The organism is Planococcus citreus (assembly GCF_003664125.1).
Taxonomy (GTDB): domain Bacteria; phylum Bacillota; class Bacilli; order Bacillales_A; family Planococcaceae; genus Planococcus; species Planococcus citreus.
Genome location: NZ_RCCP01000001.1, coordinates 1,149,781 through 1,206,396, shown reverse-complemented (window position 1 = coordinate 1,206,396; position 56,616 = coordinate 1,149,781). Strand labels below are relative to the sequence as shown.

60 protein-coding genes (2 of these 60 cut by a window edge) are annotated in these 56,616 nt (G+C 49.7%); 48 read left to right on the top strand and 12 right to left on the bottom strand.

Annotated elements, in window-relative coordinates; genetic code table 11:
- The 6 genes from DFR62_RS05935 to DFR62_RS05910 all read left to right on the top strand — a co-directional run.
- Positions 1-1,096: the 3' portion of an MBL fold metallo-hydrolase gene (locus tag DFR62_RS05935; protein ID WP_121298697.1), read on the top strand. 26 nt of this gene lie to the left of the window's left edge; 1,096 of the gene's 1,122 nt are visible here — the last part of the coding sequence; its start codon lies off the left edge, out of view; its stop codon occupies positions 1,094-1,096.
- Positions 1,097-1,375: 279 nt separating this feature from the next.
- The gene (locus DFR62_RS05930) at positions 1,376-1,603 is read left to right on the top strand and encodes a sulfurtransferase TusA family protein (protein WP_068870419.1); all 228 of its coding nucleotides are present in this window, start codon (positions 1,376-1,378) and stop codon (positions 1,601-1,603) included.
- Between the two features lie 59 nt (positions 1,604-1,662).
- Positions 1,663-2,439: a sulfite exporter TauE/SafE family protein gene (locus DFR62_RS05925; RefSeq protein WP_058382755.1), complete on the top strand. Its 777-nt coding sequence runs from the start codon at positions 1,663-1,665 to the stop codon at positions 2,437-2,439.
- A 675-nt stretch (positions 2,440-3,114) separates the two neighbouring features.
- On the top strand, positions 3,115-5,223 hold the full coding sequence (locus DFR62_RS05920) for a type IA DNA topoisomerase (RefSeq protein ID WP_121298695.1): 2,109 nt from the start codon (positions 3,115-3,117) through the stop codon (positions 5,221-5,223).
- 33 nt (positions 5,224-5,256) lie between these two features.
- On the top strand, positions 5,257-5,466 hold the full coding sequence (locus tag DFR62_RS05915; RefSeq protein ID WP_121298693.1) for a heavy-metal-associated domain-containing protein: 210 nt from the start codon (positions 5,257-5,259) through the stop codon (positions 5,464-5,466).
- Positions 5,467-5,633: 167 nt separating this feature from the next.
- The gene (locus DFR62_RS05910; protein ID WP_121298691.1) at positions 5,634-5,825 is read left to right on the top strand and encodes a hypothetical protein; all 192 of its coding nucleotides are present in this window, start codon (positions 5,634-5,636) and stop codon (positions 5,823-5,825) included.
- A gap of 43 nt (positions 5,826-5,868) precedes the next feature.
- Here DFR62_RS05910 and DFR62_RS05905 read toward each other — a convergent pair whose 3' ends face one another.
- The gene (locus tag DFR62_RS05905; RefSeq protein ID WP_121298689.1) at positions 5,869-6,573 is read right to left on the bottom strand and encodes a Na-translocating system protein MpsC family protein; all 705 of its coding nucleotides are present in this window, start codon (positions 6,571-6,573) and stop codon (positions 5,869-5,871) included.
- Positions 6,574-6,734: 161 nt separating this feature from the next.
- Between DFR62_RS05905 and DFR62_RS05900 the strand changes: the two genes are divergently transcribed.
- A complete protein-coding gene (locus DFR62_RS05900; protein WP_121298687.1) occupies positions 6,735-7,220 on the top strand; it encodes a DUF2243 domain-containing protein in 486 nt (161 codons plus the stop codon).
- Between the two features lie 21 nt (positions 7,221-7,241).
- Here the strand turns inward: DFR62_RS05900 and DFR62_RS05895 are convergent, their stop codons facing one another.
- Positions 7,242-7,826: a protein-L-isoaspartate(D-aspartate) O-methyltransferase gene (locus DFR62_RS05895; RefSeq protein WP_112230114.1), complete on the bottom strand. Its 585-nt coding sequence runs from the start codon at positions 7,824-7,826 to the stop codon at positions 7,242-7,244.
- A gap of 107 nt (positions 7,827-7,933) precedes the next feature.
- On the opposite strand from DFR62_RS05895, the gene msrA reads away from it, so the two are divergent.
- From msrA to DFR62_RS05865, 6 genes are all read left to right on the top strand, one after another.
- Positions 7,934-8,605, top strand: coding sequence for a peptide-methionine (S)-S-oxide reductase MsrA (gene msrA, locus DFR62_RS05890; protein WP_121298685.1), 672 nt, complete (start codon positions 7,934-7,936; stop codon positions 8,603-8,605).
- A gap of 116 nt (positions 8,606-8,721) precedes the next feature.
- Positions 8,722-8,916 carry a PLD nuclease N-terminal domain-containing protein gene (locus DFR62_RS05885; protein WP_175578509.1) on the top strand — a complete coding sequence of 65 codons (195 nt, stop codon included), beginning with the start codon at positions 8,722-8,724 and terminating at the stop codon, positions 8,914-8,916.
- Complete coding sequence (locus DFR62_RS05880; RefSeq protein ID WP_121298683.1) at positions 8,913-9,794, top strand: ABC transporter ATP-binding protein; 882 nt, start codon at positions 8,913-8,915, stop codon at positions 9,792-9,794. Before DFR62_RS05885 ends, DFR62_RS05880 begins: the two co-directional genes overlap by 4 nt.
- Positions 9,791-10,576 carry an ABC transporter permease gene (locus DFR62_RS05875; RefSeq protein WP_121298681.1) on the top strand — a complete coding sequence of 262 codons (786 nt, stop codon included), beginning with the start codon at positions 9,791-9,793 and terminating at the stop codon, positions 10,574-10,576. The genes DFR62_RS05880 and DFR62_RS05875 overlap by 4 nt, the downstream gene beginning before the upstream one ends.
- Positions 10,577-10,774: 198 nt before the next feature.
- Complete coding sequence (locus DFR62_RS05870) at positions 10,775-11,602, top strand: metallophosphoesterase (protein ID WP_121298679.1); 828 nt, start codon at positions 10,775-10,777, stop codon at positions 11,600-11,602.
- A 23-nt stretch (positions 11,603-11,625) separates the two neighbouring features.
- Positions 11,626-12,105: a GNAT family N-acetyltransferase gene (locus tag DFR62_RS05865; protein ID WP_121298677.1), complete on the top strand. Its 480-nt coding sequence runs from the start codon at positions 11,626-11,628 to the stop codon at positions 12,103-12,105.
- Between the two features lie 83 nt (positions 12,106-12,188).
- Here the strand turns inward: DFR62_RS05865 and DFR62_RS05860 are convergent, their stop codons facing one another.
- On the bottom strand, positions 12,189-12,515 hold the full coding sequence (locus DFR62_RS05860; RefSeq protein ID WP_121298675.1) for a CHY zinc finger protein: 327 nt from the start codon (positions 12,513-12,515) through the stop codon (positions 12,189-12,191).
- Positions 12,516-12,662: 147 nt separating this feature from the next.
- Here DFR62_RS05860 and DFR62_RS05855 point away from each other — a divergent pair, with 147 nt between their 5' ends.
- From DFR62_RS05855 to DFR62_RS05840, 4 genes are all read left to right on the top strand, one after another.
- Complete coding sequence (locus DFR62_RS05855; protein ID WP_121298672.1) at positions 12,663-13,676, top strand: GTPase; 1,014 nt, start codon at positions 12,663-12,665, stop codon at positions 13,674-13,676.
- A gap of 79 nt (positions 13,677-13,755) precedes the next feature.
- Positions 13,756-14,436: a response regulator transcription factor gene (locus DFR62_RS05850; protein WP_121298670.1), complete on the top strand. Its 681-nt coding sequence runs from the start codon at positions 13,756-13,758 to the stop codon at positions 14,434-14,436.
- Positions 14,426-15,829, top strand: a complete 1,404-nt coding sequence (locus DFR62_RS05845; RefSeq protein ID WP_121299531.1) for a sensor histidine kinase — start codon at positions 14,426-14,428, stop codon at positions 15,827-15,829. The genes DFR62_RS05850 and DFR62_RS05845 overlap by 11 nt, the downstream gene beginning before the upstream one ends.
- Positions 15,830-16,006: 177 nt before the next feature.
- Positions 16,007-17,182 (top strand): S1C family serine protease, encoded by a 1,176-nt coding sequence (locus tag DFR62_RS05840; protein ID WP_121298668.1) that lies wholly within the window; start codon positions 16,007-16,009, stop codon positions 17,180-17,182.
- Positions 17,183-17,248: 66 nt separating this feature from the next.
- Here the strand turns inward: DFR62_RS05840 and DFR62_RS05835 are convergent, their stop codons facing one another.
- Positions 17,249-17,476: a hypothetical protein gene (locus DFR62_RS05835; protein WP_121298666.1), complete on the bottom strand. Its 228-nt coding sequence runs from the start codon at positions 17,474-17,476 to the stop codon at positions 17,249-17,251.
- 59 nt (positions 17,477-17,535) lie between these two features.
- Positions 17,536-18,240 (bottom strand): type 1 glutamine amidotransferase domain-containing protein, encoded by a 705-nt coding sequence (locus tag DFR62_RS05830; protein WP_121298664.1) that lies wholly within the window; start codon positions 18,238-18,240, stop codon positions 17,536-17,538.
- Positions 18,241-18,397: 157 nt separating this feature from the next.
- Here DFR62_RS05830 and ytvA point away from each other — a divergent pair, with 157 nt between their 5' ends.
- The 4 genes from ytvA to DFR62_RS05810 all read left to right on the top strand — a co-directional run bounded on the left by ytvA (position 18,398) and on the right by DFR62_RS05810 (position 21,291).
- A complete protein-coding gene (ytvA, locus tag DFR62_RS05825) occupies positions 18,398-19,162 on the top strand; it encodes a YtvA family blue-light photoreceptor (RefSeq protein WP_241663069.1) in 765 nt (254 codons plus the stop codon).
- 221 nt (positions 19,163-19,383) lie between these two features.
- On the top strand, positions 19,384-19,668 hold the full coding sequence (locus DFR62_RS05820) for a hypothetical protein (protein WP_121298660.1): 285 nt from the start codon (positions 19,384-19,386) through the stop codon (positions 19,666-19,668).
- Positions 19,669-19,693: 25 nt separating this feature from the next.
- A complete protein-coding gene (locus tag DFR62_RS05815) occupies positions 19,694-20,524 on the top strand; it encodes a manganese catalase (RefSeq protein WP_121298658.1) in 831 nt (276 codons plus the stop codon).
- 74 nt (positions 20,525-20,598) lie between these two features.
- On the top strand, positions 20,599-21,291 hold the full coding sequence (locus tag DFR62_RS05810; RefSeq protein ID WP_121298656.1) for a YqjF family protein: 693 nt from the start codon (positions 20,599-20,601) through the stop codon (positions 21,289-21,291).
- Between the two features lie 40 nt (positions 21,292-21,331).
- On the opposite strand, the gene DFR62_RS05805 is transcribed toward DFR62_RS05810, so the two are convergent.
- From DFR62_RS05805 to DFR62_RS05780, 6 genes are all read right to left on the bottom strand, one after another.
- The gene (locus DFR62_RS05805) at positions 21,332-21,724 is read right to left on the bottom strand and encodes a YndM family protein (RefSeq protein ID WP_121298654.1); all 393 of its coding nucleotides are present in this window, start codon (positions 21,722-21,724) and stop codon (positions 21,332-21,334) included.
- An 84-nt stretch (positions 21,725-21,808) separates the two neighbouring features.
- The gene (locus DFR62_RS05800; RefSeq protein WP_121298652.1) at positions 21,809-22,684 is read right to left on the bottom strand and encodes an SDR family oxidoreductase; all 876 of its coding nucleotides are present in this window, start codon (positions 22,682-22,684) and stop codon (positions 21,809-21,811) included.
- A 147-nt stretch (positions 22,685-22,831) separates the two neighbouring features.
- On the bottom strand, positions 22,832-23,467 hold the full coding sequence (locus tag DFR62_RS05795; RefSeq protein ID WP_121298650.1) for a superoxide dismutase family protein: 636 nt from the start codon (positions 23,465-23,467) through the stop codon (positions 22,832-22,834).
- Positions 23,468-23,537: 70 nt separating this feature from the next.
- Positions 23,538-26,153, bottom strand: a complete 2,616-nt coding sequence (locus DFR62_RS05790) for a YfhO family protein (RefSeq protein WP_121298648.1) — start codon at positions 26,151-26,153, stop codon at positions 23,538-23,540.
- 19 nt (positions 26,154-26,172) lie between these two features.
- Positions 26,173-26,568 carry a GtrA family protein gene (locus DFR62_RS05785; RefSeq protein ID WP_121299529.1) on the bottom strand — a complete coding sequence of 132 codons (396 nt, stop codon included), beginning with the start codon at positions 26,566-26,568 and terminating at the stop codon, positions 26,173-26,175.
- Positions 26,558-27,496, bottom strand: a complete 939-nt coding sequence (locus tag DFR62_RS05780; RefSeq protein ID WP_121298646.1) for a glycosyltransferase family 2 protein — start codon at positions 27,494-27,496, stop codon at positions 26,558-26,560. The genes DFR62_RS05785 and DFR62_RS05780 overlap by 11 nt, the downstream gene beginning before the upstream one ends.
- 633 nt (positions 27,497-28,129) lie before the next feature.
- On the opposite strand from DFR62_RS05780, the gene DFR62_RS05775 reads away from it, so the two are divergent.
- Both DFR62_RS05775 and serA read left to right on the top strand, forming a co-directional pair.
- Positions 28,130-29,287: a pyridoxal-phosphate-dependent aminotransferase family protein gene (locus DFR62_RS05775; protein WP_121298644.1), complete on the top strand. Its 1,158-nt coding sequence runs from the start codon at positions 28,130-28,132 to the stop codon at positions 29,285-29,287.
- On the top strand, positions 29,287-30,873 hold the full coding sequence (serA, locus tag DFR62_RS05770) for a phosphoglycerate dehydrogenase (RefSeq protein WP_121298642.1): 1,587 nt from the start codon (positions 29,287-29,289) through the stop codon (positions 30,871-30,873). The genes DFR62_RS05775 and serA overlap by 1 nt, the downstream gene beginning before the upstream one ends.
- A gap of 53 nt (positions 30,874-30,926) precedes the next feature.
- Here serA and DFR62_RS05765 read toward each other — a convergent pair whose 3' ends face one another.
- Positions 30,927-31,727 (bottom strand): HAD family hydrolase, encoded by an 801-nt coding sequence (locus tag DFR62_RS05765; protein ID WP_121298640.1) that lies wholly within the window; start codon positions 31,725-31,727, stop codon positions 30,927-30,929.
- Positions 31,728-32,237: 510 nt separating this feature from the next.
- Here DFR62_RS05765 and DFR62_RS05760 point away from each other — a divergent pair.
- From DFR62_RS05760 to DFR62_RS05640, 25 genes are all read left to right on the top strand, one after another.
- On the top strand, positions 32,238-33,335 hold the full coding sequence (locus DFR62_RS05760; protein WP_121298638.1) for a nitric oxide synthase oxygenase: 1,098 nt from the start codon (positions 32,238-32,240) through the stop codon (positions 33,333-33,335).
- A 198-nt stretch (positions 33,336-33,533) separates the two neighbouring features.
- The gene (locus DFR62_RS05755; RefSeq protein ID WP_058382784.1) at positions 33,534-34,250 is read left to right on the top strand and encodes a YebC/PmpR family DNA-binding transcriptional regulator; all 717 of its coding nucleotides are present in this window, start codon (positions 33,534-33,536) and stop codon (positions 34,248-34,250) included.
- Positions 34,251-34,469: 219 nt separating this feature from the next.
- Positions 34,470-36,059: a class I adenylate-forming enzyme family protein gene (locus DFR62_RS05750; RefSeq protein ID WP_241663068.1), complete on the top strand. Its 1,590-nt coding sequence runs from the start codon at positions 34,470-34,472 to the stop codon at positions 36,057-36,059.
- Positions 36,052-37,278, top strand: a complete 1,227-nt coding sequence (locus DFR62_RS05745; protein ID WP_121298636.1) for an acyl-CoA dehydrogenase family protein — start codon at positions 36,052-36,054, stop codon at positions 37,276-37,278. Before DFR62_RS05750 ends, DFR62_RS05745 begins: the two co-directional genes overlap by 8 nt.
- A gap of 34 nt (positions 37,279-37,312) precedes the next feature.
- The gene (locus tag DFR62_RS05740) at positions 37,313-38,293 is read left to right on the top strand and encodes an NADPH:quinone oxidoreductase family protein (RefSeq protein ID WP_175578503.1); all 981 of its coding nucleotides are present in this window, start codon (positions 37,313-37,315) and stop codon (positions 38,291-38,293) included.
- A 13-nt stretch (positions 38,294-38,306) separates the two neighbouring features.
- Complete coding sequence (locus DFR62_RS05735; RefSeq protein WP_121298634.1) at positions 38,307-39,083, top strand: enoyl-CoA hydratase/isomerase family protein; 777 nt, start codon at positions 38,307-38,309, stop codon at positions 39,081-39,083.
- 57 nt (positions 39,084-39,140) lie between these two features.
- A complete protein-coding gene (gene dctP / locus DFR62_RS05730) occupies positions 39,141-40,253 on the top strand; it encodes a TRAP transporter substrate-binding protein DctP (protein WP_121298632.1) in 1,113 nt (370 codons plus the stop codon).
- A 75-nt stretch (positions 40,254-40,328) separates the two neighbouring features.
- Positions 40,329-41,651 (top strand): TRAP transporter large permease, encoded by a 1,323-nt coding sequence (locus tag DFR62_RS05725; RefSeq protein ID WP_121298630.1) that lies wholly within the window; start codon positions 40,329-40,331, stop codon positions 41,649-41,651.
- Positions 41,652-41,669: 18 nt separating this feature from the next.
- Positions 41,670-42,215, top strand: coding sequence for a TRAP transporter small permease (locus DFR62_RS05720; RefSeq protein WP_158290784.1), 546 nt, complete (start codon positions 41,670-41,672; stop codon positions 42,213-42,215).
- Between the two features lie 24 nt (positions 42,216-42,239).
- Complete coding sequence (locus DFR62_RS05715; RefSeq protein ID WP_121298626.1) at positions 42,240-42,833, top strand: TetR/AcrR family transcriptional regulator; 594 nt, start codon at positions 42,240-42,242, stop codon at positions 42,831-42,833.
- An 18-nt stretch (positions 42,834-42,851) separates the two neighbouring features.
- Positions 42,852-43,595, top strand: a complete 744-nt coding sequence (locus tag DFR62_RS05710) for a 2-phosphosulfolactate phosphatase (protein ID WP_121298624.1) — start codon at positions 42,852-42,854, stop codon at positions 43,593-43,595.
- A 12-nt stretch (positions 43,596-43,607) separates the two neighbouring features.
- Entirely contained in the window at positions 43,608-44,390 is a 783-nt protein-coding gene (locus tag DFR62_RS05705) for an enoyl-CoA hydratase/isomerase family protein (protein ID WP_241663067.1), read from the top strand.
- Positions 44,391-44,406: 16 nt separating this feature from the next.
- Positions 44,407-45,252 carry a 3-hydroxybutyryl-CoA dehydrogenase gene (locus DFR62_RS05700; protein WP_121298622.1) on the top strand — a complete coding sequence of 282 codons (846 nt, stop codon included), beginning with the start codon at positions 44,407-44,409 and terminating at the stop codon, positions 45,250-45,252.
- 16 nt (positions 45,253-45,268) lie between these two features.
- Complete coding sequence (locus DFR62_RS05695; RefSeq protein ID WP_121298620.1) at positions 45,269-46,321, top strand: phosphotransferase family protein; 1,053 nt, start codon at positions 45,269-45,271, stop codon at positions 46,319-46,321.
- A gap of 69 nt (positions 46,322-46,390) precedes the next feature.
- The gene (locus tag DFR62_RS05690; RefSeq protein WP_121298618.1) at positions 46,391-46,843 is read left to right on the top strand and encodes an FAS1-like dehydratase domain-containing protein; all 453 of its coding nucleotides are present in this window, start codon (positions 46,391-46,393) and stop codon (positions 46,841-46,843) included.
- A complete protein-coding gene (locus tag DFR62_RS05685; protein WP_121298615.1) occupies positions 46,815-47,174 on the top strand; it encodes a MaoC/PaaZ C-terminal domain-containing protein in 360 nt (119 codons plus the stop codon). Before DFR62_RS05690 ends, DFR62_RS05685 begins: the two co-directional genes overlap by 29 nt.
- Before the next feature lie 50 nt (positions 47,175-47,224).
- Positions 47,225-47,998 carry an SDR family NAD(P)-dependent oxidoreductase gene (locus DFR62_RS05680; RefSeq protein ID WP_121298614.1) on the top strand — a complete coding sequence of 258 codons (774 nt, stop codon included), beginning with the start codon at positions 47,225-47,227 and terminating at the stop codon, positions 47,996-47,998.
- Between the two features lie 18 nt (positions 47,999-48,016).
- Positions 48,017-49,399 (top strand): short-chain fatty acid transporter, encoded by a 1,383-nt coding sequence (locus DFR62_RS05675; RefSeq protein WP_121298612.1) that lies wholly within the window; start codon positions 48,017-48,019, stop codon positions 49,397-49,399.
- A 16-nt stretch (positions 49,400-49,415) separates the two neighbouring features.
- The gene (locus DFR62_RS05670) at positions 49,416-50,399 is read left to right on the top strand and encodes a quinone oxidoreductase family protein (protein WP_121298611.1); all 984 of its coding nucleotides are present in this window, start codon (positions 49,416-49,418) and stop codon (positions 50,397-50,399) included.
- Positions 50,400-50,676: 277 nt separating this feature from the next.
- Positions 50,677-51,681 (top strand): thiamine pyrophosphate-dependent dehydrogenase E1 component subunit alpha, encoded by a 1,005-nt coding sequence (locus tag DFR62_RS05665; RefSeq protein WP_121298609.1) that lies wholly within the window; start codon positions 50,677-50,679, stop codon positions 51,679-51,681.
- A gap of 14 nt (positions 51,682-51,695) precedes the next feature.
- Positions 51,696-52,676 (top strand): alpha-ketoacid dehydrogenase subunit beta, encoded by a 981-nt coding sequence (locus DFR62_RS05660; RefSeq protein WP_121298607.1) that lies wholly within the window; start codon positions 51,696-51,698, stop codon positions 52,674-52,676.
- Between the two features lie 33 nt (positions 52,677-52,709).
- Positions 52,710-53,873, top strand: a complete 1,164-nt coding sequence (locus DFR62_RS05655) for a dihydrolipoamide acetyltransferase family protein (protein WP_121298606.1) — start codon at positions 52,710-52,712, stop codon at positions 53,871-53,873.
- 13 nt (positions 53,874-53,886) lie between these two features.
- Positions 53,887-54,654, top strand: coding sequence for an SDR family NAD(P)-dependent oxidoreductase (locus DFR62_RS05650; RefSeq protein WP_121298605.1), 768 nt, complete (start codon positions 53,887-53,889; stop codon positions 54,652-54,654).
- Between the two features lie 220 nt (positions 54,655-54,874).
- Positions 54,875-56,056: an acetyl-CoA C-acetyltransferase gene (locus DFR62_RS05645; protein ID WP_121298604.1), complete on the top strand. Its 1,182-nt coding sequence runs from the start codon at positions 54,875-54,877 to the stop codon at positions 56,054-56,056.
- On the top strand, positions 56,049-56,616 hold the 5' portion of the coding sequence (locus DFR62_RS05640; RefSeq protein WP_121298603.1) for an NAD(P)H-dependent flavin oxidoreductase. Its footprint extends 335 nt past the window's final position; 568 of the gene's 903 nt are visible here — the first part of the coding sequence; the start codon lies at positions 56,049-56,051; the stop codon falls past the right edge of the window. Before DFR62_RS05645 ends, DFR62_RS05640 begins: the two co-directional genes overlap by 8 nt.

Below are 56,616 nucleotides of genomic sequence, written 5' to 3'. Positions count from 1 at the left end.
GCAAGTAGCCCGCAAAGTAATTGATAACGAACCATTGTTCATCCTTGATGTCCGCAACGGCGACGCATTCGCCGATTGGAAAATCGAAGGCGGCAACATCCAGTACTTGAACATTCCATATTTTGATTTATTGGACGGCGTTGAAGAAGTCATCGATCAATTGCCGAAAGACCGCGATATTTTGGTCGTCTGCGCCAAAGAAGGATCTTCCATCATGGTTGCAGATATGCTTGCGGATGAAGGCGTGGAAACGGCTTATCTATCAGGCGGCATGAAAGCATGGAGCGAGCACTTGGAGCCGGTTAAAGTCGGCGATTTGAAAGATGGCGGAGAACTTTACCAATTTGTCCGCATCGGCAAAGGCTGCTTGTCTTATATGGCTATATCTGGCGGGGAAGCGGCAGTCATTGACGCGACTCGCATGACGGATGTCTTCTTGAACTTCGCGCAGGAAAAAGGCGCAGCGATCAAGCACGTATTCGATTCCCACCTTCACGCGGACCATATCTCAGGCGGACGCCAAATTGCACAAGCGACAGGCGCAACGTACTACTTGCCGCCAGCTGACGCTGAAGAAGTGGTATTCGATTATACACCGCTTGAAGGCGGCTTTGACGCGGCATTTGGCAGCTCGAAAGTCGAAGCGCTCTACTCGCCAGGACACACAATCGGTTCGACTTCATTCATCGTTGATGATCAATACTTGATGACAGGTGATATCCTGTTCATCGATTCTATCGGACGCCCGGACCTTGCAGGGCTAGCGGAAGACTGGGTTGGCGATTTGCGCGAATCCCTATACAGCCGCTATCAGGCGCTTGCAAATGAATTGGTCGTTCTTCCGGCTCACTTCATGATCATGGAAGAATTGAACGAAGACGGCAGTGTCGCGAAAAAATTGGGCGATTTGTTCAAGGAAAATCACGGCTTGAATATCGAAGATGAGCAGGAGTTCCGCGACATGGTGACGAAGAACCTACCACCGCAGCCGAATGCTTACCAGGATATCCGCAAGACCAACATGGGCAAGATCACACCAGAAGAAGAAATGCAGCGCGAAATGGAAATCGGCCCGAACCGCTGCGCCGTACGTTAAGTTTACCGATTACGAATTAGATAAAGAGTCAAAAAGAGCGATGAAATCGATCCAGGCGGTCGCTTCCATCTGAGATAGTCAAATAGATATGTAACAAAACAGCGCAGACTCCTTGGGGATCAGCGAAGTGCTGAAATCCATTCGGGCGTCTAGCCCGAATTAGTTCAGCGCGAGCCCCCAGGAAAGCTAGCTGTTTTGTGAAATATCGACTGTAGTGAAATTGCATTTAGACTTATATAGCAAGTAACTATAATAAAACATTCTAAAGGAGAGATTTTGATGAACGCAGATAAAGTACTAGACGCAAAAGGCTTGGCTTGCCCAATGCCGATCGTAAAAACAAGAAAAGAAATGAAAGATATGGATTCCGGCCAAGTTTTGGAAATCCAAGCTACAGATAAAGGCGCATCAGCAGATTTGACTGCATGGGCTAAATCAGGCGGCCACGAACTCTTGGAACAGCAAGTCGATGGCGACGTGCTGAAGTTCTGGATCAAAAAGGGCTGAGCATCAGCCATCTAGATTGCAAAGAAGAGCAGAAATGCTTTTTGGGAAGGTGAGTTTCCATGAGTATTGATTTTATGATTGTTATTTTCTTGATCGGCTTTGTCGGTTCCTTCATCTCCGGAATGGTCGGAATCGGCGGATCCATCATCAAGTATCCGATGCTGTTATATATCCCGGTCATGCTGGGATACACGGCATTTTCAGCACATGAAGTATCAGGTATCAGTGCCATTCAAGTATTCTTCGCGACCATCGCGGGGGTATGGGCATACCGGGGCAGTGGCTATTTGAATAAGTCCCTTATCGCCTATATGGGCGGCGCTATTCTAGTCGGGAGCTTTATCGGCGGGTACGGTTCGACACTCTTGTCTGAGTCTGCCATCAACATTGTCTATGCCATCCTGGCGACAATCGCAGTCGTCATGATGTTCATCCCGAAAAAAGGCTTGGATGATATTCCGGCTGATCAAGTGACTTTCAATAAATGGATTGCTGCAAGCCTGGCGTTTATCGTCGGAATTGCGGCAGGTATTGTCGGTGCAGCAGGCGCCTTCATCCTGGTGCCGATCATGCTGGTCGTCTTGCGTATTCCAACTCGCATGACAATCGCGACTTCATTGGCGATTACATTTATCTCATCCATCGGTTCAACGGTCGGTAAAATCGTCACTGACCAGATCCTGTATGGTCCGGCTGCAGTCATGATCGTGGCCAGTATCCTGGCAGCTCCATTGGGTGCAAAAGTGGGCCAAAAAGCGAACACCAAATTATTGCAATGGATCTTGTCGCTGTTGATTCTAGGTACAGCAATCAAAATCTGGCTTGATATTCTATAAGAGCGAAAAGCTTCCGGCAGTAGCCGGAAGCTTTTTTTGTTTTCACTTTGAAATCAAGCACATGCGGTTTTGTTCAGGCTTCGCTGGAAGCGATTTCCCCACTAGCCGGCAACTGAATATAGAAGCAGATCTGCCTGAAAAATCTTCTCACAATGAAATCTCTAAGCCGCCAAGCGCCCAGGGTGAGCCGACGCCATAAGACAAGTGCTCTTCTTGGCTTATGGCAAGAGGCCAACCCAAAGCAGGGCGGCGAATACGAAGATGAGGCCCGACTCAACTTCAGGAACATTTCCACAAGCAAACCCTTGCTATCACATTCTATATTAGCGCCAGGAAGCGATTTCCCCACTAGCCGGCAACTGAATATAGAAGCAGATTTAACTAATCAATCTTCACACAACGAAATTTCCAAGCCGCTCAGCGCCCAGGGTGAGCCGACGCCATAAGACAAGTGCTCTTCTTGGCTTATTGCAAAAGGCCAACCCATAGCAGTGCGGCGAATACCAAAATGAAGCCCGACTCAACTCCAGGAACATTGCTACAAGAAACCCCGCTATCTTAATTTAAAACCCGCCCAACAAAGCAGTTAACTACTGAAATGCCAATAAGCTTTCATTTGGATTTTTCAGTGGAAAGAGTACAATGAAACAAAGAGCATGGGAAAGGAAGAACAGCATGAAACCAGTAATTGTAGCCGAAAAGCCGAGCCAGGCGAAAGCGTATGGCGATGCGTTCAAGACGGTGAAGCGGGAAGGCTATATGGAAATGGCGCCGAATCCGATCTTTCCAGAAGGCGCGTTCATTACCTGGGGCATCGGCCATCTTGTCGAATTGAAAGAGCCGAAAGCCTACGACCCGAAATGGGGCAAATGGTCGCTCGCTTCCTTGCCGATTCTGCCAGTCGAATACCAATTTCAAGTAGCCCGCGGCAAATCGAAGCAATTCAATATCATCAAAAAACTCCTGAAAGAAACCGATACCGTCATCAATGCCTGCGACGTAGACCGCGAAGGCTCGAATATTTTCTACAGCATCTACCGGCAGACGGGCGTGCGCGGCAAACAAATCAAACGGCTGTGGATCAATTCACTCGAAATTGATGAAGTACGCGAAGGCTTCCTCAATTTGCGCGACAACAAGGAAGACTTGCGCCTGTACGAAGAAGCGCGGGCGCGTCAAATCAGCGACTGGCTGGTCGGCATGAACGGCTCAAGGCTTTACTCGCTGCTGCTTCAAGAACGCGGCATCCACGAAGTATTTGCGATTGGGCGGGTTCAGACGCCAACCGTATTTTTGATTTATCAGCGCCAAAAGGAGATCGAGGCGTTCAAGCCGGAGCCGTTCTACGAAATCGAAGGGAAATTCAAAGCCGCGAAAGGCAGCTATAAAGGAAAAGCCAAACTGAAAGCGAAAGAGCGCAAAAAAGCGGAAGAGCTCCTGGCTGTCCATGAGTTGACGGACGGCAAAGCGCAAGGCCATATCAAAGAATTGAAGACGGCGGAAAAACACATCCCGCCGCAGCCGCTACATTCCTTATCCAGCCTGCAGGCAGCCGCGAACCGGAAATGGAAATACAGCCCGCAAAAAGTGCTGTCGGCGATGCAAAAGCTCTATGAGAAAAAACTGGTGAGTTATCCGCGGACCGATTCCCGCCATATCACCTCGGCGGAATTCGGCTATTTGTCAGCCCAAGTTGAGAGTTACCAAAAGCTTATCGATGCACCGTTTCCGATTGCATCGAAAATACCGAAAAAGCGTTTTGTCGATAACACAAAAGTGCAGGAGCATTATGCCATCATCCCGACGAAGAGCTTGCCGACAGCCCGTAAAATCGAAGGATTGCCGCAGGACGAACGGAATTTATACGAAGAAGTGATGCGTACGACGCTCGGCATGTTCCACCGGGATTACCGTTATGCCGAAACGAAAGTCGTGACCGATGTAAATGGGTTGGAGTTTTACACAACTGGCCGGACAGAGCTCGATAAAGGCTGGAAATCGCTGTTTCCGACGTCAAAAGAAGCGAAACAGGATCCGCCGCTTCCTGAATTGGCACTCCATGAGCAAGTAGCAGCAGCGATTGCCATTGTTGAAGGCATGACGACTCCGCCAAAGCCGTATACAGAAGGGCAGCTGATCGCCATGATGAAAACCTGCGGGAAGTTCGCGGAAGATGTAGCCGACAGCGAAATCCTCAAGGAAGTGGAAGGGCTCGGGACGGAAGCGACGCGCAGCGGAATCATTGAAACGATCAAGCGCCATAATTATATCGAAGTAAAAAGAAACATTGTGTCAGTCACTGAAAAAGGGCGCATGCTGTGCCAAGCCATTGAAGGCAATTTGCTTTCGAGCCCGTCAATGACGGCGAAATGGGAAAGCTATTTGAAGAAAATCGGCAAAGGCGAAGGCTCCTCGGAAGTGTTCCTCGCCACAATCGGAAAATTCATTGAGAAGCTGCTGCAAGATGTGCCGGAGCAATTGCGCAGCAACGGGATGCCGGACCAGATGCCTGCTTTGCAAGGAGCGGAAATTGCAATATGCCCGCGCTGCCGAAAAGGTTCGATTGTTTCCCGCAAAGGCTCATACGGCTGTACAGAACATGCCAATGGCTGCAAGCAATCATTCCCGGCGGTGTTTTTGAAAAAAAGGTTAACGGCAAAACACATCGAATACTTATGCACTAAAGGGAAAACGCCGGTCATTAAAGGTTTCGTATCGAAGAACGGTAAAAAATTCAATGCCAGTCTCGTATTGGAAGAGGGAAAATTGGCAATGAAGTTTTAATATTTCCCAGGAAATATACAGGAAGGAGTGCAGATGATGAGAAAAATGACGATCTATGTAGCGGAAGCGAAATCACAGCGTCCGATTCACGAACTGGAAGATTTATTGCTGAATGAGCCAGGGGTTGAACGGGCTTTAGTGGATGTGAAAGATGGCGAAGTCAAACTGGAGCTGGACGAAACGAAGATCAAGGAAAGCCAGATCATCCGTCTCATCAAAGAAGCGGGGTTTCACGTGGAGTGATTTCTTTGCCACACAGTAGGTGTTCCTGTACAATAGGAATCATTGAATAGCAATAACTGCATATAATAGGTCAAATGCCGCGGACCATAGCGCCGGAGGCAAAGCCGAAAAGATTCCTTTCATTTTGAGGGGCTCTTTTCGGCTTTTTTTATAGGGGGGAAGCAGTAATGGGTTATTTTGTAGATCATCGAACGAAAAAAATCCATCATAGCCAGTTTGCAGGAGATAGTTGTGGCTTTTTGCAAACGCCTATAGATCAACGGGAGTTTACCGATAAAATGGAGTATGTGGAGAGCTTGGCAGAAAAGGAATATGAACATTGCCCGTACTGCCAAACTGCACAGTCGACTGTCGGTTAAATTGGATAGAGAAAAAAGCCGCCAATTGGGCGGCTTTTTCATTTTAAGAATGCTTATTCGGTTCAAGAAGCACGAGAATGTAACTGATATCCGTCGAGAATTCCCAATCGAGGAAAATTTCGCGGATATCCCGTTTAAGTAGTTCAGGGAACGGGGTTTCTTTCAAAAGCAAGCGCTTTTCGAGAGGCCGTTTCACTTGTTTCAGTTCTTCGGCCAACCCTCTGCGTATGAGCTCACGTTCGATCTCCACCAAGAAGCCTGTGCGTTCGATTAATAAGGTCCGGTCATTCAACCAGAACAGCTCGGTGCTTTCGGGTTTCTTTTCGGCTTTTCGGCTGGCTTCCACGACTGAATCGTGGAGAGCTTCTTGCGTCGCGTCAGACTGCCAGTCAAATTCAGTTGCAGCATCCCGGCTAGCCATGACCCCGATAAGCATGCCGGTCTGGTTTTCCAGATGCCAATCGGAATAAATCGATTCGACTTTTTCGCCAGAAGCACGGGAGAAGGCAGCGCAAATATCTGGCTTCAGTTCTTCGATCAGCAAATGGCGGATTTCCATCACTCGCCTAAACTCGTTTTTCTGGAGCAGGATCTTTTCTGTCGGGCTTAGGAAACCTCTCAGGTGGACGATGACAAAGGGTGGTTTCACGATCACGAATACAGATGTCGGGCCTTTCCCGAAGTGTTCGCGGATGACGGTTGAAATATAGCCGCCGATTTCACTTTGCATGGTTTTTGAATTCTGCAAATGGTTCGCCTCCTTGGGTAAAGTAATTGGTCTGCCGGATAGGGCAATGTCTATTGTATTGGGCGTGCCATGCACTGAACGGCCAATAACGATTAAGGGGCCGGCAGAGCGGGTATAAATGGAAAAACGGATACGGACGGAATTCAAAAGGGGTGGATCGAATGGTTTCGGCAGAACGCAAGACAGATCTTACGACAGCAAGAAACCGGCGCGTCCACACTTCACGGAATTTTTGGGCGGGCTTATTGTTCGGAGCCGGGATGTTTTCAGTGCTCGAGCAAAGCATTTTCCATTTTTTCCTGCAATGGCATCATTTCTACGAAGGCAATGGCCCCCAAGCGATTTTGACCGGGGAAGGAATTTACCAGGTCATCGGCTGGGCATTGACGGTTTTGTCTCTATGGATCGCTGCCGATTTGGCCAGGCGAAAAGCCTTCTGGCCAGCGCGCTTTTCAGGCAGTGCATTGATTGGAGGCGGCGTGTTGCTGATATTCGACAGCCTGGTGTTCCGCCTGCTGTTGAATCTTCATACCGTCAGGGACATTGGGGACCCTGTTTTCTACGAATCGCTATGGCTCGGAACAGCCGCTTTCCTTTTTTTGCTTGGCTGGTCGGTCTTGCGCAATGCTTCAAAAGATGGAGATTAATCCTCGTCACTTTACTATACCCTAATTTTCATACTTCCCTTTTAATGGGACAAACCGGACCGCTTCAAGCGCTGTCTTTTCCAATCTCCCATCGCTGGATTTGTCGATGGCGAGAAGGTCCTGGCTGTACTGATGGCCGACAGGGATGAGCATGCGCCCGCCGTTTGCCAATTGGTCCACCAATTCTTTCGGAATATCCGAGGCGGCAGCAGTGACGATGATCCGGTCGTACGGTGCATGTTCAGGCCAGCCGAGGCTGCCATCGCCCAGCAGGAACGAGATGTTTTCGAACCCTTTCGCTTCGAGCCGCTTTTTTGCGCTCTCAGCTAGCTGTGGAATCTTCTCGACTGTATAGACTTCACGTGAAAAAGCTGCCAGAAGCGCTGTCTGGAAACCCGATCCTGTGCCGATCTCCAACACTTTGTGATGGTCTTCGAGATCGAGTGCAACCGTCATTTCCAAAACGAGTGAAGGTTGTGAAATCGTCTGGCCATATCCAATTGGCAAAGCTTCGTCTCGCCCGGCATCTTGCTGATGGCGATCCATGAACGAACCCCGGTCAAGTGAGCGGAAATAAGCGGTGATGTCCTGTTTACGTGCAGTCATGCAGATACACCTGCTTTCGTTCGATTTGTTTGATGGACTCCTTGCTACTATCATAAGGAAAAATGGCCCGAAGCACAAAGGGCGGCTCTTAAGGAGAGGAACCTCATATGGAGAACACAATAATTTCAGCACTTGAACAGGACTTGCCGGACACAGTGAATCTCGAAACCGCAACCTTCGGGATGGGCTGCTTTTGGAGTCCCGATGCACAGTTCGGTTCATTGCCTGGCGTGATCCGGACACGGACCGGCTATGCAGGCGGCACTTCGGACAATCCCACATACCGGCAGATGGGCGACCATACGGAAACCATCCAAGTGGCATTTGATCCTAGTCAGATCCGCTTTGAAGAAATCATCAGGGAATTTTGGCGCAGCCATTACCCGAACCGCGACGCATACAAAGGGCGCCAATACATTTCCTTGCTGTTTTGGCACTCCGAAGAGCAAAAGCACATCATCGAGAAACTGAAGGTAGAAAAAGAGCAGCAACTGAACGAGCCGGTTGAAACAGAAATCCGGCCGTTCGACGGATTTACGGAAGCGGAGGAGCGCCATCAGAAATATTATTTAAAACGCTATCCGAAAGCGCTTGAGCAATTGGCAGAACTTTATCCCGAGATGGCTCTTTTGACACCGTCGACTTTCGCTGCCCGGCTGAACGGGTTTGTCAAAGGCTTCGGCAGCCGGCAGCAATTGCTCGAGGAAATCAACGGATGGCCGATCAACAAAGGACACAGTGATGCTCTTCGGCAAGTGCTGCTTAAACTGAAATGGTAATTTGATGAGTGCTGGAAAGACCGCTGATTGCGGTCTTTTTTTTTGCTGTTGCAGGGAGAGCCGGCAGCCATACCGAAATAACAATAGAGAAAAAAGATGCAGGGGGGAACGTGGACATGTTGGATGAACGTACAATTCTATTGGTGCTGCCCATCTTGGTTTTGCAGATAGCATTAATGATATTCGCATTGGTGGATTTGATCAGAAATCCGAATCCGAACGGTCCGAAGTGGATGTGGGCGGCAATCATCGTCTTGCTGAATATTATCGGGCCGATTCTGTACTTTGTCATAGGGAGGCGGAATTATTGAACGTATTGGAAGTCAGGTCATTAACAAAGCGCTTCGGCACTGAACAAGCAGTGGATGGATTGGGCTTCGAGCTTGCAGAAGGCAGTGCAACGGCATTGATTGGCCCGAACGGTGCCGGAAAGACCACGACACTGTCGATGCTTGCTGGGCTTTTGGAAGCGAGTGCAGGAGAAATCCAGCGCAAGAAAAACTTATCAATCGGATTTTTGCCTCAATATCCGCGATTCTTTCCATGGCTGAGCGCTTTGGAATTTACGGAAATGGCTGCCAAGCTAAGCGGCGTCGATTCCAGAAAAGCCCGCCAGCAAGCAGAACGGACATTGGGGTTTGTCGGGCTAGGTCAAGTGGCCAATAAGAAAATCGGCGGTTTTTCAGGAGGCATGAAGCAACGGCTCGGGCTGGCGCAAGCGATGGTGCACCAGCCAAGCTTGTTGTTATTGGACGAACCGATTTCTTCCTTGGATCCGACCGGGCGAAGGGAAGTGATGGAATTATTGAAATCACTGCTCGGCCAAACGACAATTCTTTACTCCACCCATATTTTGAATGATGCTGAAGAAATGACAGACCAGCTATTGTTTCTGCAGAATGGGCGCCTCGTGGAACACGGCTCCCTCAACCAGGTGCGCAGCCGCTATGCGGACCCGCAAATCCGGATTCGCTTTGAAAACACTAACGCTGCGGAGAGGTTTATGCATGAATCACCGTGGCCAGCTGCCGTTCAAGGCACAGCAGTTATTGTGCCTGTAAAAGCGGAAGGACCGATCATGCAGGACGTGTTCCGTTTCCTGTCCGTTAAAAGCCTGCCCGTGGTTGGGGTCGAGCAAGAGACCGCCAGCCTGGAAGACATTTTCCTGAAGGTGGTGGCAGGAAAATGAAGCAATTTTCGACACTGCTATTGAAGGAATGGCGTGAAAACCTGCGCAATTTTAAGATTTTCTGGATTCCCGTCGTCTTTATTCTGTTAGGCGTCACAGAACCTTTATCGAATTATTACCTTCCTCAGATTCTCGATGCCACAGGCGGTTTGCCGGATGGTGCCGTGATCGAACTGCCGGATCCTGAACCTGAACAATTGCTGGTTGCGGTCATGGGTCAATTCCAGCTGATCGGCATGCTCGTCCTCGTTCTCGCTTATATGGGGAGCATTGCTGGCGAGCGCAGAAATGGAACGGCGACTCTTTTATATGTAAGGCCATTATCGTATGTATCCTATTTTCTCAGTAAATGGCTAATGGCTTCGATAGTGGCGTTGATCAGTGTATGGGCCGGTTTTTTGGCGGGTTATTATTACACCGCTGTGCTGTTTTCAGCGGTTCCGTTCGGGGAGTTCCTGGCGTTTGCGGCGACGTATAGTTTGTGGATGGTGCTGGTCGTGACCTTGGTGTTATTTGCAAGCGCGTCGATGCAAAATGCAGGATTGGCTGCCGGGTTCACGCTTGCTGCATTGCTTATTCTACAGCTTATCGACAGCCTGTTCGGCAGCCGCTGGGAATGGTCGCCATTGAAACTTCCGAATTACGCGGCTTCCTTCCTGGATATCGGACCGGATGTTACAGCGCTGATCTGGACGCTTGCGATCTCGCTAGTATGCCTGATAGGGCTGGCGGCACTGGGCATTTGGTTCTCGAAAAGAAACCGTGCAAAAACGAAAGTATAGAAGCAATCAGCGGTTAGCTGATTGCTTTTCTTTTGGGCGAATGCTGGTAGAATAAGAACAGGATTTGGCGCAGCGCTGGAGAGCTTTTATGCTCCAGTGGATTGGCCGTTCAAGCGGAGAATATGCATGCCAAACTAGGACTCGTAGTGGCCAATACAATGGACACACGGGCCATACTAACGAATTGAGGAATAAAATATGAAGAAACTGATTGCATTGATTTTTGTGGCATTGCTCGTGCTGGGGTTTGCCTGGGTCAATAATAACTGGATTGTCACGACCGAATATTCGGTCCAATCGGACAAAGTGCCGGATGCATTTGCCGGCAAACGCATCGTTCAAGTATCGGACCTTCACAATGCTGAATTTGGAGATCAACAGCAATCCTTGTTGGATAAAGTCGAAGCGGCGAATCCGGATGCCATTTTCATTACCGGAGATTTGATTGACAGCGACCGCTACGATTTGGAGAGAAGTTTGGCAGCTGTCGACGGGCTGGTGGAGATGAGCGAAGTGTATTATGTCATCGGCAACCACGAAGTGTCATCAAACCGGTTGGATGATGAAATCGTTCCAGCCTTGGAAGAACGCGGTGTCGAAGTGTTGCGCAATCGATCACTCATGTGGGAACAGGACGGAGAAGCTATACAAATTGCGGGCATCGACGATCCGTTAATGGATATTTATCTTCACGAAGAGGAGTTCACGCGCAATAGCATCGCAGAAGCTGGGCTCAACGACGCGTTTACTTTGCTGCTTGCCCATCGGCCTGAACAATTGGAGACTTATGCAAGCGAAGGCATCGATGTCGTTTTCGCCGGGCACGCACACGGTGGCCAGATTCGCATTCCAGGACTTGGCGGCTTGATTGCCCCAGGGCAGGGCTGGTTTCCGAGCATGACAGAAGGTGTCTTCGAATCAGGTGATACGCAGCTGGTGTTGAGCCGGGGACTCGGAAATAGCGGATTTCCATTGCGTGTTTTCAATTTACCCGAAGTCGTGGTCGTAACGTTAGAGAATGAATAACTCGTGTAGGGGGACCGATTTTCGTGATTAGAAAAAGTGAAGTGACATTGCATTGCTATACCAAAAGAACAAATGTCTCCTATGATCTCCCGGCGGACCAGCAGGAATTCACCATGATGCCGCAGGAGCTCATCAAGCGGGACGCGGGGAATCCCGAAAAGCATTTCATCGTCATCCGCGCGCGCGGCGAAGTGGCAGGATTTTTCGAGCTGGATGAATCGGAGGACCGGAAACGCTATTCCGATAACCCGAAAGCTTTGCTATTGCGCGGCTACTCCGTCAATCCCAAATTCCAAGGGCGCGGCATCGCAACGGGCTCACTTGAAGCTCTGCCTGCTTTTCTGCGAAAAGAATTTGAAGTTTTTGACGAAGTTGTGCTCGGCGTCAATGCGCGCAACATCGCTGCACAGAACCTCTATAAAAAAGCCGGTTTTGAAGACACCGGCCGAAGAGTCATGGGCAAAAAGGGCGAGCAATTCGCAATGTGCCTGAAAGTGAAATAAACCATCCCAAAACCGCCCGAAAAGCTGGAGGAATCCAGCTTTTCGGGCGGTTTTTTATTAAGTGGAATTTAATCCTAATAACCTTAAACTTCGAAATATAAGTGCTTATGTAGGCTGCAGCCGGGATTAAAGGCAGCAGTACAATGCGGGCAGGAAGAAGCGCAATCGAGATAGTCGCGGATGGAGAGCTCGTTGCCGCACGTCCCGCATAAAATCGCTTTTTCGTGGAACTGTTCTTTCGGCCAGACGGATGTATTGTTGCAGCCGACTGCTTGATGGCATTCATAGCAAGGAAAATATTTTCCGCAGCAATGGAAGCGGATGGCAATCCGGTCATTTTCCGAATGGTAATGGCGGCAGCGGGTTTCAGGGTCGACATCGAGCCCGATGACGCGAGGGCGTTCACACATGACAGGCACTCCTTTTTAATTCACATATTTCTTTCATGCTACTATGAAATAGGCTTGCTGACGAGTGCCGGATGATAGCTGAAAATGGTCGCGAGCGCCGGAAGCCTTTATAATAGGGATAAGTATCTTGAAGGAGGAGACTGGGCAATGGTTAAGGAATTCGAAGATGAAGTCATGCGTGCGATGGACAAAGTGTTTGAAGATGAGATGAAAAAAGTGAGCGAGACGCTCGAGCAGGATTTATTGATCTCATTGATCGGTGAAGTCAATGCCGGGAAATCGACGACGGTGAACAAAATCATCGGTGAAGAAATTGCCAGCACCAACCCGATGCCTGGCGAAACGGTCAGCGTGGACCCTTATAATATCCGCGGCCTCGAAAACATCAAATTCATGGATACACCGGGGCTCAATGACCCCAATGATGAAAACCCAAGAAAGACTTTAGAGTTCGTCCAGCAATCGGATGTCGTGCTGTTTTTCCTGAACGCTGCCGGAACGGTCTTTTCAGATAGCGAAAAGCAAAAATTCGCGGAGATCGAAAAACATAATAAAGACATCCTTATCGTCCTGAATAAAATCGATGCGGCAGAAGATATCCCATCGATCATCAGGTTTATCAAACGGCACACAAACAATAAATACAAAGTGATCCCGGTGTCTTCGAAAACGGGAGAGAACTTGGATTTGCTGAAAAAGGAAATTTTGCTGTTGCTGGAAAAGAAGGGGAAAGACCTGCTCTTCGCCAAAAGCATGAAAGAGAAATCGTCTGCTGCCACGCGCTGGATCGTGGGGGCCGGGGTCTCAGCTGGAATCATCGGCGCGTCACCGATCCCAGGGTCGGACGTATTGCCGCTGACGACGCTGCAGGTCGGACTCATCGTCAAACTGTCGAATCTGTACGATAAGCCTTTGACGAAAAAAGCGGCGAAAGACATGATCGTCATTACTGCAACGCAGACGATCGGCCATACCCTTTACCGCCAGGCATTGAAGTTTGTCCCAGGGGCAGGCTCAATCATCGGCGGTACAGTGGCGAGCTCCATGACACTGGCGCTCGGCTACGGTGTGAAATATGCGTACGAAAACAATATCGCCATCGATTATGAAATGATCGGCAGCCTCTATGATAAGCTGAAAAAGCGAGAAAAGAATGCTTGAACCATGTGGCCGTCCCCGTTTTTAGGGCGGCTTTTTGTTTTAACACAGAGATTGAACCGTAAATTTGGAGGTGGGACTTATGAGAATTTTAGTAGTGGAAGACAACCCGAGTGTTAGCTCGATGCTGGAATTGTTTTTCTCAAAAGAGGGGCTCGAAGGGGAATTCGCTGGAGACGGGCTGGAGGGCTACCGAAAATTCCAGGAAGGCGATTTTGACCTGTTGATCCTGGATTGGATGCTTCCCGGAATGGATGGCATCGCTCTATGCCGGAAAATCCGCGAGACGGGAAGCGAAGTGCCCATCATTATGCTGACAGCGAAAGACAGCGAATCCGACCAAGTGATCGGTTTTGAAATGGGAGCAGATGACTATGTGACCAAGCCGTTCAGCCCCTTGACCTTGATGGCACGCATCAAAGCGGTGACCAGAAGGGCTCGAAAAGGCGAAGCGGCCGAGGAGGGCATCCGCACCTCCCATTTCCATGTCAGAAAAGAAACACGCGAAGTTGTCAAAGACGGCCAAGCGATCGATAATCTAACGCCGAAGGAATTCGATCTGCTGGTGTTCTTCCTGCAGCATCCGAAGCAAGTATTCAGCCGTGAGCAATTGCTCGAGCAAGTATGGGGCTATCAATTCTACGGCGATGAACGGACGGTAGACGTCCATATCAAAAGGCTGCGCAAGAAAATTCCGGAAGGGGACCAGCTCTTCCATACGGTATGGGGAGTAGGTTATAAATTTGAAGAACTTGCGGGTTAAGTATTTCTATCAATTAATCGCGAGCCATATGGGCGTCCTTGTGTTTGCAGTAGCCATTTTAAGCACGCTGTTCATTTTTTACGGCGAGCGGGTGGCGTATTCGGATAAGGCGGAGGAGTTGGAGCGCTACGGCGAGCAGATCCTACAGGAACTAGAACAAGCGCGCCCAGGCACGGATCTGCAATCCTATGTCACGGTGCTCGAAGCACAGAACATCAATTTCATCGTCTTCGACCAGCAAAGCCGGATCCTTTATCCGATCAACGGCAATTTCCCGTCGGTCGAGCTGACACCGGAGGAATGGAATGTCATTGAGCGCGGCGAGACATTGGTCGTCTACCGGGATGTCGAACGCTTTGAGCGGTCGATGACGTTCGTGGCGTTGCCGTATGTTGAAGGCAGTACGCTAGCAGGAGGGGTGTTGTTGGCTTCGCCAGTAAGCGGCATCCGGGAAATGGTGACGGAATTGAACCGGACGCTCGTCGCAGTAATCGCCATTTCCTTGCCGTTCGCCTTGCTGCTCAGCCTGTTGCTTGCCAAAATTCACGTGACGCGGCTGCAGCGTATGCGCAAAGCGACTTCGATGATCAGCGAAGGGCATTACCAAGTCAATTTGCCGGAATCGAATTTTGACGAATTCGGGGATTTGGCGCATGACTTCAATGTCATGGCGGACAAATTGCAGCGCTCCAATGAAGAAATCGAACAGCTCGAAAACCGCAGGCGGCGCTTTATGGCGGATGTCTCGCATGAGATGAGGACGCCGCTTACGACCATTGCCGGCATCATCGAAGGGTTGAAGAGCGGCATGATCGAAGAACAGCAGCGCGAAAAAGGCATCCGCCTGGTAAGTGATGAGACGAAGCGGCTTATGCGCCTCGTCAATGAAAACTTGGATTACGAGAAAATCCGGTCGAATCAAGTGACTCTTATGAAAGAAGAAATCGAGGCGGCTGAGCTGTTGGAAATCATCCAGGAACAGCTGCAAATGCAGGCAGCTGAAAAAGGCGATCGCTTGTTGATCGAAGCCGAGCCAGGTGAGATGATCTACGGAGATATGGACCGGTTGATTCAAATCTTGGTGAACATCGTCAAAAATAGCATCCAATTCACCGATAACGGCGATATTTTCCTGCGCGCCCGCGCGGAAGACGGCGCGACCGTTCTGGAAGTGGAAGATACCGGAGACGGCATCGAGGTCGATGAATTGGAGATGATCTGGCGCCGCTTCTATAAAGCGGATATGTCTCGCGGAAGCGGCCAGTTCGGGCTGGGCCTTTCCATCGTCCGCCAGTTGGTCAATTTGCACGACGGGGAAATCTCGGTGGAAAGCGAAAAAGGCAGCGGGACGAAATTCACGATCCGCCTGCCGCATAAACAACCAAATAAGTAATTGAAACATTGAAAGCCTGCCGGTTGTTGCGGCAGGTTTTTTCGCGTCTGCCCGCATCGAAAACTTTACATTTCTGTTGCATGTTTGGTCATAATTTTTTCATATCTGCTTTGTATGATAAGAATATCGAAAGCCACAAGGCAAACGACAAACAATCATTAAGGGGATGGAAAAATAATGGGCTACTACAATACAACACCGCAAAATAATCAGAAGAATCCATGGAAACGCTATATGGCTTCCAGTTTCGGAGGCGTATTGGCCGGTGCGTTGCTGGTAGGCACGCTAGTCACGGGAACCGATTTGGGGGAAACGGAATCCGCCACTGCCGGCGTCCAAAGCAGTGAACTGCAAAGCGACTCGGCGATTGTCACGACAGATGTTACAGAAACCGTTGATGCGACGGGAGATGCTGTGGTCGGCGTCTCCAACCTGCAAGCGGGCAATAATCCATTTGCCCAAACCTCTACACAAGAAGCAGGGGCAGGATCGGGCGTCATCTATAAAAAACAAGGGGACACTGCATTCGTCGTTACGAACCATCACGTAGTGGAAGGCGCTAAAGAAGTCGTCGTGACCTTGGCAAACGGCGAAGAGCTCGAAGCGGAAGTGCTCGGTTCGGATGTCTGGACCGACCTTGCTGTACTGAAAGTCCCTGGGGCACAAATTGAAACAGTCGCAGAGTTTGGCGACTCCTCGGTACTGAAATCAGGTGAGCCAGTCATTGCAATCGGCAACCCGCTTGGCCTCCAATTTTCGGGGTCGGTGACGACAGGCGTCATTTCAGGGACGGAACGCGCTATCCCAATCGATATCAATAAAGACGGCCAGGAAGACTGGCAGTCAGAAGTGCTTCAAACCGATGCCGCAATCAATCCCGGCAACAGCGGCGGCGCCTTATTGAATGCACAGGGCCAAGTCATTGGCATCAACTCGATGAAAATCGCCCAGGACGCAGTGGAAGGCATCGGACTTGCGATTCCGATCAATTCCGCAATCCCGATCATCTCGGAACTTGAAGGAGAAGGGGAAGTTTCCCGGCCGTCTCTAGGCGTCGCATTGCTTGAACTGGAACAGGTACCTGCAGAAATCAGAAATGCGGAATTGAACCTTCCGGGTGAAGTAGAAGACGGTATTGTCGTCCAATCGGTACAAGAAGGATCTGGCGCGGACAAAGCGGGGATCCAAGCGAAAGATACCATCGTTGAATTGAACGGCCAAGCCATCTCTTCTGTTTTGGAACTCCGCCAATATCTCTATACGGAAGTCGAAGACCAAGGAACTGTAACAATCAAAGCTTACCGGAACGGCGAATTGAAAACATTTGAGGTCCAGTTAAGCGAACAAATTTAAGGACATGCAAAAAAGCGGCGGACAGGATTTCCTGTCTGCCGCTTTTGCGTGAGCCGTACAATACAATTAATTCCCGAACAAGCCGAACCAGTCGAAACCGATGGCAAATCCGACGATCACTAAAACAGCTATGCCAAAAACGATCAATCCAAGCTGTAGAGGCGGATAGCCTGTTCTTTTCGGCTCTTCAAGCCCTTCTTTTTCTGTCGGTGGTTTACGGTCCAATTCCTGCTCGCTCGTTTTCATGTATTCCTGTTCCCTGTCTTTATCATTGTGGTTATTTTTGTTATCCATTCAATCTCCTCCTTTAATAGTTGCTACATTTTTTCAAGTTGGTTGCTTCTAGTAACCAGTCACTCCAAGTGTTTGTCGAGTTGGTGCTCTTCAAGTTCAGACAGCTTCTTCGCCAACTCACGGCCGAATGCCTGTGAGGAACCGGGATCGCGGCCAGTCAGCAGACGGTCACTGCCCCAAACAAAGTACTCGTCTTGGCCATCGCCCTTGTCATATTGCGCAATTTTGGCCATTTCATCTTCGAGGCTGAACGGCAATAGCCCATCGACTTCTTCCGGTTCCATATCGTTCGGATATCCTGTCACTTTCAAGCCTTGCAATAAGGGCTTGCCGTCTTTCGTTTTCGTGAAAACAAGCGGAGCCGGCCCATGGCAGACAGCCGAAACGATGCCGCCGGTTTCGTGGACGACGTTGATGACGGCGTGCAGATTTTCATCGTGCGCCAAATCGAACATCGCGCCATGGCCTCCGACGATCATAATGGCATCGTAATCACTTGCCCGTACATCAACGACCGGCGTTGTCTTATCAGCGATGCCGGAATCGTATAATTTTTTATATTTGCCTTCGGGATCATAAGCCTTATCGAGGCTTAAGGGATCGACGACCGGTTTGCCGCCGTCAATGGAAGCGAGACCTACTGAATGGCCTGCTTTCTCAAGTTCGGATAAAGGCTCGAATAATTCTTCTGCCCACCAGCCAGTTACGTAATTATGCTCTTCGTTTGAATAGCCGCTTGATAATACTGCCAATACTTTTGCCATTTGGGTATCCTCTCCATTTCTTTAGGAAGCTCTTGTTGTACATTTACCCTTTGACGGATTCCTGAAACTTCCGGTAGTTCCCGGTTTTGGCTGCGCGCTACGCTGTGTTAAAATAATATGAGTAAAAATTTGAGGTGAATTAATTTATATGGAGAAAATGGAAGTGGATACACAGATTCAGCTGCTTGAAGCCATGCTGGACGGCAGCAAAGTCGGCACCATCGTCACAGATCCCGCACAAGAAGACAATCCGATCATTTATGCAAACCATACATTTACGGAAATGACCGGCTATGCCAAAGAAGAACTCCTCGGCCGGAACTGCCGTTTCCTGCAAGGCCCGAAAACGGCTCCGGAGGCAGTTGACCAAATTCGGCAAGCCATCAAGAACCAGGAGAAAACGACCGTGATTTTGCGCAATTACCGAAAAGACGGAACGCCGTTTTGGAACCGCCTCGCGATTGCCCCGGTCACTGTCGAAGGAAAGCTCTATTTTATCGGCACCCAGACAGATATTACTGTTGAGAAAATGCAGCAGGAAGCGATTAACGAAAACGAAAGCGAAATCGAGAAACTGATGTTGCCGATTTTATCGATACAGCCGAACGTTGCTACGGTAGCACTCGTTGGGACGATGAGCTTGCAACGTTTTGAAGCATTGAAAGTGAAATTATGCGAATATGTCAGCGAGCATCGGATTGAACATGCGCTTCTCGATATTACAGGATTGACATGGAACGAAGAATCTCCGCTCCATTGGTTCACGCAGATTTGTGAAGCGCTCCGTATTATGGGAAGCCATCTGTACATTACCGGTGTCACTCCCCAAGCGGCAACGGAATTGGTGCGCGACCTCGACCGGGATAATATGTTGAAAACCTATTCGAGCATCGAAAAGGCATTAGCTGATATTAATGAATAGATGAATAATTGATAAGCCTCATTCAGGTAGAATGAGGTTTTTTTATGAGTTTATTTTTTACAATAAAAGGGATTTTTAGGCTGCTTTTTAATCTATTGGCTAAACAATGCTATTACTATTTGGTTAATTAACTGAAAAAAAAGTTTATTCGGTTTTAGTCTTTTAAGGCTGGGTAGATTATTAGGGAACAGAAATTCCAGATTTTCCAAGGAGGCGTAACGATGGGAACAGACCATAACCAGCGTGAAGGACCTGAAAATCATGAGATCCCGGATAAAGAAGATAAGAAATTCAATGCAGGGGGCAATAGCTCGGATTACGATGGCGGGCAGCCCCAGGACAGCATTCCCGGCAGTGAAGGCAGAGTCGGCGAGACAAAAGAAAGCGCACAAAAAGAACGACAAAAGAAAGAGTTTAATGCAGGGGGCAACGACTCCGATTATGACGGCGGGCATCCGAAAGACGCCAAGGAAAATAGCGAAGGACGGATAGACAAAGATGGATAATCCAAACATGCGAGGAGGATGTTAAATGTTTTTCAATAGAAAAGAACTCCAATTCGAAGCCAAGCCGGACAAACCGGATCCGATATTTGCGAAGCAGCTGCAAGAAGTCATCGGCGGCCAGTTCGGTGAAATGTCTGTGGCGATGCAGTATTTATTCCAAGGATGGAATACAAGAGGGAATGAAAAATATAAGGATTTGCTGATGGATACGGGGACAGAGGAACTTGGGCATATCGAAATGCTCGCCACGATGGTGGCTCAATTGCTTGAAGGAGCACCGGTTTATGAGCAGGAAAAAGCGGCGAGCGACCCGGTAATAGGGGCGATCATGGGTGGCATGAACCCGCACCATGCAATCGTCTCAGGCCTTGGCGCAACCCCAGAGAACAGTGCCGGAGTTCCATGGAGTGGCGGATACATCATCGCAAGCGGCAATTTGCTTGCCGACTTCCGTGCCAACGTCAATGCAGAGTCGCAAGGGCGCCTGCAAGTAGCGCGTTTGTATAGTCTGACGGATGATAAAGGCGTAAAAGATTTACTGTCATTCCTGCTGGCTCGCGATACAATGCACCAAAACCAGTGGATCGCCGCGATTCGTGATTTGGAAGAAAAAGAAGGCGGCGTCATCGCACCTTCTACTGTGCCACCGGAATGGGAAGCGACCGAATATTCCCATACGCTTTATAATTTTTCGGAAGGCGAAGACAGCGCATCATTGCCATGGATGAGCGGCAACGCACCGGATGGCCATCCATTCAAATACGAGCAGGCACAAGCTTTCGGGCAAAAGCCGATCTTGAAACCAGGGCCGCTCGAGTCGCATGACACACTGCCTGAAGACAAGTTAAAAGGATAGACGCATCAAGCGGGACGGAGAAATTTTCTTCGTCCCGCTTTGCTTATCGATATTTTTTGAAGAGAGGTGTTTTGATGAAAAAGCCATGGATCATGGCACAAACCTGGCGGGATCTGGTGTTTTTGCATTGGCCGATTGCGCCCGATGCACTGCGGCCATTCGTACCTTCAGAGCTTGAAATTGATGTGTTTGACGGGCAGGCATGGGTCGGCATCGTTCCGTTTATTGCCGATCATACGCGCCTGCGCTTTTCCTTGCCATTTCCCATTGTGGGAACCTACCGCGAATTGAATGTAAGGACTTATGTAAAATGCAACGGCCGGTCTGGAGTCTATTTTTTCAGCCTCGATGCCGATAGCCTGCTAGCGGTAAAAGCGGCGAGCGCAGGAGGATTTCTTCCATACCGATATGCCCGCATGAAAGTGGTGAAAAAAGACAGGCGTTATGCATTTACGAGCCGCCTCGCTAAACCAGGGATTGGCGAGAGTTTTAGAATAGGCTTCAAGCCAAGCGCCGGAATGCTGGAGGCATCAGAGATCGAGCGATGGCTGACGGAACGTTATTGTTTATGGACAAAGCCGAAAACGGTCCTGTACCGTGTGGATATTGATCATGTGCCGTGGCAATTGCAAAAAGTTCATATAGAAATAGCCGAGAATTCGCTTGCTGGATATCTTCCTGTTGGATGGAATAGAGAAGAGCCGCTAGCCCATTTCTCAGCGCTGCAAAAAACACGATTCTATCCACCTGTAAAAGAACATAGGTAAAAGCCGATCACTAAAAATGATCGGCTTTTACCTGTTACAGTTATTTTCGATTTGGCTCCTGTTTCAATGTATGAGAGGTTTCTTTTTGCTCCCATAGACGCTTCTTCAAATAAATATGGTAAAACCATTCGCCAGCAGCAATCAAAATCGCTGTGTAAATTGATGCTGCAAGTATGGAGAAATCAGGATTTTCAATTAGAAACTCTCCTAATAACCAAACAATCACGAAAGCGAGCACCAAGTCTCCACCAGTGGCGAGCTTGTTGGATGTGCGAGGAAATATCAGCATATCGCCGGCGTAGCCAATCGCAGTAATTACTAAACTGATAATGAAAATATTAAATACGGAAACTCCGTAAATTAGCCCGAGAATCAAGAAGACAACAGCAAAGCTCATTGCAAATTTCATCAAGATCGCTTCGATGTGTTTCATTTTATATCCTCCTAAAATGGTTGAATTCCAATAGGCAAGGTAATTTCAGGACATGAGTTGTTTTCTGGATAAGTAAAAGCAATTTTATGAAGTGATAAAGTCTCCGCCGTTTACATGGATTGTCTGGCCGGTCACATAAGTTGAATCGGTGGAGGCAAGATAAACGTATGCCGGGGCGAGTTCGGCTGGCTGTCCGCGGCGTTCCAGCGGTGTGCCTTCGCCTTGCTTACCGGATTTTTCAGCGTCGAATGTGGCAGGGATCAACGGCGTCCAAATCGGGCCTGGCGCGACTGAATTGACACGGATGCCCTGTTCGCTGACATTCGCAGCCAATGAACGTGTGAAGCTGGTGATGGCTCCTTTAGTGGATGAATAATCAATGAGTGCCGGCGAGCCGCGATAAGCCGTCACGGATGATGTGTTGATGATGCTGTCTCCTTTAGAGAGATGCGGCAAGGCGGCTTGGGACAAATAAAACATGCTGTAAATATTCGTCTCGAAAGTTCCATGCAATTGTTCCGGGCTGATATCAAGGAAATCCTCTGTCGGGAATTGCTTGCCTGCATTATTGACGAGTACGTTCAATTGCCCGAATTCGGCAATGACATCAACGACTAATTGATGGCAGTTTTCCACTTGGCTCACGTCTGTTGCGAATTTTTGCGCTTCTGCACCATAAGCTTTCACGGCTTCAATGGTTTTATCCGCGTCTTCGTGTTCATCCAAGTAAGCGATCGCAATGTTTGCGCCTTCCTTGGCGTAAGCGATCGCAACGGCGCGGCCGATGCCGCTGTCGCCGCCTGTAATCAACGCGACTTTTCCTTCCAGCTTGCCTGCGCCTTTATAATTTTCGTCGTCATATATCGGTTCCGGGGACATTTCGCTTTCTACCCCTGGCTGGTGGTCTTGTTCCTGCGGGTCGATTTGGTCATGGATTTTTTCGTATTTATCTTTTGACATGTAAGCGTCCTCCTCGATCTGAATATATGGTAGTTATTCCCGTTCCGATTCCGGCTAAACGCGGAGAAAACCGTTGGCCGGCTGGTGAAATTTTATGGCACAATAAAAAACAGCCGGAGAATCTTCCCTGGCTGTTTTAAAAATTATTTATTCAGCTGTCACCACGCCGCAAGCAACGCGTTCACCGGAATCTCCGGAAGGGTCGGTTTGCCCGTCATCTTCCGAAGCGTGGATGATGAGCGCTGTGCCGCCTTCTTTCAACAATGAATTATCTTCCCCGATTTGCAAAGTGACATTTTCTGCGGTCAATTCATCGGTCGAAGTCCCGTCATCCGCAACTTCAATATTCTGGAGGTCGCCTGCATGAGGGCCGTCCGGGTTATCGTGTCCGTGGCTTGCGCCGGTCGGGTTGAAATGCCCGCCTGCTGATTCAAAATCAGGCGCTTCGCACATTCCTTCTTCATGGAAATGGAGGCCGTGCATGCCAGGCTCCAATCCTTCCACATTCAATGTGACCATAACCCCGTTATCCTCTTCGGTCAATTCAGCAGTGCCGGCAGCGTCTCCATCTGCATTCAGGAATTCAACCGTCAGCAATTGAACTTCGCTAGCGCCTTCTGATTCGCCTCCCGAACCATCTTGTGGCTCACCTTCTTGTTCTTCCACTTCTTCTTCTTGCGGTTCAGCTCCATCCGTTTCTGTTGGGGGTTCTGTTGTGTCGTCACCGCATGCCGCCAGCAGCAGTAAAAGGCCTAAAAGCATAAGCATCAACCATGATTTCATCGTATTTACTCCCTCCTCCTAAAAATTGTTATTACCATACCTTACACATGTAGGAGGGGAGCTAAACCCGTCAATTCGTCATGGTGTCTTTTGGCTCATACCCGCGGGCTTCGTTTCGTTTTCGCCGGCGCAGCCAAAATAAGCCGAGGGCGAGCGACAACATACTGATGAACAGGGAAGGCAAGAAGAACGGCGGGCGATAGCGGAGCTCAATTTCGTTCATCCCGTCTTCGAGCGGAACGGCTAAAAACGCATAATTGGCTTTTAACACATCGACCGGTTCATCATTGATGGTCGCCTGCCAACCTCTTTCGTAAGGAATCGATAAATTGAGGTAAGGGGCACCGTCTTGATTGTCGTAAGTGACGTCAACCTGGCTGCCGTCGATTTTCAAATTGCTCGTGCGGTCTGCTAAAGCATTTTGTTCTCTTAAAAGGGCATAAGGCTCTTTGACAATTTCAATATCCGTCAGCTCATATGTTCCTTCAGGCATGCGGATTTCGATTTTTTGTGCAGCCTCGACACGGATCGTCAAGTCGTCGACAAAGGTCTTGTAAATCGATTGATTGGATTTGCGGGTCGTCCGGTATTCATTGATTTCGAGCGGGAAGCCCTGGTCCGCTGCGGTATTTTCCAGATGGAAAGAGATATACAAATCGCCTTCTTCCGGAACTTCATCGAGCAGCAAATCAATTCCGCCGGTTTCTTCGGAAATATCGAGTACGCCGTCTTCGTAATTCGCACCCACTTCTTCGATTTCATAATCAGCTTCTCCCGGGAAGCGGTCGGGAAGGGGTTCGGTTTCAGTTGTTTCGTCCAAGACAATTCCGCTGAGCATGGCATGTTCACGCAGCAACGGCGGTTCATCCTTTAGCTGGGACTCTTGATACACCTGGAAAGCCGGCCGCGCGAAAGGCAGTGGGTAGCGATTTTGATATGCGATGAAATTATCGGTAGCGGCAAATTTGCGGAAACCGTATGGCACATTCGGGTCGTCCCGTTCCCGTATGGCATAATTGCCTTGCAAAAGACTGTGTAGATTGCTGCGGTTGCCAAGTGTCGCATAGCGGCTGACGCTTTCCCGCTGCATATCGATCTCCAAATCGTATAAATAGAAGTACAGCAAGTTTTTGTTCAAGATGCTGGAATAAGCGCTGAGCCCTTGGAAGTCCTGGACAATCGGCGTATTGTTGCGGACGCCTTCCATCCAGTCGATGCGGTACATCTCGCTCGTTTCGCGTCCTTGAATTTCGTCGATCAAAGCACGAACTTCCGCGTTGTCGTAATCTTCCCCGGTAATTAAAGCTTCATCGACATCCGCGATATCGGCGTTATCCAGCAATTTTTCGCTTTGGTAGACATTGGCAGTTGCCAACACCAAAGCGAGCAGCACAGCAGCCAGCAGCGGTTTTTGCGATCGCTGCCGAATGGCCGTAGCGGCCAACACGGCTGCCAAGGTCAGTACGAGACCCGCCAGTGCCAGGCGCGGATAAAGCGTGGTGAATTCAAGTGCTTCATCTCGCCAAGCGAACCATCCATAAAGAAGGGCGGTCAAAATCGCAGCCGTGGCAACATCTTTCAAGCGCAGCTTATGAAAATGATCCAAGCCGCTGGCAATGGCGCCTGCAGCCACAAATGACATAAAATATTCCCAGCGGTGCTGGGGCGCAGAAAACCCATTGAAAATACTGCCGACCATCGGGCTGTGATACAAGACGATCGTCAGGATGCCGATCAATGCAAAAAGACGGAAACGCTGAAGTTTATACAGCGCCGGAATGAAGAGAAATAGCATGAACATGGCCGGCAACAGGATGTAGCGGCTCATGAACAGAATGTTTTCCGTTTCCTCGAACCAGAGAATATCCTGCTGGAACGCTGGGCGATGGTTGTTCAAGAACGCATATACAGAAGGGATAAATGACACCATGGACATGCCCGCACCGATCAATCCGGCAATCAAGAACAATACAATGGCCTTTTTCCATTTCGTTTCCGCCTTTTCAAGCGGGATGAACAAGCGGAATAAAATATAGATGCCTGCCAAGAGGAAGTTAATATAAGCGAAATAGAAATTGTCGATCATCGAAATCGCGATTGCAAACATAAACCAGCCCGGTTTTTGTTCGCGGAAGATTTTTTCCGCACCGAAAATCAGCAAGGGCAGCCAGATGAACGCATCCGCAAAAAACTCCCAAAAAGCCGCATGGCGGAAGTACATCCCAGAGATCCCGTAGATGCTTGCCCCGACAAATGCCGATAAGCGCGAAATGCGCATATAGCGGAACAATGTGTAAGTGACGATCAGAACGATCGCCAACCGGGCGACGCTGATGAACACGGAAGCGTTGGCCCAGAACAGGACATCCGGATCACCGATCAATTGAAGTGAATCGAGCAAATAGACGATCACGAGTGTCGAGATATACACGAAAGACGTCGAAAAATAATACGACAGTTCGCTGAATATGCCAGCACCGAGGCCGAAATCGAAAGAATAGAAGAATTCACCTTGCGTGTAGTGGTCATAAAGCAATTGCTTAAACGGCATCATTTGGGCGAGGCCGTCATTGGGCCCGGCCATGAACTGGTTTTGGGTCCATTGAAACAGAAATACGCCATGGCCGATGATGGCCATGGCTAGAAATGCAATTGTCAGTAGAAGATAGGGACGAAAAGAACGCATAATGCCACCGTCTTTATGATTATTTGGATTGCACCGGCGCTTTCAGGATTTTTCCGGAAACGACAAAGGTCACCGGAATGGTGAAAATCACTGCGGCAAACGGCGCGATATTGCTGTTGATATGAAGGAATTCCACGAATATAAAAATCAGGAATGTAGAAACCGACATATTCACGACTTGCGTTAGCGGGAAATACAAATACTTCTTCAATGTCGGTTTGACACGATACGTTACGTAAGTGTTCAGGAAAAACGAAATGTTCAAGCTGATCAAAAATCCGATGACATGGGACAGCATATAGGCCCAATCGAGCACATTATGCAAAAACAGGTAGATGGAGTAATAGCTGAGCGTGTTGACGACCCCAACAAAAACAAAGCGGGTAAACTCCGTATTCAAGCGTTTAAGATTCATCGTATTCATCCACATTGCTCATGTCGACCAAGAAATGGGGCCGCTGCTTGGTCTCGTTATAGATGCGTCCGACGTATTCGCCGATGACGCCAAGGCTGATCAATTGAATGCCGCCAAGTAGCAAAATCGCCGTGATGGTCGTGAAATAACCGGGTGCGATGACGCCCCGCACCATGATTTGGTAAAACGTAAAAGCGATATAAAGCAAGGACAGGAACAAAACGAGAAATCCTGTGTAAAAACAGATGCGCAACGGTTTCATATTGAATGAAATGATCCCGTCGATGCCGTAATTGACGAGGCTTGCGAAGGACCATTTGGAATCGCCTTCTGCGCGCACGACATTTTCATAGCTGATGGTTTTCTTGCTGAGGCCAATCCACGAATAAATGCCTTTGGAAAAGCGGTTGCTCTCGCTGAGCGACAGGATGGAATTGATGGCTTTGCGGCTCAAGAGGCGGAAATCGCCTTCGCCGTCTTCGAAGCTGACATCGGTTACGGAATTGACTATTTTGTAGTATAGGGAAGAAAATGCACTGCGCAGTTTCGAATCTCCCTTGCGAGACCGTTTGGCGACGACTTGATGGAAGCCGTCTTCATAGCCTTGAATCATTTCGCAGATGAGCGTGGGCGGGTGCTGCATATCGCTGTCCATCAAGATGGCAGCGTCTCCTTTGATTCGTTTCATGCCTGCGAACATGGCGGATTCTTTCCCGAAATTACGGGACAGGGAAATATATTTTACGGTTTCGTGTTCGTTGGCGAGTTTGAGTATTTCGTCTAAAGTTCCGTCACTGCTGCCGTCATTGATAAACATGATTTCATACAGATAAGGAAGCGGCTCAAGTTCTTGCACCAAAGTCTTGTACATCGAAGCGATGTTCGCTTCTTCGTTGAAAGCTGGCACAATAATAGAGATCAGCTTCATAATGGTGTTCTCCTTTCAATGGGCATTCAAAATCTTCCCTGAAAATCCATTTACCCATTTTTCAGGACATTATTCCTGGAAAATGCCAATAAGGAAAAGGAATCTCCATTCATTATACGCAAAATCCGCTTTGCTGACATGTCAGGGCTATTACAATTGAGTTACCCTGGAATGCGGAATTCTCTGAAAATAAAAAAGAAAAGATTTTTTGCGCAACGGCTACAGTAACAGCAACATTGAAAACGCTTGCAAAGAAATCTTAATATTTTTTATATATTGACAATAGTTTTTTTCGTATATATGATGGACTCAATTCACTTATATCGATTAACTATTGCGACGGAGATAGGCCATGTGCAGAGGAATCCAAAGAGAGCTGATGGGTGGTGCGAATCAGCGGTTCCGGTATTTGGCAGCACTCCCGAATAGATGTGCTGAAACTATAGTAGGCCCATCCGCTTCATGCCCGTTATGCATGATATTAATGAGGCTGCCTGCATGCCAGGTAGTGAATTAGGGTGGTACCGCGACTAGAGACTCTTCGCCCCTTGCATCTTGGATGTGGGGCGTAGAGTCTTTTTTTGTATACAAATTTCCAGAATCAATTTTTTCAAATCGAAAGGGGACATTATCATGCTGACAGACCAACAAATTTTGCGAATTCCAGGACCGACACCGATTCCGCCAAGTGTAGGGCGTGCCATGGCACAACCGATGATCGGGCATCGCGGGGAAAGCACGTATTCATTGATCAGAGATATCCGCCCGAAATTGAAAAAAGTATTTGGCACAAAAGAAGAAGTGATGATTTTGACAGGCAGCGGAACTTCCGCGCTGGAAAGTGCAGTAGTCAATACCGTGGCGCCAGGCGAAGAAGTAATGGTGCTGGTCACCGGTGCCTTCGGCGAGCGTTTCGCTAAAATCTGCCAAGCCTACGGAATCACGACGCATGTGTTCAACGTGGAATGGGGGCAAGCGGTGGATCCGGAAGCCGTGAAAAACTTCCTTGGGGAGCATCCGGACATCCGCGTCATTTTCTCTACGTTCTGTGAAACCTCAACCGGCGTCCTGAACCCGATCAAAGAACTTGCCGAGACGGTAAAACAAGTGTCGGACGCGCTGATCGTCGTTGACGGCGTTTCATGCGTAGCGGGTACAGAGACGGAAATGGACAAATGGGGCATCGATGTTGTCGTCACCGGCTCCCAAAAAGCGTTTATGCTCCCGGCGGGTCTCGCATTCATCGCAGCGAGCAAGCGGGCATGGAAAAAAATCGAAGCCAATCCGCAGCCGCGCTTTTATTTGGATTTGAAAAAGCACCGCGACAATATCGAAAAAGACACGACACCGTTCACGCCAGCGATCTCCATTCTTTACGGCTTGCAGCAAGTATTGAATTTATTGGAGGAAGAAGGACTGGAGAACGTTTACCGCCGTCACCGCTTGATGCGCGATATGACACGCGCTGCATTCAAAGCGCTGAACGTCCGTTTGCTGACAAGCGATGAGGATGCATCACCGACCGTCACCGCTGTATATCCGGAAGATTTTGATGCAGAACAGTTCCGCAAAGTGCTGAAAGAAGAGTTTGCCATTGAATTTGCGGGCGGCCAGCAGCATCTCGCGAAGAGCATCTTCCGCGTCGGGCATATGGGCTATTGCTCACCAGCAGATGTGCTGCAGGCTCTTGCCGCATCGGAAGTCGTCTTGAAAAAGCTTGGACAAGATATCACACTCGGCACAGGCATTGCCGCCGCGCAGCAAGTCTTTTTGGAAGGGAAGGATAAATAATGACATTTCATGTGTTGATCAGCGACCCACTATCAGAAGAAGGCGTATATCCGCTGCGCCACGCCGACGGCATCAACATCGTCATGGAGACGAATTTGTCTGAAGCTGAACTTGCCGAACGCATCGACGGGTTCGATGCATTGCTCGTCCGCAGCCAGACGCAAGTGACGCGAGAACTTATCGAAAAAGCTTCCAATTTGAAAATCATCGGCCGCGCAGGCGTTGGGGTTGATAACATCGATTTGGAAGCAGCAACCGAGCATGGCATTATTGTCGTCAACGCACCGGACGGTAATACCAATTCGGCTGCCGAACACACGATGGCCATGCTCATGGGCATGGCACGCAAGATTCCACAAGCCTATAATTCCCTCAAGCAAGGCAAATGGGACCGTAAAGCCTATGTCGGCGTCGAATTGAAAAACAAGACGCTCGGCGTTGTCGGCTTCGGGCGGATTGGCCAGGAAGTGGCGGCGCGTGCTAAAGGCCAACGCATGAACATCATTGCCTACGACCCATTTTTGACTGCTGAAAAAGCGGAAAAACTCGGCGTCGACTTCGGGACGGTGGAAGATGTCTTGAAAGCGGCTGACTTTGTCACCGTCCATACGCCGCTACTCAAAGAAACCAAGCATTTGATCAATGCGGAAGCTTTTAAAGTGATGAAAGACGGCGTGCAGATCATCAACTGCGCGCGCGGCGGCATCATCGACGAAAGCGCCTTATATGATGCGGTGAAGTCCGGCAAAGTGGCAGGTGCCGCGCTTGATGTCTTCGAACAAGAGCCGATGGTCGATTTCCGCTTGTTGGAATTGCCAGAGATCATCGCGACGCCTCACCTCGGAGCGAGCACGTTCGAAGCGCAGGAAAGCGTCGCAGTCGATGTCAGCCAAGATGTTGTCAGCTTCGTCAAATATGGCACGGTCCGCAATTCGGTGAACTTGCCGTCTGTACCGAAAGAACTCATGAAACGCATCGAGCCGTATTTCGATTTGGCAGAACGCATCGGTACGTTCCTCACTGATTTGACAGGTGAAACGGCTGATGAAGTGAATGTCTATTATTCAGGCGAACTCGCTAACCTGGAAGTCGGCCCCTTGACGCGCAATATGCTCAAAGGGATGCTCAAACGCCATCTCGGCAAGCACGTCAATGACGTCAACGCGATGTATATCGCCAACCAAAAAGGCATTCATGTCAACGAACACAAATCGACCGAATCCCGCGGCTTTACCAACCTCATTACTGTCGAAGTGAAAACGCAGAGCGGCACGCGGAAAGCATCCGGTACGCTATTAAACGGCCAAGGCGCACGCATCGTCAAAGTGGATGATTATATCGTCGACTTCCTGCCGAACGGCCACCTGTTGTTCATCCGCCATAATGACCGCCCGGGAGTCATCGGCCGCGTCGGCACATTGCTCGGGGCAGAAGACATCAATATCGCGACGATGCAGGTAGGACGATCGAATGCCGGCGGCGACGCGATCATGATGCTGTCGATCGACAAGCATGCCGATCCGGAAGATTTGGAAGAATTGAAGAAACTCGAAGAAATCGAAAGCGTTACGGCAATCGATCTATAAAAATAAAGCGCCCGCACCGATTGTCTAGAGACCAATCGGGGCAGGCGCTTTTCTTATGCAGATGTAGTTTGCAGCTTGTCGAGCAAGGGCAATAGCTCTTTCAGGCTGTTAATTTCATGAGTTGCGACAACCGATTCATGAGGTGCTTTTTGCTCTCGGTTCAGCCAAACGGAAGGGATTCCCGCACGCTCAGCCCCGAGGATATCCGTCAAAGGATTGTCGCCGACCATCAGGACGTCTTTCGGGGCATAGCCGAACTTCGCCAAGGCATGTTCGAAGATGGAGGCATCGGGCTTGCCGCGCCCAAATGCGCCGGAAATGACGATATGGTCGAAATACGGCGCGATTTCCGGCGTGATGTCGAGTTTGATCTGCTGCAGGCTCGGCGACCCATTCGTCAACAGCAATAAATCGAAACGGCCCTTCAATTGATCGAGCACGTCCAAGCTGTCTTCGTAAAGTACCGGGTTGCGTTTTCTCGCTTCCGGGAAATACGCGGCGAGTTGCTTCCCTAACTCCGGATCGTCGATGCCGATGCGTTTCAGCCCAAGCGTCCAGGCCTCTTCTTGATAACCTGGCGCAACTTCTTTAAGTCGCTGGAAATCGTCTCCCGAATCATCGAAGCGCCCCCACAGCCCTTCGAATGGGTTGATGCCGATCATTTGCGTAAAAGCATGTGTCGAATAGCCCGCATACAGCTTGCGGGCTTCTTCCCGCACCGCCTGTTCCAAATTGCTGCAATCGGCGCCCGTTTGTTCAGCCGCCCACTCGCACGTTTCGCGGAAGGCTTCTTTCACGCTTTGCTGATCCCATAATAAAGTGTCGTCCAAATCAAAGAAAATCGCTTTCACCATATCGCGCCGCTCCCTTGCTTTTTTATGCAAATCAAACTTCAGAATCATGATTAACTACAACTTATAATTAAAGGATGGTGATTCAAAGAACAAATATAAGATATGGAGCAAAACCACGGAGACTCCCAAGGGAGCAGCGCTCTTTTAAGCGACGAGACAGCCGAGACCCCGCAAGGAATGAATGAGTGAAGCTTAGCTGAACGCATTCATTTGCGACGCATTTACGAAGTAAATGTGGGAGCACAAGGGCTCCGAAGCGACTGAGGAGGCTTGGCGCTCGCCCGCAGGAAGTGAATAGGCGAAGGGAAACCGGGACTATTCACTTGCGATGCTCGAGTGTAGCGAAAGTTGAGCAAAGCTCTTAGGAGTGGTTTTGCGGAATATCTAGAGATTAAATTTATCTATTCAACCCATAGTGTACTAAAGCACGGCTGAAAATCAAAGAGTTGTCACAAATCTGGCGACCGCCGGCCACTTCCGGTGGTACGATGTACGGAAAGGAGTGAAACTATGGAAAAGCTTGCACAACGCCCTCTGTTATTGGAAGAGGCAGCTCATTTCATTGAAACTTGCTATTTAGAACTGGAAAAAGGCGAACAGGAAATCCTTAGCCGTGTAGCTGAGATTGAACAGGAAATCGAGACTACGGGCAGCTATATGCATACAATAGAAGAATTACAGCATGGGGCGCGCATGGCTTGGCGCAATAACAACCGCTGTATCGGCCGTTTGTTTTGGCAGACCTTGGGAATTTTTGATGAACGTGAAGCGGAAACGGAAGAACAAGTATTTTCGGCCATCGTCCGCCATTTGCGCTTTGCATTCAACGGAGGGAAAATCCGCCCGGCCATTACGATTTTCAAACAGTCAGACCAAAGCGGGATGCGCATCTGGAACCATCAATTATTGCGTTATGCAGGATATGAACGGGACGGCCGGATCGTCGGCGACTCCTCGTCTCTTGCATTTACCAAGCAATGCGAGGCGCTCGGATGGAGAGGTGCGGGCAGCGGGTTCGACTTATTACCAGTGGTGATCGGTGCAGCCGGCAATCAGCCGAAATGGTTCGAGCTGCCTGCCGACGCCAAACCTGAAGTGGCGATCGGTCATCCTGACTGGCCAGCTATGGCGGAACTCGGGCTGAAATGGTATGCAGTGCCGCTCATCTCCGATATGAAGCTCGAAATCGGGGGCATTGAATACGGTATGGCGCCTTTCAATGGTTGGTATATGGGAACGGAAATCGGCGCCCGCAATTTAGCGGACGAAGACCGCTATGACCTGTTGCCGGCAATGGCGGAAATTATGGGTCTCGACACGAGTTCGCAGCGGACGCTATGGAAAGATAAAGCGCTCGTCGAATTGAACGTGGCGGTGCTTGAATCATTTGCGGATGCAGGCGTGACCATCGTCGATCATCATACCGCCGCCAAGCAGTTCAAGAATTTCGAGAAAATCGAAGAACGGGAAGGGCGCCAAGTCACGGGCAATTGGGCATGGCTAATCCCGCCGGTGTCGCCCGCCACAACGCATATTTTCCATAAGCCGTATAAAAACGACATCGTTAAACCGAATTATTTTTACCAGCAAACGCCTTATGAAGAATAAAAGTGAAATCGCTTTGACTGTCCCGCTGGAGCTATTCACAGCCGGGACAGCCAAAGCGATTTTTAGTGCAAGCAAAGAAAATAAGCGGATGGAAGACGGTTTTTTAAGGCTGAAGGTCGATAGAGCAGAAGGTATTGTATTATAATAGAATGAAATGATGTTCTTCATCGTAAGAAATTTGAGAAAGAAGGAATAACAATGGGACGCAAATGGAATAATATTAAAGAGAAAAAAGCTTCCAAAGATGCCAACACAAGCCGAATCTACGCAAAATTCGGCCGTGAAATATATGTAGCTGCCAAGCAAGGCGAACCGGACCCGGAATCGAATCAGGCATTGAAAGTTGTGCTGGAGCGCGCCAAAACCTATAACGTGCCAAGAGCCATCATCGATCGCGCTGTCGAAAAAGCAAAAGGCGGATCGGAAGAGAACTACGACGAGCTGCGTTACGAAGGATTCGGACCGAACGGCTCGATGGTCATTGTCGATACCTTGACCAACAACGTCAACCGCACCGCTTCCGACGTGCGCGCAGCATTCGGTAAAAACGGCGGCAATATGGGCGTTAGCGGATCGGTAGCCTATATGTTCGACCATACGGCGGTTATCGGCGTAGAAGGCAAGTCGGCCGACGAAGCGCTGGAGCTATTGATGGAAGCGGATATTGACGTGCGTGACATCCTCGAAGAAGAAGGCACCGTCATCGTCTATGCAGAACCGGATCAATTCCACTTGGTGCAAGAAGCGTTCAAAGCGGATGGCGTAACCGACTTCACGGTCGCTGAATTGACGATGCTCCCGCAGAATGAATTGCCGCTGTCAGAAGAAGACCAGGCGCAATTCGAAAAGATGGTAGATGCCATCGAAGACCTCGAAGACGTCCAGCAGGTCTACCACAACGTCGACTTAGTATAAACAATTCCATAAATCAATCAACTTCTGTCCAAAAACGGGCAGAAGTTTTTTTGCGATAATTAATAAAAAGAATATTTAAAATAATTTAAAAATTAACTTGTAATTCAAAATATTAAAACGTATACTTTTTTTGAATCAACGTTTAATAAATGACCGGAAAGTTTATTTTTTTCAAACAGGATGTAAGGGTTTACATTTTCTTTAAAAGGAGGCTTTCGTTTGGCAGCTATTGAAACGATGGAACTTTTTGGGCGGGCGGAAGTGAAGGTGTTTGCGAAGCGCCCTTCGACAATCGGCCAATTGCTTACAGATACTGTGGCGCGCTACGGAGAAAAACCGGCAGTCGTCACGGAACAACAGACTTTAAGCTACCGGGAGCTTGACAGGCAATCGACCAAGCTTGCCGCCAACCTTCAGCAGCGCGGCATTCAAGTGGGCGACCGGGTGGGTGCGGTGGTCGGAAACTGCGCTGAATTTCCAGTGGTCGTCTTCGCTTGTGCCAAGGCCGGGGCGATCATGGTACCGATCAATGTCAAACTGCAAGTCGAAGAATTGCAATACATTATCGGTCATTCCAAGCCGAAGCTCTTGATTGTAGAAGCGGAATATGCGGAGAAAGTGAAAGAAGCCACTCGAAACAGCGGACTCGAAGATGCTGAACACCCCGAACTCTTTATCATCGGGGGCGAGAATTCCTACGGCCAATTACTCGATGAGTCGGCTGCATTTGGACAAGTGGACGTCGATGAACAGGATGGCGCGTTCATCCTTTATACATCGGGGACGACCGGCCGGCCTAAAGGCGCGGTGCTGGCGCATATCAATGCGGTGCACAGCGTGATGAATTACAAACGCCGTTTTGAGACCGATGATTCGATGAAAACGCTGGTCGCTGTCCCGATGTTCCATGTGACAGGGCTGGTCGGACAACTGCTCCATATGTTTTATGTCGGCGGTACAGTCTACAGCATGAGGCGCTATCAAAATGAACGCTATATCGAGCTGATCTTGAAACACGAAATCAATTTCCTATTCAATGTGCCAACCATTTTCATCATGATGTCGACGAGCGAAGAATTCCAGCAGCATTCGTTCGGATTTGTGAAGAAAGTGGCGTTCGGCGGTTCCCCGATCTATCAGCAGACCTTCCAAATGCTGAAAGAAGCGTTCCCGAATGCACAGCTTCACAATGCATATGGGGCGACGGAAACGACATCTCCTGCCACGTTGATGCCGGTGAGTTATCCGGAATCGAAAGTGACATCGGTCGGTTTGCCGGTCGACGTCGCGGACATCAAAATCGTCGACCCGGAAGGACGCACCGTGCCGAACGGGGAATCCGGCGAATTGTATATCAAAGGACCGATGATCATCAAGGAATACTGGGACAACCCGGCCGCCAATCAGTCGAGTTTCACTGAGGGCTACTGGCATTCAGGCGACCTCGGCATTATGGATGACGACGGCTATGTCTATATCCGTGACCGCAAAAAAGACATGATCAACCGCGGCGGCGAGAAAATTTTCTCCATCGAAGTGGAGGATGCGCTGAAAAGCCATCCGGATGTCGTAGAAGCAGCTGTCATCGGAGAACCGGATCCGGTGTTCGGCGAGAAAGTAAAAGCATTTGTCGTCGGACCGAAACTTGATCCAGACGATTTCACTGAGTTGCAGGCGCATTGCAAGAAGACGCTCGCGAAATTCAAGGTGCCGGAACAGTTTGTGCTCTTGGAAAGCCTGCCGCGCAATGCGTCAGGAAAGATATTGAAAAACACATTAAAAGAAACAGGGGGCCGATCAAATGCTTAAGGAATTATCGCCAAAAGCGGAACAATTACGCCAGGAACTGCTGAAATTCATGGATGACTATGTCTATCCGGCTGAACAGACAGTAAAAGAATACAAAGAAACTACAAGCGACCGTTGGACCATCCCGCCGGTTATTGAAGAGCTGAAGCAAAAAGCAAAAGCGCAAGGCTTATGGAACCTCTTCCTCGACCATCCGGAATACGGGGCAGGTTTATCAAATTACGAGTATTCCCATTTATGTGAAATTATGGGGCGCTCACTCATCGCTCCGGAAATCTTCAACTGCAACGCGCCGGATACCGGCAATATGGAAGTGTTCGTGAAATACGGCACGGATGAGCAGAAAAAACAATGGCTCGAGCCTTTATTGAACGGCGAAATCCGCTCATGCTTCTCCATGACAGAGCCGGACGTCGCTTCATCCGACGCCACCAATATCCAAAGCAGTATCGTCCGTGACGGCGATGAATACGTCATCAACGCCAAGAAGTGGTGGACGACAGGCGCTATGGACCCGCGCTGCAGCATTGCGATCGTCATGGGGAAAACCGATCCCGATGCCGAAAAGCACAAGCAGCAGTCGATGATCCTTGTGCCATTCGATACGCCAGGCGTCAAGATTGTCCGCCCGCTTACCGTGTTCGGCTATGACGATGCACCGCAAGGGCATGCGGAAGTGCATTACGAAAATGTCCGCGTCCCGGCGAGCAATATGCTGCTTGGGGAAGGTCGAGGATTCGAAATCGCACAAGGCCGTCTCGGGCCAGGACGCATCCATCACTGCATGCGAGCAATCGGCGCTGCCGAACGTGCCCTTGAATTATTGTGCAGACGGGCGGAAAGCCGTGTCGCCTTCGGTTCGACATTGGCGGAAAAAGACGTCATCAAGGAAATCATCGCCGAAAGCCGCATCGAAATCGAACAGGCACGGCTTTTGACCTTGAACGCCGCGCACAAGATCGATGAACACGGTGCGAAAGCCGCACGCAAAGAAATCGCCATGATCAAGATTGCCGCCCCACGCGTATCGATCAATGTCATCGACCGGGCGATGCAAGTATTCGGCGGAGCCGGCCTGACAGAGGATTTCCCGCTTGCTGAACATTACGCAAACGCACGCACGTTGCGTCTTGTCGATGGGCCGGACCAAGTCCATTTGCGCGATGTCGGGCGCCTTGAACTGCGTGAGCAATTGAAAGCGAATGAAGCACGTCAATAAAAATTTGCAAACGAAGAAGATGGGAGTGGTGACAGTGAAAGCGTGGCAAGTGACAGAGCTCGGCGACCCGGAACAGGCTTTAGCCGTTGCAGAATTGCCGAAGCCAAGCCCAGGCGCGGGCGAAGCGCTCATCAAAGTGGAAGCGGCAGCGCTCAATTTCTTTGATATTCTGCAATGCCAAGGGAAATACCAGGAACGCCCCGAACTCCCCTTTACGCCAGGAGCGGAGATTGCCGGAACGATCGAAGCGCTAGGTGAAGGCACACAGGGCGAAATCGGCCAGCGTGTTCTCGCGACGCCGATGCTGCCAAGCGGTGGCCTCGCCGAATGGGCAGTCGTCAAACAACAAGGGATTTTCCCGATTCCGGATGAACTTTCGTATGCGGAAGCGGCAGCGCTATTCATTACGTACCAAACGGCTTATTTCGCCTTGCATCGCTCAGGCCATTTGAAAAAAGGCGAAGTATTGCTGGTCCATGCTGCATCAGGCGGTGTCGGGTCCGCCGCGGTCCAGCTAGGAAAAGCAGCAGGCGCGACGGTCATCGCGACTGCCGGAAGCGCGGATAAGCTTGCGGTATGCAAAGAACTTGGAGCGGATATCGTCATCAATTACCGTGAAGAAGATTTCGTCCCGAAAGTGAAAGAAGCGACCGGCGGCAAAGGGGCGGATGTCATTTTCGACCCGGTCGGCGGCGATACTTTCGACCGTTCAAGAAAATGCATCGCTTTTGAAGGGCGTATCTTGGTCATCGGTTTTGCCGGAGGGCGAATCGCCGATGCTCCGACCAACCACGCCTTAATCAAAAATTACTCGATTGTCGGCGTCCATTTCGGCTTGTTCCGCAATTTGATGCCGGACCAAGTGATGAAAGCCCATCACGAGTTAATGGCACTGTATAAAGAAGGAGCCATCAAGCCGCTCATCTATAAAGAATTCGCCTTCGATGAAGTCGTCGACGCACTCGATCAGCTCGGCAGCCGAAAAACTTATGGGAAATTAATAGTTACACCATAAAGGGGGAAAGCCTATGGGAAATCTTGTCCAGACAGAAGTGAACGGAGCGATTGCAAAGCTCCACATGAACCGGCCGGATAAACTCAACGCCTTATCGCGGGAGATGGTCGAAGAAATGCTCGCAGCACTCAAGCGATTGGAAGGAGATCCAGCTGTCAGAGCCATCGTCCTGTCAGGGGAAGGGAAAGCATTTTCTGCAGGGGGCGATATTGCCTCGATGAAGTCTTTAGGCAATGCGCACGAAGTCGCTGAATGGATCGATTTCATTTCGAGCTTATCGAAAGCTTTGATGGACAGCGATAAACCCGTTATCGCCGCAGTTCACGGCTATGCAGCAGGAGCTGGTTTCAGCCTGGCGCTGGCTGCGGATTTCATCGTGGCAGACGAAGATGCCAAATTCGCTTTGAGCTTTTCGAATATCGGGTTGATTCCCGACCTCGGGCTCATCAAAGCGCTCCGTAAACGAATCAGCCCGCCGCTCGCCAAGGAATGGATCGCCTCCGCAAAAGTAATCAGCGCACAGGAAGCGCAAGGTCACGGCTTGATCAATCGCATCTCGAGCGGGGATGTCGGCAAGGCCGCTATGGAATTTGCGGAATTTCTCGCACAAGGGCCAGCCATCAGCAATAAATACGTCAAATACCTGGTCAACCATTTGGATGAATTGCCGCAGGAAGCGGCATTCATGCAAGAAAATCTCATCCAGACGCTGCTTCTCCAGACCGAAGACCATAAAGAAGGCATCGCTGCTTTCTTTGAGAAACGCACACCTGAATTTCAAGGGAAATGATGTAAGCGTTACCATTTGATGCGGCCACGGCACAAAAACCGGATGGAGGTATTTTCTATGAAAAAACACGGTTCTCGTTTTTTAGCAGCAGGTGCAGCAATGACCCTTCTACTTGCAGGGTGTGGCGGTGGAGATTCTGAGGGCGGTGGCGCTGAAGGGGAAACAATCACACTTCGCGCAGCCACGGGATTAAGCGCGCAGCATGCCTGGTGGGAAGCTTCGATGGTTCCCTGGATGGAGCGGGTCGAGGAATTGACGGATGGCCAAGTGCAATTTGAAACTTTCACTGGCGGAGAATTGGTTTCGGTTCCGGATGAAGGCGACGCCCTTCAAAGCGGGACGGTCGATGTCGCTTTGGTGTTGCCGATCTATCAACCGGACCAATTCCCGATGGCCGAAGTGACGATGTTGCCGCTCAACCATTCCGATACCATGATCGCTTCCAAGGCCTGGAAAAAGCTTCTGGAGAGTGAAGAAGAATTGGCGGATGGGCAAACGTATACGGAGATGCAATTCGGTGATTTCAAAGTATTCCCAGTATCGACGACACAGGAATATTCCATTTCCACGACAGGGCATGAATTCAATTCAGTTAGCGATGTCGAAGGCACATCCCTTCGCACGCCTTCCCGCATCCATGAAATGTATGCCGCGAAAACCGGCATCAATAGCGTGACCATGCCAGCTGTCGAAATCTACGATGCCCTCAGCCGCGGCACGTTTGAAGGCGCATTCTACAGCATCGCCGATTGGACAGGGTACGGCTTCCAGGATTTGTTCCGCTATACGGTCACGGGCATCAACTTCGGCCATTTCAATGCATTTATCGGCATGAGCCAAAGCAGATGGGATGAACTCCCGGAAAATGTCCAGGAAGCGATGACTCAAGCCAATGAAGACATTTTCGAAGCCGGCGCCCAGGAATGGATGGACCGTGCTGAAGCGATCATCCCGGAAAATGAAGAAAACGGCGGCAAGTTCGTCGAGTTCAGTGAATTGGACCAGGAAGTGCAAGATCACTTCAATACAGGCATTGAAGATACGTGGACAGATTATGCGAAACTTCTGGAAGATAATGGGTTACCAGGCAATGAAGTAGTCAAAATGTGGAGAGATCTCTTGATTGAAGAAGGCGGAGAAGTGCCAGAAGCGGTCATGAATTTGGAATAAGCAAGCAAGAAGAGGATAGCGCATTGAGGTGTCGCTCATCCTCTTTTTTCATAATGGAGGCAAGGAGGCCAGAGAATGGACAATTTACTGGTTATTGGAATCATTTTGGCCATGATGATCGTTTTGCTGCTGGCGGGGCTGTATATCCACTCCGTATTGCTGGCGAGCGGCATCATCGGGCTGATTCTTTTGGAAGGGTTCGGCATTTTGCCCGGTCTTCTCGGCAACGAACCGTTCAACCGCGTGGCCAGTTATACTTTGACGACCATCCCGTTGTTTGTGTTAATGGCACAATTCATCCTGCAATCGGGGCTCGTCCAGGACATCTTTTATATGGTCCATAAAGTGTCGAAAGGAAAGAACAGCCTACTCGGCGTGTTGACCTTGATTATCGGCGGGCTGTTGGGAGCGGTTTCTGGATCGGGTACAGCTACTTCCGCATCACTTGGACAAGTTGCCATTCCGGAACTCCGCAAGCATGGGTATAGTGCGCCGCTCGCCGGGGCAGTCGCTGCTTCCGGCGGGTCGCTCTCAGGAATCATCCCGCCAAGTATCATCTTGATCCTTTACGGGGTCGCTACCGAAACACCGGTCGGAAGCCTATTCGTCGGTGCATTCATCCCAGGGATTTTGACGATGTTGGTGTTTATCGCTGTCATGCTCGTCTATTTCCAATTGGGCAAAAAGAAGCAACAGGCGGCACAGGAAGAAATGTTCGAAGAAACGGTAACGGAAGAAAAGGTGCCGGTCATTCGCTTGATCATCGCCAGTGTCATTGCCGTTGCGATTGTATTCATCATTTTCGGGGGCATTTATTCAGGTGTCTTCACGCCGACAGAAGCGGGTGCTGTCGGAGCGTTCGTCGGTTTGATTGCGGCATTTTTATTGGGGAAAGTCAATTTTGCGTTCTTTAAAACCTCTTTGATTGAGACGGTGAAACTGACAGGGATGGTCATGATCATCATGATCGGCGCGCAGATCTTCGGCCGCTTTGTTTCCTTGTCATTGTTGCCGAGACGTTTGATTGAATTGATCGAACCGATCATGGATACACCGGTTCTTGTGCTGATTGTCATTTCCATCGTCTTGTTCATCATGTTCATGTTCATCGAAGGCGCAGCGGTCATTTTGATGTCGATTCCGGTCGTTCTGCCAATCATTCAGGAACTGCAAGTCGATATTCTATGGTTCGGTGTATTTGTTTCAGTCATTTGTACAATCGGCTTGATCACGCCTCCGGTGGGGTTAAGCGTCTATGCGGTCGCCGGTGTCAGCGGCATCAACTCAGGTTCGATTTTCCGTTTGACGACTGTCTTTGCTTTGGTGGCGATGGTGGTCGTGACAGGATTGATGATCGCATTCCCGGGGCTTGCCACTTGGCTGCCGAATTCAATGTAGCAAAAGGAGGGAAGCATGATGAAAGGTGTATGGAAAGCGTATCGGCTTTTTCACTATTTAAAGCTTATCGGCATTTGGGTCAGCGGCATCGCGGTTGTAGCGATGATGTTATTGATTGTCTACGATGTGGTGATGCGGACGCTGTTCTCGAGTTCGATCCGCGGAGGGTTTGAAATCATCCAGAATTACATGATGCCCCTCGTCGTATTCCCCGGTCTCGCGTATGTTTATTCGTCGGGCGTTTTGCCGAAGATGGATTTACTTCTCGACCGTTTCGGGGCAGGCATGCAAAAAGCGATCATTCTGCTGATGATTTTGCTGGAGCTTTTCGTTCTGGTGCTAATCGTGCAGTTCAGCTGGGCTTATGCAATAGACGGGCTCGAGCGGGAAATTGCTTTTCCGGCGGCGGGCACACTGTATCCGCTGTATCCGTTTTTCTTCTTGATTCCAATTGCTTTTGGAATGATTGTCGTCGAAAACCTGTTTATCCTGATTCGAAATGTACTGGAGAAGAAACCGAGCCTATTGATGGAAGAGCCGAAAGGGCCAGTCGAGGATCTCTAATCAAACAGCAAATGAGGGAGTGGAATGAATCTACGGGAACGAAAAGCAGCAAAGAAACGGGAGGATATCCTTCGTTCAGCCAGTTTGGTCATTTCACGGCAGGGCTATCATAATGCAACGATGGAAGACATTGCCGCGGAATTATTGATGACAAAAGGGGCGCTCTATTATTACTTCAAGAACAAGGAAGAGTTATTGTATCGCTGCCACGACTTGATCTTGACGGAAGCGAAAGAAAAGATGGAAGAGATTGTCCGGGCGGAAGTATCGTCTGTTGAGAAGATGCGCATGGCTTTGCGCCATCATATTGAAGTGGCGATCCGCGAAAAAGAAGTGTTCAATTTGATCGTCAAACCCGAAACGACTTTTTCAGAGGATAATATCCCGGAAATTATCGAAAAGCGCGATGATTATGCAAAGCTGTTCGACCGGATCATCGACGAAGGCGCCGAACGCGGAGAATTCGAAGTTCCGGAGAAGAAAATGGCGCGCATGATCATTTTGGGGGCGACCAACTGGATTCAAGTATGGTATTCACCTGATGGCAAGTATTCGCCTGAAGATGTGGAAGAGATTTATGCCGATCTGTTATTGAAGATGCTGAGGAAAACATCCTGATTTGAAGGAATTGATGGAATGAGAAAAATACACGTCATTACGCAAAAGGAAGCAGTGAGGGAAGAGCGGCTTGCAGGATGCACAGCCGCAGTGATCGATGTATTCCTGGCGACGTCGACAATCATTTTCCTATTGGATCGCAATTATGAGCCGGTGCATGCGGTTCTCGGAAGCGAGCGGGCACTCGAACTGTCGAAGTTGCAGGAGGCCGAGCATCTATTGCTTGGCGAGTCGAAAGGCGAAGGGCTCGAGGGCTTTGATTATCCTGATCCATGCGCACTCAAGTACAGTCCGGAGCGGAAAGCAGCCATCATTTGTTCAACGAATGGCACGATTGCCATCGAAAAAGCGAAAGATGCTAAGCGATTGTACATCTCCTCGTTGGTGAATGGGCACCGTGTAGCTGAGCGCATCCACCAGGAACAGGATGGTTCATCGATTGTGCTCGTCTGTTCAGGAAATGATGATCGTTTCTCGATGGAAGATTTTATCGGTGCCGGCCAACTGGTCGAACATCTGGCGCGGTGGGGAGGCTATGAGCTATCGGATGCTGCGAAGCTTGCCCAAAAAGCGTACCGAAATTCTTATGCGGAAGGCTTCAACGAATTGCTGGACAGTGAAACGGCGGATTTGCTCAAACGCTTTAATTTTCCTGAAGCGGCAGAGTTCGTCATCCGCCATCACGAAAAGCTGGATGTGGTGCCGGTCTATGAAGACGGCATGATCGTCAAAGGGCGCGATCAAGTGAGAAATGCTGAATAAAGGAGGAACCCTATGGTGAAGCATTGGGATGCTGTACATCTGGAAACAAATGATTCTATCGCGGTGGTAACACTGGACCATCAGCCGCTCAATGTACTGGGCGATGCGGTTTTGGAACAGTTGGACCAAGCGATCGACGCGTTGCAGGAAACAGAGGTGCGGGCGGTCGTGCTGCGCTCGGCAAGTGCCAAGGCATTTGCTGCCGGTGCAGACATTAGCCAATTTCCGGAACTGACTAAAATGGGTGGCATCGAATTGCTGGAAAAGGGAAAACGGATTTTCGACAAGCTGACGGAAGGGAAAGCCCCTGTCATCTGCGCAGTTCATGGCTTAGCGCTTGGTGCAGGGCTGGAACTGGCACTTGCCTGCGACATACGCATTGCCGAACAAAACGCAAAATTCGGGCTGCCTGAAACGGGTCTTGGCATATTGCCAGGATACGGCGGAACACAGCGGCTTTCCCGTCTGGTCGGACCCGGCAAAGCCAAGGAACTTGTCCTCGCGGGAGTCTGGCTCAATGGACAGGAAGCTTACGAAGCGAAACTCGTCGAGCGGGTGGTGCCAGAAGGGCGAGCGTTTGAAACAGCTTATGCATTGGCGGAACAAATTGCCGGAAAAGGGCCGCTAGCAGTCGCCTTCGCAAAAGAAGCGATTGATGAGGGCATGGATTTGCCTCTATCCGAAGCGCAGTTTTTGGAAACGCGGATGTTCGCGAAGCTGGTCGGCACGGAAGACATGGATGAAGGTGTTCAAGCCTTCATTGAAAAACGCAAACCGAATTTCACAGGGAAATGATGAGGGGGATGAACAAATGGAGCGATTGGCAGTAATCGGCGCAGGCACAATGGGGAACGGGATCGCGCAAGTCGGTGCAGAAGGCGGCATGGACGTCATTTTATACGACCTCGATCCGGCCGGGCTGGAACGCGGAATGCAGCGCATCGATAAAACGTTGCGCCGCAATGTCGAAAAAGGGCGCATGACCGAAGAGCAACGTGAAAGCGTATGGCATCGGATCCGCCCCAGCACGGAGATCAATGACTTAAAAGAGATGGATATCGTCATCGAAGCGATCATCGAAAAACTCGAACCGAAAAAGGAATTATTCGCCCAGCTTGATCGCATTTGCCAAGCGCAGACGATTTTCGCAACGAATACGTCTGGCCTCAGCATTACAGAAATGGCTGCAAGTTCGGGCCGCAGCGCACAAGTCGTCGGCATGCATTTCTTCAACCCGGTGCCGATCATGAAACTGGTCGAAATCATCCGGGCTGAACAGACGAGCGATGAAACCTTCGAGCGGGCGCATGAAATTGCACAGCGCTTCAACAAGACCGCGATTTCCGTGAAGGAAGCGCCTTTATTTGCAGTAAACCGGATCTTGACGCCGATGATCAACGAAGCGGTCTTTGTGTTGATGGAGGGCATCGCTTCAGCTGAAGATATCGATAAAGGCATGGAACTCGGCGCAAACCATCCAATCGGCCCGCTGGCGTTGGCTGATTTGATCGGGCTCGATACGATGCTATTTGTGGCTGAGACACTTTACGAAGAAACGAAAGACTCGAAATACAGGCCGGCGCCTTTGATGAAACAATACGTGCGCGCCGGCAAGCTCGGCAGGAAGTCGGGAGAAGGATTCTTTAAATACGAATGACATGGAGGGCATCAATATGAGCGATGCAACACCGAAAACGAAGAAAACACAGGAAGTAGATTGGACAAAAGTCGAACGTTTCCTGCGCAATGCGCTTCCCCAGTTGCCAGAAGGCGAGATGAAGGTCCGCCAATTTTCTGAAGGCTATTCTAACTTGACTTATCTCCTGCAGATCGGGGACTGGGAAGGCGTTTTGAGGCGTCCGCCGTTTGGTGAGATTCCGCCCAAAGCGCACGATATGGAACGCGAATTCAAGATGCTCGAAAAAGTGCATCCAGTGTTCCCGCTGGCACCTGAACCATATGTGTATTGTGAAGATCCCGAAGTGATGGACAAGCATTTTTACGTCATGGAGAAAAAACAGGGGCTTGTCATCGATGAAGAACTTCCGGAAGTATACGGAAGCCCGGAACAAGCAGGACCGATTATTTCGAAGAATGTCATCTCGACATTGGTCCAACTGCAGGCGATCGACTACAAAGAAGCCGGACTCGCCGAGATGGGCAAACCGGAAGGATTCATGGAGCGCCAGGTGAACGGCTGGATCAAACGCTATCATCACTCCAAAACCGATGATATTGAAGGGCTTGAAGAGCTGGAGCAATGGCTTACGGCGAATATCCCTGTTAATGAAGAAACCACAATCGTCCATAACGATTTTAAATTGAACAATATGGTGATTGACGAAGAAAGCCCAGGGCTTGCGACGGGTGTTCTTGATTGGGAACTGTCGACAATCGGCGATCCGCTCAGCGATGTCGGCTCGACTTTAGCCTACTGGGGCCAGGCGGAAGATGCGGATATCGGCATCAACATCATCTCGAGCCAGCCAGGCTTTTACAGCCGCAAGGAGTTCGTGGAAGAGTATGCGAAGCAAAGCGGGCGCGATGTGTCGAATATCAACTATTACCTAGCGTTCGGGTTTTATAAGCTGGCAGGGATTTTGCAGCAGATTTACTATCGTTGGAAAAACGGGGAAATTGAAGATGAGCGTTTCCGCCATTTAAATAAAGCGGTCGCGAACTTGATCGATATGGCGAACCGGACGCGCAGGGGCGAAGTGTTATAACAAGAAATCGTAGAAGTTCTTCTTGCTTGATGAAGTGAAGCGGAATGCCGGGAAGAGGAGGAAAAAGGGATGAATCAGGAATTTCATTACGCGCCGTTCCGCGTAGAAGCGGGAAAAATCCGGGAGTTCGCATTGGCTCTCGGTTTAAGGAATCCGGTTTATTTCAACAAAGAAGCAGCATTGGATGCAGGGTATCGGGATATCCCGGCTCCGCCTACATACACGACAGTCATCGATTTCTGGAATGAACTGGATTTCTATCAATTATTCAAGGCTTGGGGATTGGACCCGAATGACATACTGCACGGCGAGCAAAGTTTCGAATACGAAAAAGACATCATCAGCGGGGATGTTATTTCAGCAAAGTCCGTGCTGACTGATCGATTCGATAAAAAAGACAAACGATTTTATCAGATTGAAACGACATACCGCAATCAAGAAAATGAAGTGGTTCGCATCGGGCGGGCAACTTTAATCGAAAGGCGGGAACAGCATGGCGCAGAAATTGCCGGACATTCATAAGAAAGCACTTGCACCGATTGACATGGTGCGTTATTCGGGTGCTTCAGGCGATTTTAATGAAATCCATACGGTTCCGAAAGTTGCCCGCAGTAAAGGGTTCAAGGAACCGATCGCCCACGGCATGTTATTGATGGGCTGGGCTGCAGATGCACTGGATGAGTGGTTTCCGGGGAGGAAACTGAGTAAATTCACCGTGCGTTTTGTCGGGATGGCGCATGCAGGTGAAGCATTCATCATCGAAGGAATGCTGACAACAGATAATGCTGGGGAACTGCAGATCAAGGATGCTTCCGGAACGGGGAAACTCGTCGGAAGCTTTGAACTGGCGTGACTGCACAATCAATTGACGGAATATTTCTATAAACAGAGAGGGAGATAAGCGTGGAGGAATTTACTTATCCAAGTTTCGACCTGACTGGAAAAAAAGCGCTCATTACCGGTGGCAGCAAAGGAATTGGCCTGGCGATTGCAGCTGGGCTCGCCCATGCCGGTGCTAAAGTGCTCATTACCGGACGCGATGAAACAGTGCTCAAGGAAGCGGCAGACGAAATGAATAGCCGAAACCTTGATGTTTCCTGGAAATCGGCGGATGTGACATCCAAACAAGCCGTCGCTGAGTTATTTGAATTCATCGATGCCGATTTCGGTGGAGTGGACATTCTCGTCAATAATGCCGGAATGAACATCCGTAAACCTTTGGTGGAAGTGGAGGAAGAAGACTGGGACCGGGTGCTCGGTACCAATTTGAAAGGCATCTTCCTGGTCGGCCAGCAAGCAGCAAAGCGGATGATCGGCCAAAAAGGAGGCTGCATCATCAATATTTCATCCATTATGGGGCAAGTCGGCAATCCGCTCCAGACGAGCTATGCGGCAAGCAAAGGCGGGATCAATCAATTGACGAAAGTGTGGGCAGCGGAACTCGCTGAACATAATATCCGCGTCAACGCCTTGGCGCCCGCTTATATTAAAACACCAATGACAGAACCGTTTCTACAGGATCCGGAACGGCTGGAAAAATTGGTCAGCAGAACCATGCTGAAACGCATGGGTGAAGCAGGCGAGATGATCGGCCCTGCTTTATTCCTGGCGTCGGAAGCATCGAGTTATGTAACGGGGCAAATTCTTTATGTAGATGGCGGATGGACCGCCAATTAGATAATGGGGGGAAAGACGATGGCAAATGGAAGAAATACTGAAAGAGATCCAGTTTTAGAGAAACAGCAAAACAATCCGCTCGCAAAAATAGCGAATGTGTTCGCCAAAATTGCCGAAAAATGGCTGCCGGATGCATTCGTATTCGCGGTATTACTGACGGCGATCGCATTCATTGCAGGGGTCCTTTTCACCGATTCCGGCCCGATCGATATGATGCGCCATTGGGGCGACGGCATGTGGGGCCTTTTAACTTTCACGGCCCAGATCATCACGACCTTCGTATTGAGTTATGCGCTGGCTTTGACGCCGACCGTTTCGAAGGCGCTTGAGAAAATCGCCGGCATCCCTAAAGGGCCGAATTCCGCAATTTTGATGGTGACGTTCACGGCGCTTGGCGCATCTCTCATCAGCTGGGCATTCGGCTTGGTCGTTGCGGGAATCATCGCGAAGCTGGTCGCAAAGAAAGTGCGCGACGTCGATTACCGTGTGCTCGTCGCTGCAGGATATTCAGGATTTTTAATCTGGGAAGGCGGATTATCTTCTTCCCCGGCACTTTTTGTCGCTACTGCGGGGCATGTGTTTGAGGGGGATATCGGAATTGTTCCCATATCGGAAACGCTGTTATCGGCATTGAATATCGCGATTGTGGTGATCTTGTTCTTCACGCTTCCGTTCGTCATGCGCTTTATCCATCCGCGCAACCCGAAAGACCGTTATCTGGTGGATCCAGCACGTTTGGAAGAGCCGGTCACAGAAGAGGTGCCGCAAGATCATGAGGATTATCCGAATGACAAAATCGAAAAATCGCGCCTCATTCCATTGATCGGCGGATTCCTTGGCTTAAGTTATTTGATCAATCATTTCTATATGAATGGCTTCTCGCTCGATTTGAATACCGTCAACTTGATTTTCCTGACGGCCGCGCTCCTCATGTTCAGCAATGTCCGTGAACTGGCGGAAGGATTATTGAAATCCGTCAGCAGTGTCGGCCAGTTCGTGTTGCAATATCCGTTCTATGCAGGAATCATGGGCATGCTCGGAGCGTCGGGGCTTGCTGTCATGATGTCGAATTTCTTCATTGATATTTCGAATGAAACGACTTTGCCGCTCTTCACCTTCTTGTCGGCAGGAATCTTGAACATTTTCATCCCATCAGGCGGCGGCCAATGGGCGGTCCAGGCGCCAATCATGCTTCCGGCAGCACTCGAAATGGGCGTCGATCCTGCAAAAATCGTCATGGCTGTAGCCTGGGGCGATAGCTGGACGAATATGATCCAGCCATTCTGGGCGATTCCGCTGCTCGCGATTGCCGGTTTGAAAATCCGCGACATCATGGGCTACACGATGATCGCCTTGATTTACGGCGGCCTGGTCATCGGTGCCTGCCTGTTGATTTTCTAAGGAAAGGGGCGTCCACATGAAAGCGATCATTGCAGAAACGACTGGCCCTCCTGAAGTGTTGAAGCTTCAGGAAGTGCCAAAACCAATAGCGAAAGACCATGAAGTGCTCATAAAAGTCGAAGCGGTCAGCGTCAATTTTGCCGATATTAAGGCGCGCCTCGGACAATATCACGGCGTGGCAAATAACGAGCCTTTCACGCCAGGGCTGGATTGCGCGGGCATCGTCGAGGAAACGGGGAGCGCAGTGACCGGCTTGTCTGCAGGCGACCGTGTGCGTGCATTCCCGGCTTCCGGGTCCTACGCGGAATATGTCGTCGCCTCTGACCAGCTTGTCTACAAGATTCCGGACAGCGTCTCCTTTGAGGAAGCGGCAGCGACCTTGACTGTCGGCATCACTGCCTATAATGTGCTGCATGAAGTCGCCCGGATACAGCCAGGTGAATCGGTCTTGATCCATGCAGCGGCAGGCGGCATCGGCACGACCGCCATCCAATTGGCGAAACTTGCCGGCGTCTCGGAAATCTATGGGACGGTCGGCAGCGAAGAGAAAAAGAAAGTGGTAGAAGACCTTGGCGCGATTGCAATCAATTACCGCGAGCAAAACTTCGCGGAAGTGGTCGCTGAACTGACGGGCGGCAAGGGGGTGGACGTCATCCTGGATACAATTGCTGGTGAAAATTTCGAGCGCAGTCTTGAGGTTCTGGCTCCTTTCGGCCGCATCGTGTCATTCGGCCATGCCAATGAAGGCTCTGTTCCGGGCAATGTCAAAACAGACGAACTCCATTCAAGCTGCCGGGCGGTGCTCGGTTACAGCACTGGCACCTACCGCAAGCAGCGTCCAGGGTTTTTGAAGAATGCAGAAGCGGCCATCAGCGAACTGCTTGAACAGCGTCAATTGAACGTGTCAATCACCGGCCGCTATCCGCTTGAACAGGCAGCGCAAGCCCATGCACTTATGGAAAGCCGGAAAAGTACAGGGAAACTGGTATTGCTTCCTTAATGAATTCAGCAGACAACTGCCCTCTGGAGTAGGGCAGTGCATCTGCTTGAATTGCAATGAACCCCATCATTCTTCCCCAGATTGAAACCTCAAGAAGTAAAAAAGATATCGTCATGAGAATTCTCAGAAAGAAAGAAGGTGAAACTTTATGGTTTGAAGAGACCCCTCCCCTTTTTTGAAAGCACTTACCCATCGGCTACCTGTGTGATGGAGGGAGACAGGAAGCCAGAATCGTTGACGGTCTTATAAAACCCCCAAAACAAGGAGTGAAATCCAAATGGCGAAAACTTATGAAAAAGAAATTAAGCTCAATGATTACAGTAAAGACGTTTTGACGGATTTCTACAAAACGATGGCCAAGATCAGGAAGTTCGATGAGAATCTTATCCGCCTCATGCAAGAAGGAAAAGTTTCGGGGTTCTATCATTCTGGTATAGGATCTGAAGGTTTGTCAGCTGGTTCTATCCGGCAGAATCTTCGTGATGAAGATTATATCTTCTACAACCATCGCGGCTGTAACCAAAAAATCGCTAAAGGTGTTCCCTTATCTAAAATTTATGGCGATTTTTTAGGAACAATCGAAGGTACAACACGAGGTCTTGGCGCGGGAATTGTACATAGCGCCGACCCGGCAAGGGGGGTATTGGGCCAAGCAGGAACCATCGGCTCACAACTCGGAATAAGTGTCGGAACAGCCTATACATCTAAATTGACAGGTACCGATCAAGTGACTGTTGTTTATTTTGGAGATGGTGCAGCTTCCCGGGAAATGCTCCACGGCTCCTTGAACTGGGCAGGCTTATATAAATTGCCGGTCATCTATATTTGTGAAAATAATGAATACGCTATTTCCTGCCACGTCTCTGAAACGCATGCCGTGAAAGAGAATATAGCCGATTGGGCAGAAGGGTATGGCATCCCGAATTGTGTCGTAGATGGAAATGATGTCTTGCTGATGCACGAAGTGGTGAAAGAAGCAGTCGAACGTGCAAAACGCGGAGAGGGTCCAACATTTATAGAAGCGCAAACCTTCCGGCATCGGGGCCATTTCGAAGGCGATCCGTATGATTATGTCGATGTTGAAGTATTGCAGGGATGGAAAGATAAAAAAGATCCGATCAAAAACTTTGCCGCTAAATTAATGCTGGAAAAGATTGTTTCAGAAGAAGAGTTAGAGAGCATTAATGCCGAGATTGATTCAGAGATTGCCGAAGCTATTGAAAAAGCTGAATCCGCACCGCTTCCGGACCCGAAAAGAATCTATGAAGGCCTATTTGCGTAAAGGGGGATGAACTGATGAGAAAAATCACGATGCGTACAGCGCTTATGGAAGCTTTGAATGAAGAGATGGAACGGGATGACACAACGGTCCTGTTCGGTGAAGACGTCGGAAAGTTCGGCGGTATCAATGCGGTGACAAAAGGCCTTTATGAAAAATTCGGGGGGACACGCGTATTCGACACACCGATTGCTGAACCAACCATTGTCGCTGCCGCTGTTGGAATGGCCATTACCGGAAATGCCCGCCCAATCCCTGAATTGCAATTCGGCGATTTTGTCGGCATCGCTTTTGATGAAGTGTTCAATAAAATGGGGAAATGGCGTTTTATGCACGGTGGGCAAATGGAGATGCCAGTTACGCTCCGGCTGCCAATCGGCATCGCTGGCGGAGCGGGGCCTGAGCATTCCCAAAGCCCGCAAGCTTTATTCATGCACGGCCCAGGGTTGCAGATTGTCATCCCGTCAACGCCTTACGATGCCAAAGGATTGTTGAAAACCGCCATACGAGACAATAATGCAGTATTATTTTTCGAACATAAAGTGCTTTACGACATGAAAGGCGAAGTGCCAGAAGAGGAATATTTGATTCCTTTCGGCAAAGCGGACATCAAAAAAGAAGGCGATGATGTAACGATTATTGCGACAGCCCTGCAGGTCCATACAGCACTCGAAGCGGCAGAAGAGTTGTCAGCCAAGGGAATCGAAGTGGAAGTAGTCGATCCCCGCACCCTTGCACCGCTGGATATGGAGACGATCCTACAGTCGGTGAAAAAAACTGGGCGCGTGCTCATTGTCCATGAAGAGCCGAAAACGGGCGGCTCGGGAGCGGAAATTGCAGCGCAAATCCAGGAGCGAGCACTATTTGATCTGAGTGCCCCAATTAAAAGATTGGGCAGCCCAGACGTTCCAATCGCCCAAAGCATTTATTTGGAACAATTCTATACCCCAAGCAAAGAACAAATCATAACAGCAGTCGATGAATTAATGGAATATTAACTGCTCGATTCAAATTGAGGGGAGTGTGGATGAATGTATGAAGTGAAAATGCCGCGCTTAGGGACCACGATGAAAAATGGGCTGATTTCCCAATGGTTGGTCGAAGAAGGGCAAGAAGTAAAAAAAGGGGAATATCTGTTTGAATTGGAGACTGAAAAATCAACACTTGAAATAGAAGCGCAGGAAAATGGCGTGCTCAGGAAAATTATCGTTCCTGAAGATGAGGAAGTGCCCGTCAACACAGTAATTGCGATTCTAGGCAAAGCGGATGAAGAAATCGATTTCTCTGTTTACTCAGGTGCTGAAAAAGCGGAAACGCCGAGTGAATCTCAAACGCAAGCCCGTGCTGAAAAGGAGCAGGAAGAAAAGCCGAAAGCCGCAGCAGGAGGCGTGTCCCCGAGGGCAAGAAGGGTAGCTAAAGAGCTCGGGGTGCCGCTCGATGGAATTACCGGAACAGGGAAGAATGGCATCATTACAGAAGACGATGTGAAGAACGCTGCATCGGGGCCAGGGAGTTCAGGGCTGACTGTAAAAGAAACCATAAAATTGAATAATGTCCAAAGAACGATGGCTGAAAATATAATGAACAGCTGGCAGACCATTCCGCAATTTACACAGATGGTCACAGTCAATATGAGCAAGGTGTTGGAAGTGAAAAAAGAAATATCGGGAATTTCCATGAACGACATCATCGTCAAAACCGTCAGCAACGCTGTGAAGAATTATCCGTATGTAAATAGCCGATTCAAAGACAACGAAGTAACTGTCTTCGAAGAAATCAACGTGTCTGTAGCCGTCAACAGTTCGCATGGGTTGGTGGTGCCGGTCGTCCGGAACACTGAATCGAAATCCATTGGGGAAATAGCTTCAGAAATCAAAGAGTTGGCTGAAAAAGCTGAGAGTAAATCACTTGGCATGGATGATTACGCGAACGGTACCATTACAGTGTCGAATCTGGGAAGCCTAGGCATCGAATCCGGAACACCGATCATCAATGCGCCGCAATCGACAATTGTCTTCGCGGGTGCTACCCGTAAGATGCCAGTAGTATCGGACTCCGGAGAGGTAGAAGTTGTTCCTGTCATGGGCCTATCCATCTGCTATGACCATCGGTTTATCGACGGGGTGGCAGGAGCGGGGTTCACAAAAGAACTTCAGAAAGCTTTCGAAAATCTTACAGCGGAAGATTTGAAGTGAAGGGGGATTTTGAATGAGACTGCAAGATAAAGTCGCCATTATTACCGGGGGAGGAAGCGGGCAAGGTAAAGCATCAGCCATCATGTTTGCAGAACAAGGCGCGACAGTCATCGTTGCGGAAATGAATGAACAGGCTGGGAAAGAAACGGTGAAACAGATTACGGAAGCCGGACAGCAAGCTTTCTTTTACCAAACTGATATTTCGGATGAAGAAAATGTCCGTCAATTAGTGGAAACGGTACACGAGAAATACGGGAAGATTGATATTCTATTCAACAATGCAGGCATCGGATTTTCAGCCCGGTCAAAGTATAAGATGGCTTCTGTCCTAGAAACCCCTCTGGAAGATTGGAATAGCATTCTAGGGATTAACTTGAACGGGGTCTACCTTATGTCAAAATACGTCCTCCCTATAATGATCAAACAAAACAAAGGCAGCATCATCCATAACGCTTCTTTGAACGGAATCATAGGAGTCTCGGGGGCAGACGCATATACCGCTTCTAAAGGTGGCGTAGTGGCATTGACGCGGGTCATGGCGGCAGACTACGGAAAACATAATATACGGGTCAATTGCATTTGCCCGGGAGCGATCAATACACCGATGATCAGTGAAGTTCTGGATGATCCTGAAATCGCCAAGAATTATGAAACCGGTCCGCTTGGGAGAGTCGGGGAGCCCGAAGAAATAGCGAGCGCTGCTTTGTTCCTAGCTTCCGATGAAGCGAGCTATATTACAGGATTGATCATGCCAGTAGATGGTGGTTGGAGTGCTGTATGATGAACGGAGGAGAGAGAAGGTTACTTCTCTTTCTTTTTTATATCCAGCCAAAAAGTGAAAAGTTGTATTTAAACAAAGCGTTGAATTTTAAATAGAAGGTAAAATATTTTTGCAAAAGCACATACTGGGCGGTATGATTGAATGGAAAATTAAATTTTCTGACAAGTAAAACGAAAATATGTAAGCCCTTTCAGAGTGGGCGTGAAAAGGAGAAATGGACATGAAACATGTATATCTAGTAGATGGAGCAAGAACGGCATTTGGGGCTTTTGGCGGGTCGTTTGCGAATACCGATGCGACAGAACTTGGCACGGCGACAGCGGTGGAAGCGCTCAAAAGAGCGAATGTCAAAGCGGAAGATGTAGATCACGTCATTTACGGGAATGTCATCCAGTCGAATGTCAATGCAGCTTACCTGGCGCGCCATATCGGGCTGAATGCAGGTGTTCCCCAAGAAGTGCCGGCCCTGACATTGAACCGGCTTTGCGGATCGGGTGCGCAGGCAGTCGTTTCCGCAGCGCAGCACATTCTGCTCGGTGAAGCGGATATCGTCTTGGCTGGCGGTGCGGAGAATATGTCGATGTCGCCTTATGCGAATTTCACGCAGCGTTTCAGCAAGGCAAAGATGGGGCCGATGCAGTTTGAAGATATGCTGCTTGCGACGCTGACTGACCAATATACCGGCAGCGGCATGGGCATGACGGCCGAAAAACTGGCGGAGCAATACGATATTTCCCGTGAAGCCCAAGATGAATTTGCGGTCGAATCGAACCAGCGGGCAGCTAAAGCGGCAACTGGCGGACAGTTTGATGAAGAAATCGTCGGAGTCGAAGTGAAAACCCGTAAAGGCACGGTTGTAGTCGACAAAGATGAACACATCAAACCGGATGCCAATACGGAGGGCTTATCGAAACTGCGCCCGTCGTTCAAGAAAGACGGCTCCGTAACAGCGGGCAATGCTTCAGGCATCAATGACGGTGCGGCGTCTCTTGTCGTGGCAGGGGAAGATGCAGTCAAAAAGCATGGCTTATCGCCTGTCGCCCGCATCGTGTCTTGGCATGTCGCCGGCGTCGATCCGACAATCATGGGCATCGGCCCGGTCCCTGCCATCCGCCGTGCGCTGGAAAAAGCGGAACTGACAATCGAAGATATTGATTTGGTCGAAGTGAACGAAGCCTTTGCGGCGCAATATTTGGCGGTGGAAAAAGAGCTTGGGCTGGATCGTTCGAAAGTGAACGTCAACGGCGGGGCGATTGCGCTTGGCCATCCGGTCGGTGCAAGCGGCGCACGTATCTTGCTGTCAGCGGCTTATGAATTGAAACGCCGCGGCGGGAAATATGCAGTCGCGAGCCTATGCATCGGCGGCGGACAGGGAATTGCGGTGGTGATTGAACATGCCTAAACTGCCGGTTATCGTGGCGCCGATGTTTCTTGTGTCGACGCCCCAGATGGTCATTGAATCAGGGCGTGCCGGTGTCATCGGCTCGTTCCCTCTATTGAATGCGCGCCCCGCTGAAGAATGCGCGAAATGGCTCGTTGAAGTGAAAGAAGCGCTTGGCGATATTCCGTGGGCGGTCAATTTCATCAGCCACCGCGGTTCGAACAAGCGCTACGACGAAGACGTTGAATTGATCCGTGAGCATCAGCCGCCGATTGTTATCACGTCGCTTGGCTCGCCTGCAGAAGTACTCGAAATCGTCCATGCATACGGCGGCCTCGTCTATTCAGATGTAGCAAATGCGAAGCATGCGAAGAAAGCGGCACAAAGCGGCGTCGATGGATTGATCCTTGTGTGCGCAGGCGCTGGCGGGCACGGGGGCACGCTCAATCCGTTCGCTTTCATTGCGGCGGTCAAGAAGTTCTTTGACGGCACCATCATCCTGTCGGGTTCTTTGTCGACCGGGCAAGATGTGGCAGCTGCTTTATTAATGGGCGCAGATTATGCCTATATGGGTACGCGCT

What these genes read in the sequence shown, in the direction of transcription:
- DFR62_RS05930 (WP_068870419.1), top strand. Translation starts at nt 1,376, where the DNA reads ATGAACGCAGATAAAGTACTAGACGCAAAAGGCTTGGCTTGCCCAATG.
- DFR62_RS05925 (WP_058382755.1), top strand. Translation starts at nt 1,663, where the DNA reads ATGAGTATTGATTTTATGATTGTTATTTTCTTGATCGGCTTTGTCGGT.
- DFR62_RS05920 (WP_121298695.1), top strand. Translation starts at nt 3,115, where the DNA reads ATGAAACCAGTAATTGTAGCCGAAAAGCCGAGCCAGGCGAAAGCGTAT.
- DFR62_RS05915 (WP_121298693.1), top strand. Translation starts at nt 5,257, where the DNA reads ATGATGAGAAAAATGACGATCTATGTAGCGGAAGCGAAATCACAGCGT.
- DFR62_RS05910 (WP_121298691.1), top strand. Translation starts at nt 5,634, where the DNA reads ATGGGTTATTTTGTAGATCATCGAACGAAAAAAATCCATCATAGCCAG.
- DFR62_RS05900 (WP_121298687.1), top strand. Translation starts at nt 6,735, where the DNA reads ATGGTTTCGGCAGAACGCAAGACAGATCTTACGACAGCAAGAAACCGG.
- DFR62_RS05895 (WP_112230114.1), bottom strand. Translation starts at nt 7,826, where the DNA reads ATGACTGCACGTAAACAGGACATCACCGCTTATTTCCGCTCACTTGAC.
- msrA (WP_121298685.1), top strand. Translation starts at nt 7,934, where the DNA reads ATGGAGAACACAATAATTTCAGCACTTGAACAGGACTTGCCGGACACA.
- DFR62_RS05885 (WP_175578509.1), top strand. Translation starts at nt 8,722, where the DNA reads ATGTTGGATGAACGTACAATTCTATTGGTGCTGCCCATCTTGGTTTTG.
- DFR62_RS05875 (WP_121298681.1), top strand. Translation starts at nt 9,791, where the DNA reads ATGAAGCAATTTTCGACACTGCTATTGAAGGAATGGCGTGAAAACCTG.
- DFR62_RS05870 (WP_121298679.1), top strand. Translation starts at nt 10,775, where the DNA reads ATGAAGAAACTGATTGCATTGATTTTTGTGGCATTGCTCGTGCTGGGG.
- DFR62_RS05860 (WP_121298675.1), bottom strand. Translation starts at nt 12,515, where the DNA reads ATGTGTGAACGCCCTCGCGTCATCGGGCTCGATGTCGACCCTGAAACC.
- DFR62_RS05855 (WP_121298672.1), top strand. Translation starts at nt 12,663, where the DNA reads ATGGTTAAGGAATTCGAAGATGAAGTCATGCGTGCGATGGACAAAGTG.
- DFR62_RS05850 (WP_121298670.1), top strand. Translation starts at nt 13,756, where the DNA reads ATGAGAATTTTAGTAGTGGAAGACAACCCGAGTGTTAGCTCGATGCTG.
- DFR62_RS05840 (WP_121298668.1), top strand. Translation starts at nt 16,007, where the DNA reads ATGGGCTACTACAATACAACACCGCAAAATAATCAGAAGAATCCATGG.
- DFR62_RS05835 (WP_121298666.1), bottom strand. Translation starts at nt 17,476, where the DNA reads ATGGATAACAAAAATAACCACAATGATAAAGACAGGGAACAGGAATAC.
- DFR62_RS05830 (WP_121298664.1), bottom strand. Translation starts at nt 18,240, where the DNA reads ATGGCAAAAGTATTGGCAGTATTATCAAGCGGCTATTCAAACGAAGAG.
- ytvA (WP_241663069.1), top strand. Translation starts at nt 18,398, where the DNA reads ATGGAAGTGGATACACAGATTCAGCTGCTTGAAGCCATGCTGGACGGC.
- DFR62_RS05820 (WP_121298660.1), top strand. Translation starts at nt 19,384, where the DNA reads ATGGGAACAGACCATAACCAGCGTGAAGGACCTGAAAATCATGAGATC.
- DFR62_RS05815 (WP_121298658.1), top strand. Translation starts at nt 19,694, where the DNA reads ATGTTTTTCAATAGAAAAGAACTCCAATTCGAAGCCAAGCCGGACAAA.
- DFR62_RS05810 (WP_121298656.1), top strand. Translation starts at nt 20,599, where the DNA reads ATGAAAAAGCCATGGATCATGGCACAAACCTGGCGGGATCTGGTGTTT.
- DFR62_RS05805 (WP_121298654.1), bottom strand. Translation starts at nt 21,724, where the DNA reads ATGAAACACATCGAAGCGATCTTGATGAAATTTGCAATGAGCTTTGCT.
- DFR62_RS05800 (WP_121298652.1), bottom strand. Translation starts at nt 22,684, where the DNA reads ATGTCAAAAGATAAATACGAAAAAATCCATGACCAAATCGACCCGCAG.
- DFR62_RS05795 (WP_121298650.1), bottom strand. Translation starts at nt 23,467, where the DNA reads ATGAAATCATGGTTGATGCTTATGCTTTTAGGCCTTTTACTGCTGCTG.
- DFR62_RS05790 (WP_121298648.1), bottom strand. Translation starts at nt 26,153, where the DNA reads ATGCGTTCTTTTCGTCCCTATCTTCTACTGACAATTGCATTTCTAGCC.
- DFR62_RS05785 (WP_121299529.1), bottom strand. Translation starts at nt 26,568, where the DNA reads ATGAATCTTAAACGCTTGAATACGGAGTTTACCCGCTTTGTTTTTGTT.
- DFR62_RS05780 (WP_121298646.1), bottom strand. Translation starts at nt 27,496, where the DNA reads ATGAAGCTGATCTCTATTATTGTGCCAGCTTTCAACGAAGAAGCGAAC.
- DFR62_RS05775 (WP_121298644.1), top strand. Translation starts at nt 28,130, where the DNA reads ATGCTGACAGACCAACAAATTTTGCGAATTCCAGGACCGACACCGATT.
- serA (WP_121298642.1), top strand. Translation starts at nt 29,287, where the DNA reads ATGACATTTCATGTGTTGATCAGCGACCCACTATCAGAAGAAGGCGTA.
- DFR62_RS05765 (WP_121298640.1), bottom strand. Translation starts at nt 31,727, where the DNA reads ATGGTGAAAGCGATTTTCTTTGATTTGGACGACACTTTATTATGGGAT.
- DFR62_RS05760 (WP_121298638.1), top strand. Translation starts at nt 32,238, where the DNA reads ATGGAAAAGCTTGCACAACGCCCTCTGTTATTGGAAGAGGCAGCTCAT.
- DFR62_RS05755 (WP_058382784.1), top strand. Translation starts at nt 33,534, where the DNA reads ATGGGACGCAAATGGAATAATATTAAAGAGAAAAAAGCTTCCAAAGAT.
- DFR62_RS05745 (WP_121298636.1), top strand. Translation starts at nt 36,052, where the DNA reads ATGCTTAAGGAATTATCGCCAAAAGCGGAACAATTACGCCAGGAACTG.
- DFR62_RS05735 (WP_121298634.1), top strand. Translation starts at nt 38,307, where the DNA reads ATGGGAAATCTTGTCCAGACAGAAGTGAACGGAGCGATTGCAAAGCTC.
- dctP (WP_121298632.1), top strand. Translation starts at nt 39,141, where the DNA reads ATGAAAAAACACGGTTCTCGTTTTTTAGCAGCAGGTGCAGCAATGACC.
- DFR62_RS05725 (WP_121298630.1), top strand. Translation starts at nt 40,329, where the DNA reads ATGGACAATTTACTGGTTATTGGAATCATTTTGGCCATGATGATCGTT.
- DFR62_RS05720 (WP_158290784.1), top strand. Translation starts at nt 41,670, where the DNA reads ATGAAAGGTGTATGGAAAGCGTATCGGCTTTTTCACTATTTAAAGCTT.
- DFR62_RS05715 (WP_121298626.1), top strand. Translation starts at nt 42,240, where the DNA reads ATGAATCTACGGGAACGAAAAGCAGCAAAGAAACGGGAGGATATCCTT.
- DFR62_RS05710 (WP_121298624.1), top strand. Translation starts at nt 42,852, where the DNA reads ATGAGAAAAATACACGTCATTACGCAAAAGGAAGCAGTGAGGGAAGAG.
- DFR62_RS05705 (WP_241663067.1), top strand. Translation starts at nt 43,608, where the DNA reads ATGGTGAAGCATTGGGATGCTGTACATCTGGAAACAAATGATTCTATC.
- DFR62_RS05700 (WP_121298622.1), top strand. Translation starts at nt 44,407, where the DNA reads ATGGAGCGATTGGCAGTAATCGGCGCAGGCACAATGGGGAACGGGATC.
- DFR62_RS05695 (WP_121298620.1), top strand. Translation starts at nt 45,269, where the DNA reads ATGAGCGATGCAACACCGAAAACGAAGAAAACACAGGAAGTAGATTGG.
- DFR62_RS05690 (WP_121298618.1), top strand. Translation starts at nt 46,391, where the DNA reads ATGAATCAGGAATTTCATTACGCGCCGTTCCGCGTAGAAGCGGGAAAA.
- DFR62_RS05685 (WP_121298615.1), top strand. Translation starts at nt 46,815, where the DNA reads ATGGCGCAGAAATTGCCGGACATTCATAAGAAAGCACTTGCACCGATT.
- DFR62_RS05675 (WP_121298612.1), top strand. Translation starts at nt 48,017, where the DNA reads ATGGCAAATGGAAGAAATACTGAAAGAGATCCAGTTTTAGAGAAACAG.
- DFR62_RS05670 (WP_121298611.1), top strand. Translation starts at nt 49,416, where the DNA reads ATGAAAGCGATCATTGCAGAAACGACTGGCCCTCCTGAAGTGTTGAAG.
- DFR62_RS05665 (WP_121298609.1), top strand. Translation starts at nt 50,677, where the DNA reads ATGGCGAAAACTTATGAAAAAGAAATTAAGCTCAATGATTACAGTAAA.
- DFR62_RS05660 (WP_121298607.1), top strand. Translation starts at nt 51,696, where the DNA reads ATGAGAAAAATCACGATGCGTACAGCGCTTATGGAAGCTTTGAATGAA.
- DFR62_RS05655 (WP_121298606.1), top strand. Translation starts at nt 52,710, where the DNA reads ATGTATGAAGTGAAAATGCCGCGCTTAGGGACCACGATGAAAAATGGG.
- DFR62_RS05650 (WP_121298605.1), top strand. Translation starts at nt 53,887, where the DNA reads ATGAGACTGCAAGATAAAGTCGCCATTATTACCGGGGGAGGAAGCGGG.
- DFR62_RS05645 (WP_121298604.1), top strand. Translation starts at nt 54,875, where the DNA reads ATGAAACATGTATATCTAGTAGATGGAGCAAGAACGGCATTTGGGGCT.